This window comes from Gordonibacter sp. An230 (assembly GCF_002159915.1).
Classification (GTDB): Bacteria; Actinomycetota; Coriobacteriia; order Coriobacteriales; family Eggerthellaceae; genus Rubneribacter.
Genome location: NZ_NFJP01000004.1, coordinates 114,858 through 170,901, shown reverse-complemented (window position 1 = coordinate 170,901; position 56,044 = coordinate 114,858). Strand labels below are relative to the sequence as shown.

At 68.1% G+C, this 56,044-nt stretch carries 52 protein-coding genes (1 of these 52 running past the window's edge); 48 read left to right on the top strand and 4 right to left on the bottom strand.

The window, feature by feature from the left end; translation table 11 throughout:
* The 16 genes from B5F40_RS16165 to B5F40_RS03675 all read left to right on the top strand — a co-directional run.
* Positions 1-1,023, top strand: a 1,023-nt coding sequence (locus B5F40_RS16165; protein WP_162610875.1) for a hypothetical protein, incomplete at its 5' end; no start/stop codon positions are given.
* Positions 1,020-1,349 (top strand): DUF4176 domain-containing protein, encoded by a 330-nt coding sequence (locus B5F40_RS03745; RefSeq protein ID WP_087193038.1) that lies wholly within the window; start codon positions 1,020-1,022, stop codon positions 1,347-1,349. The genes B5F40_RS16165 and B5F40_RS03745, both read left to right, overlap by 4 nt.
* Position 1,350: 1 nt before the next feature.
* Positions 1,351-2,598 (top strand): hypothetical protein, encoded by a 1,248-nt coding sequence (locus B5F40_RS03740; RefSeq protein ID WP_140396402.1) that lies wholly within the window; start codon positions 1,351-1,353, stop codon positions 2,596-2,598.
* Between the two features lie 193 nt (positions 2,599-2,791).
* Entirely contained in the window at positions 2,792-3,643 is an 852-nt protein-coding gene (locus B5F40_RS03735; RefSeq protein ID WP_140396401.1) for a hypothetical protein, read from the top strand.
* A gap of 170 nt (positions 3,644-3,813) precedes the next feature.
* The gene (locus B5F40_RS03730) at positions 3,814-4,665 is read left to right on the top strand and encodes a hypothetical protein (RefSeq protein WP_087193035.1); all 852 of its coding nucleotides are present in this window, start codon (positions 3,814-3,816) and stop codon (positions 4,663-4,665) included.
* Positions 4,662-5,606 (top strand): hypothetical protein, encoded by a 945-nt coding sequence (locus B5F40_RS03725; protein ID WP_087193034.1) that lies wholly within the window; start codon positions 4,662-4,664, stop codon positions 5,604-5,606. Before B5F40_RS03730 ends, B5F40_RS03725 begins: the two co-directional genes overlap by 4 nt.
* Positions 5,603-6,916, top strand: coding sequence for a hypothetical protein (locus tag B5F40_RS03720; RefSeq protein ID WP_087193033.1), 1,314 nt, complete (start codon positions 5,603-5,605; stop codon positions 6,914-6,916). Before B5F40_RS03725 ends, B5F40_RS03720 begins: the two co-directional genes overlap by 4 nt.
* Positions 6,913-7,809 (top strand): hypothetical protein, encoded by an 897-nt coding sequence (locus tag B5F40_RS03715; protein WP_087193032.1) that lies wholly within the window; start codon positions 6,913-6,915, stop codon positions 7,807-7,809. Before B5F40_RS03720 ends, B5F40_RS03715 begins: the two co-directional genes overlap by 4 nt.
* Positions 7,806-8,816, top strand: coding sequence for a hypothetical protein (locus B5F40_RS03710; RefSeq protein WP_087193031.1), 1,011 nt, complete (start codon positions 7,806-7,808; stop codon positions 8,814-8,816). The genes B5F40_RS03715 and B5F40_RS03710 overlap by 4 nt, the downstream gene beginning before the upstream one ends.
* Before the next feature lie 154 nt (positions 8,817-8,970).
* Positions 8,971-9,798 (top strand): hypothetical protein, encoded by an 828-nt coding sequence (locus B5F40_RS03705; RefSeq protein WP_087193030.1) that lies wholly within the window; start codon positions 8,971-8,973, stop codon positions 9,796-9,798.
* Positions 9,799-9,926: 128 nt separating this feature from the next.
* The gene (locus B5F40_RS03700) at positions 9,927-10,775 is read left to right on the top strand and encodes a hypothetical protein (RefSeq protein ID WP_087193029.1); all 849 of its coding nucleotides are present in this window, start codon (positions 9,927-9,929) and stop codon (positions 10,773-10,775) included.
* A 724-nt stretch (positions 10,776-11,499) separates the two neighbouring features.
* Positions 11,500-12,222 (top strand): hypothetical protein, encoded by a 723-nt coding sequence (locus B5F40_RS03695; protein WP_140396400.1) that lies wholly within the window; start codon positions 11,500-11,502, stop codon positions 12,220-12,222.
* The gene (locus tag B5F40_RS03690; RefSeq protein ID WP_087193027.1) at positions 12,219-12,551 is read left to right on the top strand and encodes a hypothetical protein; all 333 of its coding nucleotides are present in this window, start codon (positions 12,219-12,221) and stop codon (positions 12,549-12,551) included. Before B5F40_RS03695 ends, B5F40_RS03690 begins: the two co-directional genes overlap by 4 nt.
* A gap of 442 nt (positions 12,552-12,993) precedes the next feature.
* The gene (gene pyrR, locus B5F40_RS03685; RefSeq protein WP_087193026.1) at positions 12,994-13,581 is read left to right on the top strand and encodes a bifunctional pyr operon transcriptional regulator/uracil phosphoribosyltransferase PyrR; all 588 of its coding nucleotides are present in this window, start codon (positions 12,994-12,996) and stop codon (positions 13,579-13,581) included.
* A gap of 3 nt (positions 13,582-13,584) precedes the next feature.
* Entirely contained in the window at positions 13,585-14,529 is a 945-nt protein-coding gene (locus tag B5F40_RS03680; RefSeq protein WP_087193025.1) for an aspartate carbamoyltransferase catalytic subunit, read from the top strand.
* Positions 14,513-15,805, top strand: a complete 1,293-nt coding sequence (locus B5F40_RS03675) for a dihydroorotase (protein ID WP_087193024.1) — start codon at positions 14,513-14,515, stop codon at positions 15,803-15,805. Before B5F40_RS03680 ends, B5F40_RS03675 begins: the two co-directional genes overlap by 17 nt.
* A gap of 473 nt (positions 15,806-16,278) precedes the next feature.
* Here B5F40_RS03675 and B5F40_RS03670 read toward each other — a convergent pair whose 3' ends face one another.
* Entirely contained in the window at positions 16,279-17,748 is a 1,470-nt protein-coding gene (locus B5F40_RS03670) for an FAD-dependent oxidoreductase (RefSeq protein ID WP_162610874.1), read from the bottom strand.
* 431 nt (positions 17,749-18,179) lie between these two features.
* Between B5F40_RS03670 and B5F40_RS03665 the strand changes: the two genes are divergently transcribed.
* Both B5F40_RS03665 and B5F40_RS03655 read left to right on the top strand, forming a co-directional pair.
* Positions 18,180-19,604, top strand: coding sequence for a helix-turn-helix domain-containing protein (locus B5F40_RS03665; RefSeq protein ID WP_162610873.1), 1,425 nt, complete (start codon positions 18,180-18,182; stop codon positions 19,602-19,604).
* Between the two features lie 932 nt (positions 19,605-20,536).
* Positions 20,537-21,520: a DUF559 domain-containing protein gene (locus B5F40_RS03655; protein ID WP_087193020.1), complete on the top strand. Its 984-nt coding sequence runs from the start codon at positions 20,537-20,539 to the stop codon at positions 21,518-21,520.
* 47 nt (positions 21,521-21,567) lie between these two features.
* Here B5F40_RS03655 and B5F40_RS03650 read toward each other — a convergent pair whose 3' ends face one another.
* The gene (locus B5F40_RS03650) at positions 21,568-23,076 is read right to left on the bottom strand and encodes a response regulator transcription factor (RefSeq protein ID WP_087193019.1); all 1,509 of its coding nucleotides are present in this window, start codon (positions 23,074-23,076) and stop codon (positions 21,568-21,570) included.
* 241 nt (positions 23,077-23,317) lie between these two features.
* On the opposite strand from B5F40_RS03650, the gene B5F40_RS03645 reads away from it, so the two are divergent.
* The 9 genes from B5F40_RS03645 (at position 23,318) to B5F40_RS03605 (ending at position 34,813) form a co-directional block, all read left to right on the top strand.
* Entirely contained in the window at positions 23,318-24,094 is a 777-nt protein-coding gene (locus tag B5F40_RS03645) for a Tat pathway signal protein (RefSeq protein ID WP_140396399.1), read from the top strand.
* 111 nt (positions 24,095-24,205) lie between these two features.
* Positions 24,206-26,437: a molybdopterin dinucleotide binding domain-containing protein gene (locus B5F40_RS03640; RefSeq protein ID WP_087193017.1), complete on the top strand. Its 2,232-nt coding sequence runs from the start codon at positions 24,206-24,208 to the stop codon at positions 26,435-26,437.
* A gap of 14 nt (positions 26,438-26,451) precedes the next feature.
* Positions 26,452-27,075 carry a 4Fe-4S dicluster domain-containing protein gene (locus tag B5F40_RS03635; RefSeq protein ID WP_087193016.1) on the top strand — a complete coding sequence of 208 codons (624 nt, stop codon included), beginning with the start codon at positions 26,452-26,454 and terminating at the stop codon, positions 27,073-27,075.
* 5 nt (positions 27,076-27,080) lie between these two features.
* Entirely contained in the window at positions 27,081-28,025 is a 945-nt protein-coding gene (gene nrfD / locus B5F40_RS03630; protein ID WP_239442895.1) for an NrfD/PsrC family molybdoenzyme membrane anchor subunit, read from the top strand.
* 141 nt (positions 28,026-28,166) lie between these two features.
* Complete coding sequence (locus B5F40_RS03625; protein ID WP_162610872.1) at positions 28,167-28,799, top strand: molecular chaperone TorD family protein; 633 nt, start codon at positions 28,167-28,169, stop codon at positions 28,797-28,799.
* Between the two features lie 321 nt (positions 28,800-29,120).
* The gene (gene carA, locus B5F40_RS03620) at positions 29,121-30,833 is read left to right on the top strand and encodes a glutamine-hydrolyzing carbamoyl-phosphate synthase small subunit (protein ID WP_239442894.1); all 1,713 of its coding nucleotides are present in this window, start codon (positions 29,121-29,123) and stop codon (positions 30,831-30,833) included.
* The gene (carB, locus tag B5F40_RS03615) at positions 30,833-34,057 is read left to right on the top strand and encodes a carbamoyl-phosphate synthase large subunit (RefSeq protein WP_087193013.1); all 3,225 of its coding nucleotides are present in this window, start codon (positions 30,833-30,835) and stop codon (positions 34,055-34,057) included. Before carA ends, carB begins: the two co-directional genes overlap by 1 nt.
* Positions 34,058-34,184: 127 nt before the next feature.
* Positions 34,185-34,484: an AbrB/MazE/SpoVT family DNA-binding domain-containing protein gene (locus tag B5F40_RS03610; protein ID WP_087193012.1), complete on the top strand. Its 300-nt coding sequence runs from the start codon at positions 34,185-34,187 to the stop codon at positions 34,482-34,484.
* Positions 34,481-34,813, top strand: a complete 333-nt coding sequence (locus B5F40_RS03605; protein WP_087193011.1) for a type II toxin-antitoxin system PemK/MazF family toxin — start codon at positions 34,481-34,483, stop codon at positions 34,811-34,813. Before B5F40_RS03610 ends, B5F40_RS03605 begins: the two co-directional genes overlap by 4 nt.
* 89 nt (positions 34,814-34,902) lie before the next feature.
* Here the strand turns inward: B5F40_RS03605 and B5F40_RS16160 are convergent, their stop codons facing one another.
* A complete protein-coding gene (locus tag B5F40_RS16160; protein ID WP_162610871.1) occupies positions 34,903-35,088 on the bottom strand; it encodes a hypothetical protein in 186 nt (61 codons plus the stop codon).
* 441 nt (positions 35,089-35,529) lie between these two features.
* On the opposite strand from B5F40_RS16160, the gene B5F40_RS03595 reads away from it, so the two are divergent.
* The 10 genes from B5F40_RS03595 to holA all read left to right on the top strand — a co-directional run bounded on the left by B5F40_RS03595 (position 35,530) and on the right by holA (position 45,126).
* Entirely contained in the window at positions 35,530-36,339 is an 810-nt protein-coding gene (locus tag B5F40_RS03595) for a dihydroorotate dehydrogenase electron transfer subunit (protein WP_087193009.1), read from the top strand.
* Positions 36,340-37,290 carry a dihydroorotate dehydrogenase gene (locus tag B5F40_RS03590; RefSeq protein ID WP_239442893.1) on the top strand — a complete coding sequence of 317 codons (951 nt, stop codon included), beginning with the start codon at positions 36,340-36,342 and terminating at the stop codon, positions 37,288-37,290.
* On the top strand, positions 37,284-38,009 hold the full coding sequence (gene pyrF / locus B5F40_RS03585; RefSeq protein ID WP_087193008.1) for an orotidine-5'-phosphate decarboxylase: 726 nt from the start codon (positions 37,284-37,286) through the stop codon (positions 38,007-38,009). The genes B5F40_RS03590 and pyrF overlap by 7 nt, the downstream gene beginning before the upstream one ends.
* Before the next feature lie 196 nt (positions 38,010-38,205).
* Positions 38,206-38,514 (top strand): integration host factor, actinobacterial type, encoded by a 309-nt coding sequence (gene mihF / locus B5F40_RS03580; protein ID WP_087193007.1) that lies wholly within the window; start codon positions 38,206-38,208, stop codon positions 38,512-38,514.
* Between the two features lie 6 nt (positions 38,515-38,520).
* Positions 38,521-39,105: a guanylate kinase gene (gmk, locus tag B5F40_RS03575; protein ID WP_087193006.1), complete on the top strand. Its 585-nt coding sequence runs from the start codon at positions 38,521-38,523 to the stop codon at positions 39,103-39,105.
* Positions 39,102-39,362, top strand: coding sequence for a DNA-directed RNA polymerase subunit omega (locus tag B5F40_RS03570; RefSeq protein ID WP_087193005.1), 261 nt, complete (start codon positions 39,102-39,104; stop codon positions 39,360-39,362). Before gmk ends, B5F40_RS03570 begins: the two co-directional genes overlap by 4 nt.
* Positions 39,363-39,623: 261 nt before the next feature.
* Positions 39,624-40,838: a tRNA uracil 4-sulfurtransferase ThiI gene (thiI, locus tag B5F40_RS03565; protein ID WP_087193004.1), complete on the top strand. Its 1,215-nt coding sequence runs from the start codon at positions 39,624-39,626 to the stop codon at positions 40,836-40,838.
* A gap of 289 nt (positions 40,839-41,127) precedes the next feature.
* On the top strand, positions 41,128-41,808 hold the full coding sequence (locus B5F40_RS03560) for a helix-hairpin-helix domain-containing protein (protein ID WP_087193003.1): 681 nt from the start codon (positions 41,128-41,130) through the stop codon (positions 41,806-41,808).
* Positions 41,796-44,138: a DNA internalization-related competence protein ComEC/Rec2 gene (locus tag B5F40_RS03555; RefSeq protein ID WP_087193002.1), complete on the top strand. Its 2,343-nt coding sequence runs from the start codon at positions 41,796-41,798 to the stop codon at positions 44,136-44,138. Before B5F40_RS03560 ends, B5F40_RS03555 begins: the two co-directional genes overlap by 13 nt.
* Positions 44,139-44,148: 10 nt before the next feature.
* Positions 44,149-45,126: a DNA polymerase III subunit delta gene (gene holA, locus B5F40_RS03550; protein ID WP_087193049.1), complete on the top strand. Its 978-nt coding sequence runs from the start codon at positions 44,149-44,151 to the stop codon at positions 45,124-45,126.
* Between the two features lie 468 nt (positions 45,127-45,594).
* On the opposite strand, the gene rpsT is transcribed toward holA, so the two are convergent.
* The gene (gene rpsT / locus B5F40_RS16795) at positions 45,595-46,104 is read right to left on the bottom strand and encodes a 30S ribosomal protein S20 (RefSeq protein ID WP_087193001.1); all 510 of its coding nucleotides are present in this window, start codon (positions 46,102-46,104) and stop codon (positions 45,595-45,597) included.
* Between the two features lie 369 nt (positions 46,105-46,473).
* Between rpsT and B5F40_RS03540 the strand changes: the two genes are divergently transcribed.
* The 11 genes from B5F40_RS03540 to B5F40_RS03490 form a co-directional block, all read left to right on the top strand.
* Positions 46,474-46,917: a hypothetical protein gene (locus tag B5F40_RS03540; protein ID WP_140396398.1), complete on the top strand. Its 444-nt coding sequence runs from the start codon at positions 46,474-46,476 to the stop codon at positions 46,915-46,917.
* A 169-nt stretch (positions 46,918-47,086) separates the two neighbouring features.
* Entirely contained in the window at positions 47,087-48,889 is a 1,803-nt protein-coding gene (gene lepA / locus B5F40_RS03535) for a translation elongation factor 4 (protein WP_087192999.1), read from the top strand.
* A gap of 1 nt (position 48,890) precedes the next feature.
* Complete coding sequence (locus B5F40_RS03530; protein WP_087192998.1) at positions 48,891-49,121, top strand: hypothetical protein; 231 nt, start codon at positions 48,891-48,893, stop codon at positions 49,119-49,121.
* 9 nt (positions 49,122-49,130) lie between these two features.
* Positions 49,131-49,331 carry a hypothetical protein gene (locus tag B5F40_RS03525; protein WP_087192997.1) on the top strand — a complete coding sequence of 67 codons (201 nt, stop codon included), beginning with the start codon at positions 49,131-49,133 and terminating at the stop codon, positions 49,329-49,331.
* Positions 49,332-49,388: 57 nt separating this feature from the next.
* Positions 49,389-49,907: a nitroreductase family protein gene (locus tag B5F40_RS03520; protein ID WP_204217320.1), complete on the top strand. Its 519-nt coding sequence runs from the start codon at positions 49,389-49,391 to the stop codon at positions 49,905-49,907.
* A 284-nt stretch (positions 49,908-50,191) separates the two neighbouring features.
* Positions 50,192-51,175, top strand: a complete 984-nt coding sequence (gene dusB / locus B5F40_RS03515) for a tRNA dihydrouridine synthase DusB (protein WP_087192995.1) — start codon at positions 50,192-50,194, stop codon at positions 51,173-51,175.
* 88 nt (positions 51,176-51,263) lie between these two features.
* Positions 51,264-52,376, top strand: a complete 1,113-nt coding sequence (hemW, locus tag B5F40_RS03510; protein WP_087192994.1) for a radical SAM family heme chaperone HemW — start codon at positions 51,264-51,266, stop codon at positions 52,374-52,376.
* 289 nt (positions 52,377-52,665) lie between these two features.
* Complete coding sequence (gene hrcA / locus B5F40_RS03505) at positions 52,666-53,679, top strand: heat-inducible transcriptional repressor HrcA (RefSeq protein WP_087192993.1); 1,014 nt, start codon at positions 52,666-52,668, stop codon at positions 53,677-53,679.
* A 69-nt stretch (positions 53,680-53,748) separates the two neighbouring features.
* On the top strand, positions 53,749-54,882 hold the full coding sequence (gene dnaJ / locus B5F40_RS03500; protein ID WP_087192992.1) for a molecular chaperone DnaJ: 1,134 nt from the start codon (positions 53,749-53,751) through the stop codon (positions 54,880-54,882).
* Positions 54,883-55,082: 200 nt separating this feature from the next.
* The gene (locus B5F40_RS03495; RefSeq protein WP_087192991.1) at positions 55,083-55,877 is read left to right on the top strand and encodes an RsmE family RNA methyltransferase; all 795 of its coding nucleotides are present in this window, start codon (positions 55,083-55,085) and stop codon (positions 55,875-55,877) included.
* Positions 55,874-56,044, top strand: partial view of a MiaB/RimO family radical SAM methylthiotransferase gene (locus tag B5F40_RS03490; RefSeq protein ID WP_087192990.1) — the start only. Its footprint extends 1,152 nt past the window's final position; the window shows 171 of its 1,323 coding nt (coding positions 1-171); it begins with the start codon at positions 55,874-55,876; the stop codon falls past the right edge of the window. The genes B5F40_RS03495 and B5F40_RS03490 overlap by 4 nt, the downstream gene beginning before the upstream one ends.

Genomic DNA, 56,044 nt, shown 5'->3' with positions numbered 1-56,044 from the left:
GCCCTCGTCAAGGAGGCCAACGGCTGGACCACGCTGCGCGAGGCCCTGTTCGGAAAAGGGAAGGGCAGGAGGAAAGGGAAGGAGAGGGAGAGGATGGGGAAGGAGAGGGAGAGGGAGAAGGAGAAGGAGAGGGGGAAAGGCCGGGCGACGGGCGCCGAGGGAGGCGCCGCGGATGGGCCCGCCCCCGTCGCCACGTGCGACTTCGAGTTCGACGAGGCGGCGTTCAGGGAGTGCTTCGAGCTGCGGTTCCGGCCCCACGACCGCCCGGCGGGCTGGAGGCTCGCGTTCCTCGGGTTCACCTCGCTCTCGCTCGGGGCGTCCTTCGCGGCCGCGCTGGCCTGGCTGCGCGCCCCGGACGCCGCCGCAGAGGGGGTCGGGGCGGATCCCCTCCTCGCCGCCCTCGCCCCCCTCGTCCTGGCCTGGTGCGCCGCCTGGGCGCTGGTTGCGGTCCGCGGCGTCCGCCTCGCGAGGGGGACGCGCCGTCCGAGGTGGGGGGCGCCCCGCTGGGAGGCCCGCACCGAGATCGCGTTCCGCGCCCTCGCCGGCGGGCCGACGCGCAGTCCGGTGCCGGAGCGCGCGTACCGGGCGCTTCCCGCCCGGGGCGGCGAGGGGTGGGCCGACGCCCCCTGGGCCTACGACCTCGTCCCCGGCCTCCTGCCGCGCTTCTCGGAGGGCGAGCTGCGCCCCGCGAGCCCGGCGCCGCGCCGCGTCCCCTTCTCGGTCCGCTTCCATGCCGACCGCCTGGAGAAGGGCCGGGCGGGGGAGGGGGCCCGCTCCTTCGCCTACTCGGAGGTCTTCGACGTCGTGGAGGACCCCCGCTTCCCCGACCTGGCGGTCATCAGGATGGCGGACGGGCGCAGCGAGGTCGTCGTCCGCCCGAGCGCCTTCGAGGGGGCCTCGTGGGAGGAGGTCAAGGCCCTCGTCGGGAAGGCCAACGGCCGGGCCGCGCTGCGCTCGGCCCGGGGCGGCGGGAGCAAGGGCGGGAATAAGGAAAAGGAAAAGGGAAAGGAGGCCGGTCGATGAGCGAGATCAGGATGGACTGGCTGCCGATGGGCAGCGTCGTGAGGCTCGAGGGCGCGGAGGTGCCCGTGATGGTCGTGGGGAGGATGCAGAGGGAGCGCGGAGGCTCCCGGGTGTGGGAGTACGCCGCATGCCCGTACCCCTGCGGGTTCGAGGACTCCTCGCAGGCGGTGCTGTTCGACGGCGGCAGCGTGGAGCACGTGCTGTTCCTGGGCTACCGCACCGACGCCGAGCTCGCGTGGTGCGAAAGGCTCGACGAGGAGCGTGCGCGCCTCGCCTCCGGGGCTCCGGGCCCGGCGGAGGGCGAGGGCGGCGATGCGGGGGAGTAGGATGACGGCCCCGCCGCCGGCCGCCCCCGAGGACGGCGGGATCGCGCACGCGCTGCGCTCGAGGCCGTGGGGCTTCTGGGCGTGCGCGTGCGCGGCGTGTGCGCTCGCGTTCTCGGTCTTGAGCGAGGCGTCGAGCGGGAACCCCGCCTTCCCCTTCGGCGAGCTTCTGTTCTGGACGGTCCTGCTGCTCTCCTTGTGCGTGCTCGGCCGTCCGCCCGCCGCGAGGCGGACCATGGGCCCTGCTGCCTTGGCCGGCTCTGCCCTCTACTCGCTCGCGGGAGGGGCATTGCTGTCGGGCTTGGCGGCTCTCGCGACGGTTGCTGTGGTTATCCCTTCGCTTGCCGACATCCCCGGGGCAGACTCTCCCAATGCTTTCGTCGTTTCGATTATGGCTTTCCAGTCCGTCTTCTTTCTTGTCGTCGATGCGGTTTTTTTCGGGTCGCTGGGGGTTGCGGGGCTTCGGATATACCCTGTGCAGGCGCGTGGGGTTGCTAAGTTGGGAGTGTGCGCGCTCGCTTCGGCGGTGCTGTTCACTCTTGTGGCGGCAAGCCTCCCTTCGGGAGGGAACTTGAAGCAAGTGCTTGTCGTCGTTGGAACCGCAGGGGTCATGACGCCGTTCTTCCTCTCCTGCGTCCTGGCCGTGAGGCGCGGGTGGGTCCCTCTTGTTTGCGCCGCCCCCCGGCGCCGCCCCCCGGCGCGATGCGCCGCCCTGGCCGCCCTGCTCGCGGCCGCCGCGCTGCCGGCCGCCCTGCTCGCCCCCGCGCTCGAGCTCCCCTTCGGGGCCGGCCTCCTCTCGAACTTCGCCTACGTGGGCCAGGGCATCCTGACGGGGGAGTACGCCTCGGAGGAGGCGGCGCGCGAGGCCCTGCTGTGGGCCTTCCCGCACAACGCCCCCGCGCTGGGCGTCGAGGCGCTCTCGGCCGCCCTGGCCGCCGCGCTCTCGCTGGCCCTGGCCGCCTCGGCGCTGCCCCCGGGTTCCCGGGCGGCGGCGCTGCGCCGCATGCCCCGCGCCCTGCTCTCCGCGGCCGCCTGCGTCGCCTTCTACGAGGGGGCGGGGCTCGCCTTCTATCGGATCGCCCCTATGTTTGGGGACGGCGAGGCGATCATGGGGGCCCTCGCCGCCCTCCGGGCTGTGGCATTCCCCTTGGCCCTGGCGTCGGCGGCCCTGCTCGCGGCGCGGCTGGCCCCCGGGGCGAGGGACCCGTCGCCCGCCGAAGGGGCGGAGGGGGCGGTCGGCGATGCGGAGTAGTAGGGCGGCGGTCGCCTCCGATGCCCGCGCGCACGACTCGTTGTGCCCATTTGGCTCTGCTTATGACGGCGATGGCGATCGTCGCAGCGAGGGGATGGCGCCCGCTTCCCAGCCTCAAATGGCCGGATTCTCCGTGTTGGCGCTCGGGGGGGGGGGCTTGATGGCTCCGCATGCAGATTGAGGTAGGTCGGAGATGATAGTCAAATCCTGGGGATATTCGATGCTGTTCTACGCGGTCCTCCTGCTGTCCCTCTTCTTCCTCGTGTTCCTGGTGTCGATGGCCGCGGGGGGCGGGGTGCCAGGAACCTGGTGGGGCTTCGCCGTCTTGGCCCTGCTGGTCCTCGCCTCGACCTTCTTCGCCCGCGCCGTCGTCGACCGGGCCTTCCTCCGGCATCTGGAGGCTTTGGCCCGCGAGTACGACGAGGGCTGCATCCCGGGGAGGTTCCTGGAAGGCGCGCGCGCCGTCAAGCGGCGGAACGGCGAGGCCCGGGGCGTCTGGGGCGTTTGGCTCTTCTCGCGCTGGGGCATGGCCCTCGACGACTCGGGGCTTGAGGACGAGGCCCGGGAGGCCGTCGGCGCCGCCGTCGACGCGGCGGGCGCCTTCCGGGACCCCTCCGAGAGGGCCGTTGCGGCGCTCGTCGCCTACCCAGCGGCCGCGCAGGTCCTCGGCTTCGGAAGCGCGGTCGGCCTCTTGGATCGGCCCTGGGGCGAAGGCAGCCTCCGGGAGGGGCGCTCCGTCTCCGAGGAGAGGCTGGCGGCGGCCGAGAGGGACAGGGGCCTGATGCTGTCGGTCCTGGAGGGCGATGCCCCGGGGGCCGCCGAGGGGTGGGGCGCCGTCCGGGCCTCGGCGCGCCTTCCCATGAGGGTGAGGGTGAACGCCGCCCTCGTCGAATCGTCTGCCCTCAGGAGCCTGGGCGATCGGGCCGGGGAGCTCCGGTCTCTGCGCTTCGCGGCCGAGAACGGCCCCTTTCTGAAGGCGGGCCGGGAGGCGCGGGCCAGGCTCGAGGGGATGGCTGAGCAGACGGCGCGCGGGGGCGCGTCGTGACGGGGGCGGCTCGCGGGGACGCTCCCGCCTGCGCCTGCGCGGCCGCCGGGCCGGTCTGCGGCTGGCGTGGGAGTGACGGCTCTTGGTTCTCTGGTAAGGAGTGCAATGCCGCCACTCGGTTCGAATTGCAACGTTCGATTGTCAAGGATAGGTTGGAGGCGAGGGCGTTTATGTTGAGGGTCTACAACGTCGTCGGGGTTGCGAAGACCTCTGTCGCGGCCGTTTCGGTCGTTTGCTTCGTCGCGTGCTGCTTCGCCTTCGGGGCGCCGGACGGCGTTTTGAGGGCGGAGCTGGTGGCTCCGGTGCTCCTCGCGTGCATCGCGTTCCAGGCGGTCGCCCTCTTCCTGCTCTCCGCGGCCGAGTCCAAGGCCGCCGCGAGCGCGATCGCCGTTTTGGACAAAGACTGCGACCCGGTCTCGTTCGCGAAGGATGCGGCGCGCATCAGGAGGCACCGGCCGTCGGTCGGGCCGGCCTATTTCCTGCTCCTGCACGCAGCCGCCGTCTCCCTGGCTTGCTTGGGGCGCTTCGAGGAGGCGGGCTCCTTCTTCAGGCGCATGGAGATCGAGTTCCTCGGGGAGCGCAACGGGGCCGAGCGGATCCGCGAGGCGGCGTTCCTCTGCGACGCGGCGCGTCGGCTGCGCGATCCGGACGGCTTGGAGAGGTACCGGTCCTTCCTGGTCGGGCTCCTGCGGGATGGCCGCGCCGGCGAAGACGCGTCCCGGGCGCGGCGCCTCGTGGAGGCCGCCGACGAGAGGGAGCGGCTCGAGGCGGCGGGAGACGCGGCCGGGCTCGTCTCCCTGTGCGAGGCCCAGATCGCGTCTCTTCGAGAGTGGGACGTCAGGGAGAGGGTGGAGCTCGAGTTCGCGAGGGCCGAGCAGCTCGAGGCTCTGGGCGACCTCGCGGGCGCGTCCGAGGGCTACGCCTACGCGGTCGAGCGCGGCGGCTCGCTGCCGTGCGCCCGGGAGGCGCGGGCCAGGCTCGAGGGGATGGCGGCGCAGACGGCGCGCGGGGGCGCGTCGTGACGGGGGCGGCGCGCGGGGGCGCTCCCTCCCGCCTGCGGCGCCTGGCCCTCCCGGCCGCGCTCGCGGCGCTCTCGGCGGCCTCGGCCGCCGCGGGGTTCTCCGTCGGCTCCCTTTGGGCGGGCTGGGCGCTCGTCGCGCTCTCCCTCGCCTGCGCCTGCGCGTTCGTCCTCACGGCGCGACGGGGCAGGCGCGCCCGCCGCGCCGCGCTGGGGCTGGTGGCCGCCGCGGCGGCCCTGGCGGCGTACCTGTCCACGGCCCCGGTCGACCCCTCGGACCTCCCGAGGTCCATGGGAACCGAGCGAGGCGTGCGCCTCGGCTCCGGCGCCCAGGGGTCCGGAGGGGGTTCGGCGGGGGTCGGCGAGGCCTGGTACGACTCCCCGGACGAGGCGGTCTGGGCATCGTTGGGCAAGTACGAGTTTTTGTCCGAGCCTTTGGCCGAGAAGGAGGATGACGAGTTTCTCTCTCAAGTGTTCTTTCTCGATCTTGGGGAGGAGCATGGCGGGATTCTCCAGTTTGCCGTGGAGACGATGAGGAAAAGCGAGGGAAAGTTTTCTCTCCCGGTGCCTTACAAGCGGTATGCCCACGTGGATCTGAACATGTACTCCGCGTACCACAACCACGACTTCTCGGACGAGGCCGTCGCCGTCGCCCAGTATCTCAACGAGTGCTTCTTCGCGAGCCTGGTGGCCGACGGCACCGGGGAGGACAGGTTCTTCAAGTGCTTCGGCGTCTCGCGCGACCCGCGCATCGGGGAGCTCTCCATCCTGGGCGAGCGCCCGGACGGCGTGGTCGAGTACGGGTACGGGGGCCAGAAATACTACTTCTGGTACTACCACGACCCCGACTTCAGGCGGGTCCTGGCCGAGGACCCCGGGTTCGACTTCGGGGGCTACACGCTGGCCCAGGTGGTGGAGGCCCTCGAGATAGAGGTGCCCGAATGAGCGCGCGCAAAGGGCGTGTCGTGACGGGGGCGGCAGGCGGGGGCGCCTCCCCCCGCCTGCGGCGCCTGGCGCTCCGGGCCGCGCTCGCGGCGCTCTCGGCGGCCTCGGCCGCCGCGGGGTTCTCCGTCGGCTCCCTGGCCAGCTGGGCGCTCCTCGCGCTCTCCGTCGCCTGCGCCTGCGCCTGCGCGGCCGCCCGCCCGGTCTGCGGCTGGCTCGAGCTCAAGGCCTCCGCCCGCAGGGCGGTCTCCCTGCTCGAGGACGGCGGTGACCCGGCCGCGTGCCACGGGGAGGCCTCGAGGGCGCTGAGCGATGCGCGCCCGTGGCTGCTGCGCACGGGCCCCGCTGCCCTGGCCGGATGGGCGGCCGGGGCGGCGTGCGCCGCCCTTGGGCGCAAAGAGGAGGCCGCCTCGTGGCGCGCCTGGCTCTCGGGCGGGCCCTTCCGGGGCGCGGCGGCGAGGGCCGCCTCGGCGGCCGCGGCGTCGCTCGAGGGCGCCGCCCCCGGCCGCCCTCCCGCCGCCCCGGCCCTCCCGCGCGGCCCCGAGCCCTCCCTCGCCCTTCGCGTCGCCCTGCGCGCGCTGCTCGGCGCGGCGGCATGGGCGGCGTGCGTCTTCGCTGTGTCCGGCGTGCTGTTCTTCTCGACCTCCCACCCCATCACCGACGTGCCCGTGTCCAAGGGGGTGCGCTACGGGGTCCGCATAGGCGGAGGGGATGAGGCCCCCTCCGCCGACGGGCGCGCGCGCCGGGTGGCCTCGCCTGACGACGCCCCCGTGGGCGAGGACGAGGACCGTTTTGTCTCCGAGCCTTTGCTTGAGCTCGAGTCGGACGACGCCCTCGCGCGCGTGTTCTTTATCAGCGACAGGTCGAAGCCCGACGGGAACCCCCGATTCTACGTGCAGAGGTTCGGGAAGGAGGGCGGGGGCTATATCGAGGACCCTCCCGGATCGGGGTGGTCGTTGGCGTTCGTGGACCCCGATGATTTGTTGGAGGATTTTGTTCGCCACACGTACAGCCAGGAGGAGGCGGCCGCCGACAACTTGGTTCATTGCTTTTTTTCGGGCACCTCCCTCGACCCTCCCTCCCTCTTCCCCTTCTTCGGGGCCTCGGACGACCCCGCCGTGAAAGAGCTCTCGATCCTCGGGCGCCCGCCGGACGGCGTGGTCGAGTACGAGCACGAGGGGAAGGCGTACTACTTCTGGTACTACGACGGTTCCTTCGACTTCGGGCGTCACCTTGTCGACGAGGGCTTCGACTTCGGCGACTTCACCATCGGGCGGCTCGTGGAGGCCCTCGAGATAGAGGTGCCCGAATGAGCGCGCGCAAAGGGCCCGCCGAGGCGCTCGCCCGCGCGGCGCGGCTGCGCAGGTCGGTGCCGCTCTCCCTGTTCCTCCTCTCGCTGTGCTCGCAGGCCGCGTCCCTCGCCTCGTCCGCGGCGGGCCTTGCGCCGGGGGGCCTGCCCTGGGCCCTCCCCCTCGGCCTGGCCCTCCTCGCCGCCGGGATCCTGTCAAGGCTGGCGATAGGCCCGGTCGCGGTCTTCCGGGCGACGGCGCGCGCGTCCTCCCTGCTCGTCGACGACCTCGAGCCCCGCCGGTGCCTGGAGGCCGTCGAGGGCTGCCTGCCGCTTCTGGGGCTCGGGCGCAGGAGGCTCGGCCCCGACGGCATCTCCCTCGCCTTCTCGGCGGGGGCCTCGCTCGCGATCCTCGGCGAGGAGGAGGGCGCGCGGGCGTGGCTGTCGTGGCTCTCGGCGCGGGCCGACGAGCCGAAGCAGGCGGTCTGGCGGGCGGAGGCCCGCGCGAGCGCGGCGGCCCTCGCCTCGGAGATGGGCGACGCCTCGGCCAGGGACGGGCAGCTGTCGGCGCTGCGCGGCGTCCTCGACGGGCCCCGCCCGCCCAAGGGCGCGGCGGCCCGGCGGCTCCGGGCGTTCCTCGAGACCTCCGAGCGGGCGGCGGCCCTGGAGGCGGCGGGCGACTGGGAGGGCCTGGCCGCCTTCCGCGACGGGCGGCGCGACGAGTCCGCGTCGCGCCTGGCGCGGGTCGGCAACGAGCGCCGCAAGGCCCTGGCCCTCGAGGCCGCCGGCCGGCCCGCCGAGGCGCTCCCGTCGTGGCGCTACGTGGCCGCCAACGCCGGCTCCCTGCCCTGGGCCGCCGAGGCCGCCCGGAGGGCCGCCGAGGGGGCGCAGCGAGACGCTCGGGGGGTTCGCCCGTGAGCGCCGAGGGAAGCGCCGCGGAGGCACCCGCCCCCCTCGCCACGTGCCGGTTCGCGTTCGACGAGGCGGCGTTCAGGGAGTACTACGAGCTGCGGTTCCGGCCCCACGACCGCCCGTCGGGCTGGAAGTTCATGTGGCTGGGCCTCGTCGCGCTCGCCATAGGCGTGTTTCTGGGGATCTTGGTCTGGCCGGGCGTGCTCCATGTCGTCGAGGCTTTGCGGAGCGGGGCGGAGGTGGATGTTCCGACCGTCGTCCTGCTCCTTTACCTTTCGGCCTGGTGCGCCGCCTATTCCTGGGTGACGGTCTACGGATTCCGGCTCTGGAGGGGCCTCAGGCACCCCCGGTGGGGGGCGCCCCGCTGGGAGGCCCGCACGGAGCTGTCGTTCCGCGCCCTCGCCGACGGGCCGACGTGGAGGCCCGTGTCAGAGCGCTCGTACCGGTCGCTCCTTGCTGGGCCGTTCGTCCTGGCGACTCTCGCTTGGGCCGACGCCGAGTGGCACGACGAGCCATACGCGTTCGACTCCGTCCCCGGCCTCCTGCCGCGCTTCTCGGAGGACGAGCTGCGCCCCTCGAGCCCGGCGCCGCGGGAGGCGCGCTTCGAGGCGCGCTTCTACCGGGGCTCCCTCTCGAAGGGCTCCGGCGGCGGGGCCGCGGCGTTCGCCTACTCGGAGGTCTTCGACATCGTGGAGGACCGCCGCTTCCCCGACCTGGCGGTCATCAGGATGAAGGACGAGCGCAGCGAGGTCGTCGTCCGCCCGAGCGCCTTCGAGGGCGCCTCGTGGGAGGAGGTCAAGGCCCTCGTCAAGGAGGCCAACGGCTGGACCACGCTGCGCGAGGCCCTGTTCGGAAAAGGGAAGGGCAGGAGGAAAGGAAAAGGAGGCCGGGCGATGAGCGAGATCAGGATGGGCTGGCTGCCCATGGGCGGCGTCGTGAGGCTCGAGGGCGCCGAGGCGCCCGTGATGGTCGCGGGGAGGATGCAGAGGGAGCGCGGCGATGCGGGGGAGTAGGACGATGCCGCTGCCGGTCGCCCTCGAGGACGGCGGGATCGCGCACGCGCTGCGCTCGAGGCCCTGGGCTTCGGGGAACTTCCGTTCCGGGTGGCTGCATGGCGTTTCCAGCTTCAATTCCCAAGGATGTCGGCTTCGTTGACGGAGGGGTCGGATGCTAAGAGTCAGCAAAAGGCACCTTTTCCTGTTCTACGCGTTGTCTATCATGGGCTCTGTCGCGATGATGGCGGCTACGGCCCTAGCGCTGGGAGGGGGCGTGCCCGCAGTGTGGTGGGGGTACCTTTTGGTCGCCTTCGACATAGCCGTTCCGGTGCTGCTTGCGTCCCGGACGGCAAAAGCCCTGCTGAGCAGGAGCGCCGTCGGGCGCGTGAAGCTTTACGACGAGGGGTGCGACCCCTCCTCGTTCATCGACCGCAGCGCCGAGGTCGAGCAGCGCGCCCGTCCGCCGTTCGACGGCTGGACCGCCTGGTACATGTCGCGCCTCGGCCTTGCCTACTGCGATTTGGGCGACCTTCGGAAGGCGCGGTCCATCCTCTCGGAAATCCTCGGCAGCGCGAATGGGGAGGGGCGCGAGGGGGAGAGGGCCGAGATCGCGCTGGTTTCCTACGACCTCGCCGCGAAGCTCATGGGCGGGGACGCGGCCTCGAGCCTCCTTGACAGCGCTTCCCTCCATTACGAGAGGGCTCCGGGCGAGCATGGGAGCGAGCTTAAGTACATCGGCTTCCAGCGGAAGCTGCGGCGGCTTTCGGAGGAGGGCGATGTCGCGGAGCTGTCCCGCCTTTTGAGGACGGTGTGGAAAAACGACGGGGAGACGATGCGAACCAGGGTCGAAGCCGCCTTCCGGGAGTCGGAGACGCTGCGCTTTTCCGGGCGGGAGTCTCTCGAGGCCCTTCGCTTCGCGGCCGAGAACGGCGGGTCGCTCCTTGCGGCCCGAAAGGCGCGGGCCAGGCTCGAGGAGATGGCGGGGAGGGGGCGGCCGTGAGGGGCGCGAGCGCTTCCGGGGGGCCTGCCGCCGGTCGCCCGTGGGGGTCCGTCGGCGCTGTTGACGTGGGTTATTCCAGATGGCGATGACCGTTCTGATGGATTTGACATTCGATGAGAGGAGGACAGATGGCTTCATCCAGGATGTTCGGCGCCGTCTCGGCGGGCGGGAGGGCGCTGGTGGCGGCGATCTGCGTCGCTGCGGTAGCGTGCCTCCCGCTCGCCACGGAGGACGGCAATCTCGTGGTTGGCAAGGCGGCGGCCGTTCTCTCGCCTTGGATCGTCGCGGCCGTGGCCTGCTCGGCGTTTGCAGAGGTTGCGAAAGGCGGCATAGCGCGGAGGCTGACCGCCGTCCTCGACCAGGGCTGCGATCCCCGGTCGTACCTGGATGCGACCGAGGGCCTCAAGCTCTATCCGAAGGGGTACGACCTCTCGTTCGTGCTCGCGCACAGGAGGGCGTGCGCCCTCGTCTACGTCGGGAGGGATGGGGAGGCCGAGGCGCTGGCCTCGAGTATGGAGCTGGCTTTTCTCAGGGAGTCCAGGAAATCGCCCAAAGCCTACATGGCGATGCTGCTCCTCGATGTCTCGAGGCGTCTCGGCGACGGCGCTCTGGCGGAGAAGTGCGCGCAGGCCATCCGCCTCTGCGGAGCCGAGTCGGGGATGCCGTGGAGGGTGGCGGCTTCCTCCTACTTGCGCGACGTCGAGGAGGGCGCCGCGCTCGAGGCCGAGGGCGATTGGGGCGCGCTCGCCGCCCTTTACGGCCGGGTTGCCGAGGCGGCGCTCCCGAACGACGTGCGGGCTGCGGTCGAGGCGCGCTCGGCGCAGGGCTCCGCTTTCGAGCGGGCGGGCGAGGTGGCTTCCGCGGAGGCCTCCTATCGCTTCGCTGCCGAGCGCGGCGGCTCGCTGCCGTGCGCTCTGGAGGCGCGGGCCAGGCTCGAGGGGATGGCGGCGCAGACGGCGCGCGGGGGCGCGTCGTGACGGGAGCGGCGTGCGGGGGCGCCTCCCTTCCCCGCCGCCTGGAGAGGCGGCCCAAAATCGGAAGAGGAGTTCCGGGCATGGGCTCTGACTCGGGCATCTTCGATGTCGGGGCTGTGACTTGGAAAGGGCGCTGGCCCTCCTCCGAGGCGCTGAGGCGGACGCGCCCGTGGCTGCTGCGCGCTGACGGCCGTCGAAAGGCTGAGGGCGGCCGGTTGGCCGCTCGCCCGCTGCGCGTACGCCCGGAGGCCTTCGAGAGCCTCTCTCTCACGGAGAACCTGATGTCGGCTGTGAGCTGCGTCGTCGGGGACGGTATGCGATTTCGCTTTGGCGGATCGGATGACGCTCGGCATCGGGTGGGCCGTTTCGAAGGAGGCGGACGGGACGGCTTCTGCCGCCGTGATCGACGGGGGCGTCGGCTGCTCGAACGAGGTTGGGATAGCGAGGAAGGCTTGAGCGCTCGCGTCGACAGCGGCGTGCGCGGACGGTCCTTTGCTTCGACACCGCGAAGGGCGCTCCGAGTTTCTCTGGCTGGCCGAGCGGGCGGTGCTGCTGCGGGGTTCGGCATGCGGGAAGCCGCGGTTCTCGTAAACGACTGGGTTCCTTTCTTTTCCGGGCGGGTTGAATCGGGTCGCTTCGGCTTCGCTTGCGCTGCGAACGGCAGTGGGGTCTCCCTTGCCGATAGGGTATGCGAGATATGCTGCGAGACGTTCGGGAGGTGTGGCTTATGAGCGCGAGACCTCCTGCCTTCGAGCAGAGATTCGTTTTCGACGAGCACCTTTTCAGGCGGTATTACCTGCTGCATCTGAGACCCCATGAGAAAGGGATGGGGCCTTCCCTCAACCCTTTCGATCCACGAGCTTGCGGAGCGCGGATCGACGGGGCGGCAAGCGCTCTGCTCGCGCTTGCCTGCGCCTCGATCCTGGTCGGCCTGCTGGAGGTGCTGCTTGGCTTGTGGTACGTTCGAGGCCGCCGGCCCAATTGGGAGAGCCGTGCGTGGAAGGCCAGGGTGGGCAAGAGCTTCGAGTCCGTGAAGGCGGGCTCGCATAGCTGCCCTTACGACCCCTGCATAGAGTCGAAAGTCTCCTTCCTCTCGCTGTTTGTCCAGCCTCAAAGCATCGGCGACTCTTGGGCTGACGAGGATCTGTTCCTTCCCCCTTGGGGCCTTGGCTCGAACGTGCCGGATCCTCGCGCGGGCGTTCCTTGCGAGGTCGTCTTCTCGGTCAGGCTCTTTTCGGACCGGGTGGAGAAGGGGGAGTCGGCCTCGTTCCCCTATTCGGCCATCCACGACGTCCTCGAGCATCGCAGGTTTCCCGACATCGCGATCATCAGAAGCAGGGAGTTCGGAGAGACGCTTCTCCTCAAAGACGGGTTCGGCTCGTCGTCGTGGGAAGAGGTGAGGGGCTTCATTGAGGAGAGGATGGGAAACTCCGAAGGAAGGGGGCGATGAGCGGCTCCGACGCCGAGCCTGCGTGGGGCGAGGGCTCGGCGAGGAGCGTGCGCGCCCGCTTTCGGGGCGAGGGGCTCGCTGCCCGTCGAAGGGACGGGGCGAGGCTTGCGATCATGACTCCCGGCGACTGCTCGTGTCGGCTGGGAGGCGGGCTGGCCGTCGTGCGGGGCGAGGTGCGGATGCGCCTCGTCGGGACGGGCCTCGGTCGAGCCGACTCCTGCCGCCGCCTTGGCGGAGAGGGCCTTCGCTTCCGCCCGACCGGAGCCGCAGCCGCGTTCGGCGCGATGCCGCTCGGCTCCCGTTCCCGCACCTCCGAGTGCCGTCGCTAAGATGCCGTTGCGGCCGTTCCCGCTTTTCGCACGCCAGCGCGCCGCATCGCCGGCTGCCGAGGGGCCTTTCGGGAAGGCCGATGGCCGAGCGCCGCCGATCGATGGGATCGTCGGGCGCTTGCCGGACGCCTGGATGCCGAATATGCGGCTTCGTGCGATTTTTTGCATAAAAGGGGTAGGCAAACCGCGCAAAACCGCATATACTGCCCCCAGTCCTTTAAAAGCGGTACAGAGAGACCGACAAGGCACCACCCCAAGCGCCCGTCCGAACAAGGGTGCGAACGAGTAAAAGCCTTTGTCTGTCGCGGAGGCTTTTTTCATGCCCTCGCGCAGACGCCGCCAACTCGGGGGCGGCGCGACCGGGCGGCGTTGAGCCCGGCGGCGCGCGGCCCGGCGGCGCGCAGGTCCGTCTGTACGCACTCGACGAGAAGAAAGGGTGTGTATGAACGACGCAGCAGCAGTCAAAACCGTCTGCATGGACGCGGACGAGATCGAGCGGTCGCTGACGCGCATCGCGCATCAGATCCTCGAGGCCAACAAAGGCGCCGAGGGCATCGCGCTCGTGGGCATCGTGACCAGGGGAGACCTCTTGGCCAAGCGCCTGGCCGAGAAGATCGAGTCCATCGAGGGCACGAAGGTGCCGCTCGGCAAGCTCGACATCAGCTTCTACCGCGACGACTTCGCGACGCACCTCGCGCCCGAGGTGCACTCCACCGACATCCTCTTCGACCTCGACGGCAAGACCGTCGTGCTCGTGGACGACGTGCTGTACACGGGCCGCACCATCCGCGCAGCGCTCGACGCGCTCATGGACATCGGTCGTCCGGCGGCGGTGCAGCTGGCCGTGCTCGTGGACCGAGGGCATCGCGAGCTTCCCATCCGTGCCGATTACGTGGGCAAGAACGTTCCCTCGGCCGCCGACGAGAACGTCCGCCTGTTCCTCGAGGAGGTCGACGGGAAGTCGGAGGTCGAGATTCTGGAAATCGCACCGGGCTCGCGCGCGGGCTCGGCGCCGCTGGGAGGTGAATAGGGCATGGCCTTCAACCACAAGCACCTGATCGATATCACGGAGTACTCCGCCGAGGACATCATGACCGTCCTGGAGACCGCCGTCCGCTTCAAGGAGGTCAACGAGCGCCGCATCAAGCAGGTGCCCACGCTCAAAGGCACGACGATTGTGAACATGTTCAACGAGCCGTCCACGCGCACGCGCTCCTCGTTCGAGATCGCCGAGAAGCGCCTCTCCGCCAACAGCCTGAACTTCGGCGGCAGCTCCACCTCCACGGTGAAGGGTGAGAGCCTCGTGGACACGGTGGAGACGCTCTGCGCCTACAAGATCGACATGATCATCGTCCGCGACAAGCACGCCGGCGTGCCGCGCAAGATCGCCGACGTCTCCGGCGCGCACGTCATCGACGCGGGCGACGGCAAGCACCAGCACCCCACGCAGGCCCTGCTCGACCTGTACTCCATCTGGCAGGCGAAAGGCGATTTGGACAAGCTGCACGTGGGCGTCGTGGGCGACATCGGCCACTCCCGCGTGTGCGGCAGCCTCATCCCCGCGCTCAAGATCATGGGCTGCGAGGTCACGGTCATCGCCCCGCCCACGCTCCTGCCCGCGCGCCCCGACGTCCTCGGCGCCGACCATGTGACCACGAAGCTCGACGAGGCGCTGCCCGAGCTCGACGTGGTGTACATGCTGCGCATCCAGCGCGAGCGCCTCGAGGGCGCGCCGTACCCGTCGCTGCGCGAGTACAACATGCTCTACGGCCTTACGAAGGAGCGCGAGCCCCTCATGAAGCCCGACGCCCTCATCTGCCACCCCGGCCCCATCAACCGCGGCGTGGAGCTCGACAGCTACATGGCCGACCATCCGAAGCGCTCGGTCATCCTCGATCAGGTGTACGCCGGAATTCTGACCCGCATGGCGGAAATGTATCTTCTTCTGGGAGGGAGCGAAGATGGCCTTACTGCTTAAGAACGCCCATGTGATCGACCCGCAGGTCGGTCTGAACGAGACGGCCGACATCCTCGTGCGCGGCGGGAAGATCGCCGAGATCGGCCAGAACCTGACCATGGAGAAGGGCGTCGAGCGCGACTTGGCCGGCAAGATCGTCGTGCCCGGTCTCGTGGACATGCACGTGCACCTGCGCGAGCCCGGCTACGAGCAGAAGGAGGACATCGCCTCCGGCACGCGCGCCGCGGCCCACGGCGGCTTCACGGCGGTGTGCTGCATGCCGAACACCAAGCCTGTCATCGACAGCGCCGTCGGGGTGGAGTACGTGAAGTCCCGCGCCGCGGCGGTCGGCAAGTGCCGCGTGCACGTGGCCGGCTCCTGCTCGCAGGGCCTGGCGGGCGAGACCCTCTCCGAGATGGGCGACATGGTGGCCCACGGTGCCGTCGCCTTCACCGACGACGGCCGCGGCGTGCAGGGCGCTGGCATGATGCGCCGCGTCATGGACTACGCCTCCCAGTTCGACCGCGTGGTGATGAGCCACTGCCAGGACGAGGACCTCGTGGGCGAGGGCCAGGTGAACGAGGGCGTCGCGTCCACGCGCCTGGGGATGCTCGGCTGGCCGGCCGAGGGCGAGGAGATCCAGATCGCCCGCGACATCGCCATCTGCCGCCTCACCGGCTGCCCGCTGCACGTCCAGCACCTCACCACCGCCCGCGGCCTCGCGCTCGTGCGCGCTGCGAAGGCCGAGGGCCTAGCAGTCACCTGCGAGGTCACGCCGCACCACCTGTTCCTCACCGAGGACGCCATCGGCGACGACTACAACACCTTCCTCAAGGTGAACCCGCCGCTGCGCACGGCCGAGGACGCCGCCGCGCTTATCGAGGGCGTCGTGGACGGCACGGTGGACGCCATCGTCACCGACCACGCGCCGCACACCGAGTACGAGAAGAACTGCGAGTTCGAGCTGGCGCCCTTCGGCATGACCGGCCTCGAGACGGCGCTCTCGCTCGTCATCACCAACCTGGTGGCGCCCGGGAAGATCACCTGGGAGCGCGCCGTGGAGCTCATGGCCGTGCGTCCCCGCGAGATCCTGCGCGTCGAGCGCGTGGCGCTCGAGCCGGGCGCCGTGGCCGACCTCACGGTCGTCGACCCGGAGGCCGCCTGGACGGTGGAGGCCGACGGCTTCCTCTCGAAGGCGACGAACTCGGGCTTCATCGGCGCCGAGCTCATCGGTCGCGCCACCGACGTCTACGTGGGCGGCTACGCCACCCTCGAGGACGGCGCCATCGTCGACTAAGCGTGCTGCGCGCGTGCTTCTCGGAGGCCGGGCAACTGCCCGGCCTCCGTCGCGTTAAGGTCGCCGTATCGTCCTGCCAGCGCGCCATCGTCCTGCGCGCCGTGCGGCTTGCGTGACGATGGCGCCGCGTTCGCGTCGAGCTTCGGCATGTGGCCGGGTCCGCGGCGCGCTACCGGCACGAACTCTCGCATTACGGTCGCTCGAAGTCACAGTTTTGGCCGCTCTGAAGCCCGTTCGCGGGATGCTGACGGGGCATCGGATCGCCTTGTCCGAGAAACCCCAGGTCGCCTGCGCGGCGATGGGCCGCATGCTTCGTTCGCGCCTCCGGAAGCGCCCTTTTGCGCCTGGAAAGGCTTCAGAGCGGCCAAAACTGTGACTCGCGACCCTGTTTTCCGGGGCCGCGCCCTCGACCGCTTTGAAGCTTGTTCGCGATATGCTGGTGGAGCCTCCCGGCCCGCCCGTCGCTTTCGGGCCTACGCTTCGGCCAGATGCCGTGCGAGAAGGTAGGAGAACACGACGCATCTGCTGTGGCTGATGGCGCTGAGCTCGTGAGGGTAGGAGTCGTTGAACATCCCGCCCGAGCAGTTTCCCAAGGCGTAGAGTCCCGGGATTGCCCGGCCGTCGCCGTCCACCACCTCAGAATCGCTCGTGACCACCAAGCCCGAGACGGTGACGAGGTTGGACGCCCCCTCTTCGGCCGCATAGTAAGGCCCGCTTTCGAACGACATGAGCATGCCCGGATCGGTTCCGAAGTCGACGTCCTCGCCGTTTGCGTGAAGTTCGGTGATTCTCCGACAGGTTTCCTGGAGGTTCTCGGGATCGATGCCTGTGGCCTGCGCCAATTCCTCCAGCGTGTCGGCTTGCACTATCACGTCCTTCGCTTGCTCGATGATCTGCTCGGCCGTTTGCTTGCGGGCGCCGGGGGTGTGGTCTTTGTAGGTGGTGCCCTCCATCGCCTCCTTCAGCGTGGGGCCGGCCAAGATGATCCAGTCGCGGCCTCCTGGTTGACGCATGAAGGCATTTGCAAGGTCGTTGTGGGATATGCACTCGTTCACGAACCTCTTCCCCAATTTGTTGACGCGCGGCCAGCGGCACGAGAGGAACGTCATGGAGGAATGGGCGGCGGCTGAGCCGCCGGGGTCGCGCATCATGATGTGTGGGCGGGGCTCCAGGACGCCGCCGATCGCTTCACCCATGAGCTGGCCGTCTCCGGTGTTCTCGGTGTTCGGAAGGCGCCATGCCACAACGTTGAGATCCTCGGGGCGCATGTTCTCCCTAAGCATCTCGAGGTTGTTCTCGTAGCCTCCCGTGCAAAGCGCCACGCCTTTCGATGCTGTCAGCCTCAGATAGGAGCCGTCCTCCATCGACTTCGCCACCACGCCGGTCACTCCGCGGTCCTGCTCTCGGACGAGCTGCACCGCAGGCGTCGAGTACCGCACGCTCGTTCCGTTTTCGATCGCCTTGTCAAGCGCCGCCTGTGCCCAGGCGACCATGCCTTCCTTCGCCTCAATCGTGTCGTTGTAGGTGTTCACGCCGCCGAAGGTGTCAACGGCGGCACCTGAGTCTGGCAGGTTCAGATACGGTGTGATCGCATCCTTCGTGGCTTCTATGAGCCAGTCGACCGCCTCGCCGTTGCGCTCGACCCATGTTCTCCATATCTCCGCGTCGCACCGGTACAAGGCAGCTTTCAGCGCGTCGTCGAGATAGGCCCTCTCGTCGAAAACAATTCCCGCTTCCTTCACGACGCTGCAGCTCAAAGAGCCGATCCCGCTGCCGCGGACGTTCATGCCGGCGGTCTTTTCCAGAAGGACGGTCTTGAGTCCGCGCTCGCTCGCCGCCAGCGAGAGGACGACTCCTGCGAGTCCCGCTCCGCAGACAACGAGATCGACCTCCTCGGTTTTCGCAATGGAGTTCTCCGGCACCTGATCGGCTTCGAACGCCACCGTTCCTCGGGGCGGTTCGAAGAAAGAGAGGGGGCTTCCTCCTTCAGAGGCTCCTGATCCGTTCGTCCCTCCGAGCTCGGCAGCATCCCGTTGAGCTCTCGCCCCGACAGGTTGGCAGCCGCCGAGCGCGGCCATGCCCATCGTGCCGGCAAAAGCGAGTGATCCTCCAAGGAACGTCCTTCTCGACATCGTCTGATCGTCGCGTTCGCTCAAGCGCTGTTTCATCGCATCCTCCGTTCGTCTCGTGTTTTCATCTCCTTCGGCCGAATGCGACGATCCTAGCGGGAAGGAGCTCTCGGAGCGCCACATGAAACATGTGGCTTGAATTCTGCGCTGGGAAACCGCATGATCGGGATGGGTCGAAAGGGGTCCCGGGATGCGCGGGGCTCTTTCCTTCGACAATCTCGTTTGGAAGGGGGGTGCGAAAGGGGATGGAAGGGCCGTTTTCTCGAAAGCGGGACGCTACGAGGGCGGCGGAGTTCGCGGGAGGGGTTCTGATCCCCCTGGTTGGCGTCATGGCGTTCCGGCAGTCAACCTGGACTGTCTTTCGCAGCGACTTCGCCTATATCGGCACTGGAGTGTACGAGGCGTCCCGGGCGGCGCTGCTCGTCACCTTGGCGGTGGTTGCGGTTGCGACCCTTCGGCGTTCGGACCGGGAGAGCATCCTGTCGAGCCGCAGCTGCGTTGTAGCGTCGACGTGCTCGCTGGCGGCGGGGAACTTGCTGGCGGTGTGCGGGTCCCCTTTGCTTGGCGACTGGGAGGCGTTGGCTTTCGTCGGAGGAGCGGTGCTCGGTGCGGCGAGCGGCGTCGTCAACGTGGGATGGGGGCTCGCGCTTTCAGCGATGGAGCCTCGGCGCGCCGCCGTCGCCCTGTCCGGCGCCTTCGCTGCCGGCAGCGTGTACGCCATGGCGATGCAGGACGCCGCTTCCTGGATGTTGGCGTGCGCCGCCGTCGTGCTCCCTGTATTAAGCGGCGTCGCTCTCGTTTCGAGCCTTTTACGCCATGGGCGCGGGATTTCCGCTGTGGAGGGCGGCGGCAAGCGGTCGTTGGGAGCGATCCCTTGGAAGACGATGGGACTCGCCGTGCTTTGCTGCATCGTGAGCGCGGTCGCGGAGCTCATCGTGCCGGTGAGGTTTTCCTCGGAGATGTACTCCTTCAACGCATGTTGGCCCTTTCTGTACCTCGCCATCTTCGCCGTCGTGTCCATGCTGTGCCTTTTGGGCAAAAGGGGCGGCCTTGCCCTTGTGTGGCCCTTGTTCACGTTTTTGCTCGCATGCGGGCTGCTCGCGTTCTCGTCGTTTTTCTATCCGTACCCGCAAGCGTCGGGCATGGTTTTGCGGGCGACGCAGGACACTTTGGCGCTGTTCCTGTGGATGTACTCGGTCGATCTGGTGCGCGACCGCCGGCTTCCGCGAGTGCCGGTGCTGTCGCTTTGCGTTGTGCTGCTCACCTATGTTTCGCACGCGCCTCTTCCCCCTGGCTTCTCGCCCGAGTCTTCTCCGTTCGGGGATGTTGCGGCCGTCTCCCTGTCGTTCGCGATGGCCCTTGTCCTGCTAGCGTATACGATCCTTCTTCTGACGGGGAGATCCAGCGACTTGAGGAAGGGTGGGACCGGGTCGACGGACGGGCGGGGTTCCTTGGACGGAGGGCCCGATCTCTCGGAGTGGGATCTGACCGTTCGGGAAAGGGAGGTGGTTTCCTATATCGTGCGCGGTTACACGTACCCTCAGATCGCAGGGAAGCTCTTCCTGTCCATCGACACGGTCCGCTTCCATGCTAAGAATATCTACGCGAAGCTTTCGGTCCATAGTAAAGCGGAGCTTGTGGAATTGCTCGAGGGGCTAAAGGATCGCTGAGGGGGTTTAAGGCGGCAGGGTCGCGAGTGGGCACCGAGGAATCGCGTGCATGGTGCTCATGGGGATTCTCGCACGGGATGCCGGGAATGCGATGCGCCGAAGGATCGCGATCCGGTCATGCGGCGAAGCCGTACGGGGCGTGTCGCCTAGGTTAGCGGGCATAGTCTGAGGTGCGTGGAGGGAGTCGCGATCAGGACGTTCGTCCGAGTCGCAGTCGGTCGCCGAGGGAGCGCTGGCGTCGCGGTCCCCGAGATTGTCGTGCGAAACGCCGGGAGGGGAAGGGCGTGGGATGCATTGAGGGATTGCGAGTTCGGCATGCAGCGGTTTCTCATGCAGGGGCGTACAGCGGGATAGGTTGCAGGACGCTCGTCGGCATCTCGAATCGGTCGTCGAGGGGTCGCGGACAGGGTGCGCTGAGGGGCGGCGTGCGTCGCATTTATCGGGATTCTTGCGCGAAGGGGCAGGAAGAGGGGCCTCGTCGCGGATCCGCTCGTCGTCATGGGAGCGTTGGCGAGTCGCCGGACGTAGCCTGCTCGTCTTCGAGGATGCTGGGGTTTTGGCCGCGGATGTCGGTTCTCGCATTCCGGTCGCTCGAAGTCACAGTTTTGGCCGCTCTGAAGCCCGTTCGCGGGATGCTGACGGGGCATCGGAGCGGCCTGTCCGAGAAACCCCAGGTCGCCTGCGCGGCGATGGGCCGCATGCGTCGTCCGCCCTCTCGGAAACGCCCTTTCGCGCCTGGAAAGGCTTCAGAGCGGCCAAAACTGTGACTCGCGCTCCTGTTTTTCGCGTGGTATCATGGGCGCACCAAAGAGCCAGTGCAGGCGCGCTCCCTCTAGGGGAGCCGCCCATGCGGAAGCGGCGATGCCCTCGCTTTCCTTACCACGCCTGCAAGATCCTCTCAGAACAGGGCGTTTCGAGGGGGTAGTGCGCCTATGGCGGGCACACGGGTCTATTTCAGCCATCGAACATCGCTCCAGCTGCTGCGGACGTCGAGCCCGGCCGGCCGCGCGCCGCTGCAAGGCCCCTCGCGCGTGCTGCCGGACCGTGCCCCGAGCGCGGCTGAGCTCGCGGAGGTCGTCGAGCGCCTGCGAGCGGCGCATCGCGGCATCCTTATCGATCAGCCCGTCCATGTCCTCGTGGCCACGGCCGCGCGCCGACGCTTGGCGCCCGACTGTCACGAGCACGTGTGCGCGGCGTCTCTGGCGGGCAGGGAGTTCCTCCGTCTGGCGGAGGGCGCGTTTTCGGCGGGCGCCGCCCTTGCCCTCGCCCAGGCCGCTGCGGGCGAGAAGAGCCCGATCGCCCTGCTCGAGCTGGTGTACGAGGCGTGCGGGACGTACCAGACGCGGCGCACGGGCGTCGGGTCGGCCTACAACGTGCCCCCGCTCGCCTGCGTGGACGACCTGCGCGCCTTCGTCGCGCGCAACCCCTCGCTCGACGGCGCAGGCAAGCTCGGGCGCATCCTGCGTTACGCGGCCGACCGCTCCGCCTCGGCGCGCGAGACGAAGCAGGCGCTCGTGCTGGGCCTTCCGCTGCGCCAGGGCGGCGAGGGCCTCGGCATCCCCCGCATGAACTTCGAGGTGCGGGCGAGCCCGGCGGCGCGGGCCATCTCGGGGCGGTCGAGCTTCCGCTGCGATCTGTGCTGGCCGGAGGCGAGGCTCGACGTGGAGTACCAGAGCCGCTTCGCGCACGAGGGCGAGGCGAGCCGCCTTAGGGACTCGCGCAGGACGAACGCGCTCATGGCCATGGGATGGACGGTGATCGGCGTCACCAACGACGAGCTCGACAGCCTCGCGGCCACCGAGACGATCGCCCGCACGATACGACGGCATCTCGGCAAGCGCTCGCAGTTTCGCATCGACGACCTCCATGCGCGCAAGCTCAAGCTCAGGCGCCAGCTGGGGCTCGGCGTGGGGTGAGGGTGAAAGCATCCGCGCGGGCGGGGCCTACGCTGCGCGGGCGAAGCCTACGCCTCCTCGCCGCCCGTCCCGGAGCCCTTGCGCGCGAGGTCGATGAGCTCCTGCTGCGAGTGCACGCCGCACTTGGAGAAGATGCTGCGCACGTGCGAGCTCACCGTGTTGATGGACACGGTGAGCTCGTCGCGGATGTAGGGGCGGCTGCGCCCGGCCAGGAGCAGCGCCGCCACGTCCGTCTCGCGGCTCGTCAGGTCGAAGGACGCCTGGAGCGCGCGGGCCTCCTGCTCGAACAGGGCGTCCAGGTTGGGCCCCGCGCCGTCTGCGGCCGTCACGCCCGCCGCGTCGCCCTCGCCGCGACCGCGGGCGCGGTTGAACACCCACTGCGGATTGAAGCCTGCGACCATGATGGCGAACGCCACGATCGCGAGCAGCACCGACGACAGCGCCATGAGCCCTTTCTCGTCCAGCGAAGGCATGGCGTAGAGCCCCGCGAGGCAGCCGAGGAAGATGCCGAGCCCTTCGCCGAGCGCGTACACGCCGAACACGGTGAGCGCCGGGGAGCCGGTGCGCCGCAGGTACTTGCAAGCGCCCAGCCAGCAGCCGAACTGCACGCCGAACATCCCCAGGAAGTTGATGGCGTAGGCCGCAAGGCGCAGGGAGGGGTTGCCGTAGTCGACGAGGATGGGCGCGTAGCTCAGCATGAACAGAGGCAGGCTCCAGCGGTAGGCGAGCGAGATGTTCAGGTAGCGCGACAGCCGCAGGCACAGCGCCAACATGACGAGCGACAGCGCGCAGGCGCACGTGAACGGTATGAGGAAGTGGGCGATGCGATCGCCCATGGTCTCCGGCGTGGCCAGCACGCGGAAAAATGCGACTTGCACCCATGACGCGCATGCGAGCACGCCGAACGGGAGCAGCCCGTGGTTCACGCGTGGCTGCGGGCGGGCTGCCGGGGCCGGAGGGCGCCCCTCGCCGCGGCGCCGGCAGGCGAGCCAGAACGACAACGCTATCATGGCGAGCAGCAGCACGAGGAAGGGGATGGAGCCTCGCTTCGTGAGCAGCAGCACGAAGTACAGTGCGAAGGCCACCGTGAACGACAGGGGTGTGGCGAACTCGACGTGGGCCTCGTCGTAGGAGCCCAGACGGTCGCTCCACAGCATGGCGAACAGCGCCACGGCGATGCCCGTGAGGGCGCCGCCCGGCACGTGGAGCGCCCAGACGGTGCCGAACCGGTCGGTCCAGGCGAGCCAGATGAGCAGGTTGCCCGCCACGGCGCAGGCGAGCGCGGCGGCCCCGAAGCCGCGCCGGTGCACGAGCGCCGCAGGGTCGGGCGCCAGGCGCGCCGCCACGATGCCGCTCAGCCCGCCAAGGCCCTCGAACAGGCCGCTCACCATCCAGATGCGCTCCAGATTGTAGTTCGTCAGCGTGCCGTCGATGGCGGCGTCGTGCGTGGCCAGTCCGCAGCCGAACAGCGTGCAGAACGTCCAGCCCAGAAAGAGGGCGAAGCCGATGGTCTCGCGCCGGTACAGCGGAAGGTTCCGCCGATAGTGCTGTATCAAATACTCTCACCTCCCCGCTCCGATTATAGTACAGGCTCGCGTGCGACTTGCGGGCAACCCGGGAGTTCTGGTTTACTCGGCAAGCTTTTGATCAGGAGAAACAAAAACTTCACCTAGATCAGGTGGGATGTTTGGGAGAGGCTTTCCTGCCTAAACGCCTCGATCAGGTGATGAAGCGGGTCGAATACCTTTCTAAACTCGAAGGCCGTCGTGTTCGTTTCCTAATAATAAGGAGGAGAGTATGGGATCTATGGACATCGATCGACGCACGTTCGTCAGCGCGATGGGCGCCCTGGGCGCGCTGTCGGTTGCCGGCGCCGCGCTCGGCAGCCAGCCGACCGCGGCCGTCGCGGCCGAGTCGGCGTTCCCGGCACCGGCCAAGGGCAAGCCCGTCGAGGCGAGCGTCGACCCGAAGACCGGCGACGTGACCGTCAACGAGGACGTGCTCGTGCGCTATTCCGGCTGCGTGGGGTGCTACTGCTCGTGCGGCAACCGCGTGAAGCTCGACCGCGAGACGGGCAGCGTGCTGGGCGTGGGCGGCAACCCCTACAACCCGGCCGATGCGTACCCGTTCCTGGACTTCGAGGCGCCCCTCACCGAGGCGTACCAGTCCCTAAGCTACGCCAACGGCAAGGGCAACCAGCTGCGCGGCACCATATGCGGCCGCGGCAACGGCACGTTGGACGGCTACACCCAGCCCGACCGCATCACCGTGCCGCTCAAGCGCGCCGGCAAGCGCGGCGAGGGCAAGTGGAAGGCCATCGGCTGGGACCAGCTCATCAAGGAGGTCACGGAAGGCGGCAAGCTGTTCGCCGAGATCGGCGAGGACCGCGAGGTCATGGGCTTCAAGGAGCTCCATGATACGAAGACGCCGATGAACCCCGACGAGCCGGGCCTCGGCCCCGTGTCAAACCAGCTGGTCATGCTGGGCAGCCGCTCGGACGGCCGCGGCAGTTTCAGCAGCCGCTTCGCCTCGACGTTCGGCACGATAAACGCCTACGGGCACTCAAGCAGTTGAGCGGTCGCCAACTCAGCGAGTTCGCTGGCACAAGCAGGTAAGAACGGCCTCACCCCCGAGCCGGAGGAGGCCGAGTACGCAATCTGGCTGGGCGCCTTCCCGGGCGGCAGCATGATCAACTTCCAGAGCTCCGGCAAGCGCACGCTCAAGAACCTCGCGGCCGGGAAGCTCAAGATCGACGTGCTCGACTGCACGCTCGCCAACGGTTCCGTGACGCCCACCATCCCGGGCATCAACTGGATACCCATCAAGCCCGCCACGAACGCCGCGTTCTGCGCCGCGCTCGTGCAGAAGATCATCGCCGACAAGACCTACAACGCCGACGCCATCTCCTTCACCACCCAGAAGGCGGCCGTTGAGGGCGGGTACGGCGCCTACACGAACGCCACGTACCTGGTCATCGTCGACGAGAACCATCCGAACTACCGCAAGCTCATGCGCGCGGCAGATGCCGGCATCGACGCGCCCGAGGAGAAGGACAAGGACGGCAAGGCGGTCGAGCAGTACGTGGTCATCGACGCCGCCACCGGGCAGCCGACGCTGCACTCCGCGTGCAGCAAGGGCACGCTCGAGTTCGAGGGCGAGGTGAACGGCGTCGCGGTGCGCACCGGCTTCTCGCTCCTCACCGAGACGGTGAACGAGTACACCATGGACGAGTACGCCGAGATCACCGGCGTGTCCGTGGAGGACCTGGAGCGCATTGCCCGCGAGTACACCTCGCACGGCACCCGCGTGGGCATCTGCCACAAGGGCGGCTCGGCTGCCTCGGTCAACGGCATCGACACGGTCATGGGGGCTGCGGTGCTCCATGCCATCGTGGGCGCGAACCAGATGATCGGCGGCAACGCCCCCAACAGCCCGGCACCTACGACGACGGGCAACGGAGCGCGCTACAAGCTGGGCGCCATCGAGGGCAAGCCCGACGTCTCCACGAAGAACGCGTGCTACATCTCGCGCACGGTGAAGGCCTGGGAGAAGACCGACGAGTACAAGAATCGCGTGGCGGCCGGCGAGAAGGACCCCAAGCCGCTCATGCCCTGGTTCGCCAACGGCGCGGCCTCCGACAGCCAGGCGCTGCTCTCCATCGTGAACAAGTACCCCTACCAGGCGAAGATCCTCACCTCCTTCATGTGCAACACGATCCAGGCCACGCCGGGCGCCATGCGCGACGAGGTCGTGGAGCGTTTGTGCGACCCCGAGGTGCTGCCGCTGCACATCGTGTGCGACGTGTTCGTGGGCGAGCACGCCCAGTACGCCGACTACATCGTGCCCGACGTCACCCCCTACGAGAGCTTCGGCCTGCCCACCACGGGCACCACGTTCACCGGCTACGGCACCACCGTGCGCTGGCAGGTGAAGGAGCCGGAGAGCATGAAGCTGGCCGACGGGCGCCATGCCAGCTGGGAGACGTTTCTGGCCGACGTGGCCGAGGCATGCGGCCTGCCCGGATGGGGCGAGGGCGCCTTGCACGACGTGGACGGCAAGGCGTGGCCGCTGCGCGATGCCGCCGACTTCTACCTGAAGGCGGTCGCGAACCTGGCCTACGCCGAGGAGCCGGTGGCCGACATCGACGCGCAGGAAGCGCACCTCCAGGGCCTCGACGAGCTGCCCGACAGCTTCAAGGCGGCCGTGTCCGACGAGGAGTGGCCCAAGGTGCAGAGCGTGCTCTCGCGCGGAGGGCGCTACTGGCCCATGTCCTACGTGCACGACGCTGACGGGAGGCGCAGCCGCGGGTACCAGGACGAGAACCAGACGTACTTCTACAGCGAGAAGCGCGCGACGAACAAGAACTGCTACTCGGGAAAGCAGCTGCCCGGCACGTTGCGCTACAACCCCGAGACGTTCACCGACCTCTCTCCCATGGAGGACCACTTCTCGCGCGAGGAGTACCCGTTTTCCGCCTCGGAGCACAAGCCGCGCTTCCGCTCCATCTCCATGCTGTCGAACAGCCCGGTCATGCGCGATTTGTGCAGCCACAACTACATCGAGCTCAACCGCGAGGACGCGGCCGATCTGGGCATCAAGGACGGCGACAAGGTATGCGCCACCACGCCGCTCGGCGACGTGAGCGAGGGCGTCGCCATGGTGCGCGCCGGACAGGTGAAGGGTGCGTTCGCGCTCGCGTTCGGCTACGAGCACCAGAACTACGGCGCCCAGGACATCGAGGTGGACGGCAAGGCCACGAAGGGCGACCCGGCCATCGCGGCAGGCGTGCGCATCCACCAGATGCTCGACCCCACGGTCACGGGCGTCACCGGCGATGACGTCATCAGCATCATCGCCGAGAACGACGCGGCGTCGCCCGGCCGTTGCGGCGGCATGTTCAAAATCGAGAAGGCTTAAGGGGGTAAGCGATCATGAACGAGAAAAAGCTTGGCATGCTGATCGATCTCTCCCTGTGCATCGGCTGCAACGCGTGCACCGTGGCCTGCAAGCGCGAGAACGACGTGCCCCTGGGCGCGTTCAACACCTGGATCGAGAGCTTCGACGTGGAGCGTCCCGACGGGCGCATCGCCCGCGCGAACGTGCCCAAGCAGTGCAACCACTGCGCCGACGCGCCCTGCGTGAAGGTGTGCCCCACAGGCGCGAGCTACCGCGCCGAGGACGGCACGGTGCAGATCGACCAGGACAGGTGCATCGGCTGCAAGTACTGCATGGCGGCGTGCCCGTACCAGGTGCGCTACCAGCTGGAGTCCGGCGAGGTGCAGAAGTGCACGTTCTGCCATCACCGCACAAGCGCCGGCCTGCTGCCCGCCTGCGTGGGCACGTGCGTGGGATACGCCCGCACCTTCGGCGACCTGAACGACCCGGAGAGCGACATCTCGAAGCGCCTGGCCGAGGCGAACGGCGGCGACGTCCTGTACGAGGACCTGGGGCTTAACCCCTCGCTGTACTATATCGGACTCAAGGAAACCGAGGCCATGCCGGTCGCGTCCGCCATCCACCGTGGCGGCAACGTCATGAAGCCGTACGAGGGGTGATGAAGATGGTTTGGGATGCATTCATAGCTGTTTACCTGTTCCTGGCCGGCCTGGGTGCCGGGGTGTTCGTCTTAGGCGCGCTCACGAACTGGGCCAAGACCCCGGCGCCGCGCATGAAGAGGATCGCGTTCGTCATCGCGCCGGTGGCCGTGGCCGTGGGCACGCTCGTGCTGGTGGTCGATGCGAAGGCCGGGTTCGCCAACCCGCTGCGCTTCTTCCTGCTGGTGTCCAACCTGAACTCCGTCATGGCCTGGGGCGTCATCATCTTGAGCGTGTTCTTGGCGGTGAGCGTGGTGGACTTGGCGCTGCTGCTCGTGCGCAAGAAGACGCCGAAGGCGCTCGACGTGGTCGGCATGGTGCTGGCCGTGTGCGTGGCCGCCTACACGGGCGTGCTGCTGGGCGACGCGGGCCTCGCGTTCCCGCTGTGGAACATGGCCATCCTGCCGTTGCTGTTCGTGGTGTCGGCCGCTTCCACCGGCATCGCCGCGGTGCTGCTGGTCACGTACCTTGCGGCGCCCGGCGAGGTGGAGGCGCTGCCGTTCCTGCCCAAGGCGGGGCTCGTCCTGCCGGTGCTGGAGCTGGTGCTGGTCGCGGTGCTGCTGGCCGTGACGGCCGGCGCGCCGGGCTCGGCGGCTGCAGCCGGCGCGACCTCGGTGGCGAATCTCGTGTCCGGTGCCTACGCCGTGCCGTTCTGGCTCGGGTTCGTGGTCGTGGGCTTGGTGCTGCCGTTCGCGCTCGAGCTCGCGCGGCATCGTGGTGCAGGCGCGTCGAAGGCTGCTGCGGTCGTTGGCGCTGCCGCCCCGGCCGCCGGTCCGGACGGCTCCGCTGCTGCCGCAGCGGCCGGCTCGGGCAAGGCGCTCGCCCTCGTGGGCGAGGCCGGCGTGCTCGTGGGCGGTTTCATGCTGCGCTACCTGGTGATCATGGCCGCGCTGGCGGTCGTGTTCGCCTAGCGTATGCTATGCTGGGGGCGGGGGCCTGCGGGCCCTCGCCCCCGCCCGTTCTTGCCCGGTACGGCCGGCGGACGCTCGGGAGGGCGCCCGCCGGCCGTACCGGACGGACCCGTTTTCCTCAAAACAATGGAGGTACTTCCCATGGACGATGCAACGCCCCTTTCTCCCGCTGAGCTGCGCGGCTTCGCCGTCATCGCCGAGGCCTGCGCCGAGGCGTTCCTGAACGAGCCCTCCGCGCAGATCGTGGACGACGTGGCCCGCGTGGCGCAGGCGCTCGGCGACGGCCGCTTCGACGGCGTCGTGGCCGACGAGGCGCTGCGGCAGCGCTACAGCGAGCGCTTCTTCGTGCCCACGAGCCCGCTCTACGTGCCGCTCTCCGAGTGCAGCGTGCGCGGTGCGGCCGAAGAGGGGGGCCGCGTGCGGTACGCGCCCGCCTCGGGCGCGCAGGCCGACCACGTGCTGAAGTGCTACCGGGCCGTCGGCTTCGACTACCGGGCGCTCGCGGGATTCGGCCCGGCCGTGGGCAGCCTGCACCCCGACTCGCTGGCCGCCGAGCTCGCGTTCATGGCGTTTTTGGCCCGCGCGGCCTCCGAAGCGGCGGGGGATGACCCGGCGGCGTCCGAGCGCGCGGCGGAGCTGCTGTGCCAGTTCGCCCGCGAGCATGCGAACGCGTGGCTGCCGAAGGCCGCCCGCCTGCTGGCGGCCGGCGACGACGACCTCTACGCCCGCGCCGCCGCCCTGGCCGCCGATGCGGTTGGGTCGATCGCCGGGTAGGCTTGCCCCTCGCGAAGGGTTCCCTGCTGGCGGCTCGCCGCGTGATGGCGGGTCGCCGATGCTCGAGATCCCGATCAACAGACGCTGAGCCACGGGCACTCTTCCGCCTCCTTTTCGCATAACTGCATATTTCTTGCCGAAACACCGAAAATAATGCAAATTGCGCTCATAATCCTCGTAAAAGTCGTATACTGACCCTCGACCTTTAAGGCGGTACGGAGAGACCGACAAGGTGCGCAGCAGAGCTTTCCCAGGATCACGTGCGCCTTTGTCCCCGACGAAGGCGTTTTTCGTATCTGCTGCCCGAGCGGAAGGAAGATTTTGAGCGAGATAGCGAACAAGCTCTTGGAGGGCACGTCGAAGCCCTCGCCGCGGCCGGCGATGCTCGTGCTGGAGGACGGCGCGGCGTTCCGCGGCACGTCATGCGCCGCCGAAGGCGAGGTGTACGGCGAGATCTGCTTCAACACGTCGCTCGAGGGCTACCTTGAGGTGGTGACCGACCCGTCCTACGCCGGCCAGATCGTCACCATGACGTATCCGCAGATCGGCAACTACGGCGTGAACGAGGATGACGCCCAGGCGGGCGAGCCCGCGCTGCGCGGCCTCGTGGTGCGCGATATGTGCACGGCGCCTTCGAACTGGCGCAGCAGGCAGAGCCTGCCCGACTACCTGCGCGATCACGGCGTGGTGGCCGTGGAGGGCGTGGACACCCGCGCGCTCGTGCGCCACGTGCGCGACTGCGGCGCCCAGCGCGCGGTGCTCTCCACCGTCGACGTGGACGAGGCGAGCCTTCTGCGCAAGGTGCGCGCGAGCGAGCCCCTCGTGGGGCAGAACCTCGCCGCCACGGTGTCGTGCGAGAAGCCGTACGCCGTGGGCGCAGGCGACCTGCCTGCGAGCCATGCGTTCGCCGTCGCGCCGCCAGTGCCTGCGCGCCACCGCGTGGTTGCCTACGACTGCGGCGCGAAGCGCTCCATCCTGCAGAACCTCGTGCGCTCGGGCTGCGAGCTCACGGTCGTGCCGTGGGACACGCCGGCGGAAGAGGTGCTGGCCATGGCCCCCGACGGCGTGTTCCTGTCCAACGGTCCCGGCGACCCCGAGGCCGTGGAGGGCACCTACTCGCAGGTGGAGAAGCTCTTGGGCCAGGTGCCCGTGTTCGGCATCTGCCTCGGGCACCAGATGATCGCGAAGGCCGCCGGCGCCGCCATCGAGAAGCTCAAGTTCGGCCACCGCGGCGGCAACCACCCCGTGATGAACCTGCTCACCGGCCGCGTGGAGATCACGGCGCAGAACCACGGCTTCGGCCTTCTGTTCCCGAGCCTGGGCGAGCTCGTGCCGGAGCTCTCGGGCGGATTGGCGCGCCACGAGGACGACCTGCGCTTCTGGGCGCGCGCCGGTATCGCGCCGGTCGTGGACAACCCGCGCTTCGGCCGCATCCGCCTCACGCACGTGAACTTGAACGACGGCACGGCCGAGGGAGTCGCCTTCCTCGACATCCCCGCGTTCAGCGTGCAGTACCACCCCGAGGCCTCGCCCGGCCCCACCGACGCCCACTACCTGTTCACCGCCTTCGGCCGCTTGATGGATTCCGCCGTTCTGACGAACGGCGGATCGGTCGACGCTGCGGCCGCGGCCGGCGCCCCATCTTGCCCTTCTGCTGTGGCTGGACGGACCAAAGTCCAGTCCAGCTTTGCATCAGGGCAATCTGGGGCGCCAGCCGCACCCTCGCTGACGCTGCCTGACCTGTACGAAACGGGCGGTTACCTCGACATCGACATCGCCGCCGACCGCCTCGCCGGCTGGACGTTCGGTGGACAAGCCGCCACCGCGGCGGGGGCCGCGGCAAAGGAGCAGGGTTCCTGTGGCGGAGCAGAATGCCTCGAGTCAACAAGCCAGCGGCTTGTTGACAAACACGATTCCCGACCGAGCGGCCGATCCGACGAGCTAAGCGGCCTTCGCGCCGCGTGCGAGCAGCCGCAGGTTCTGAAAGGCAAGATGCCCGCCACAGGAAGCCGTCAGGCAGGAGGGGAGGACTAATGCCTAAGCGCGACGACATCAAGACCATCCTCGTCATCGGGTCCGGACCCATCGTCATCGGGCAGGCGTGCGAGTTCGACTACTCGGGCGCGCAGGCGTGCAAGGTGCTCAAAGCCGACGGCTACCGCGTGGTGCTGGTCAACAGCAACCCCGCCACCATCATGACCGACCCGGGCCTGGCCGACCGCACCTACGTGGAGCCCATCACGCCCGAGTTCGTGGAGCAGGTCATCGCGAAGGAGCGCCCCGACGCGCTCCTGCCCACGCTCGGCGGCCAGACCGGCCTCAACACGGCCGTCGATCTGGCGCGCGCCGGCATCCTCGACAAGTACGGCGTGGAGATGATCGGCTGCGACCTGGCCGCCATCGAGCGCGGCGAGGATCGCAAACTCTTCAACGAGTGCATGGCCGAGCTCGGCATCGAGACGTCGCGAAGCGGCTACGCCTATTCAATCGCCGATGCCGAGGCTATCGTGGCCGAGCTCGGCTACCCGGTGGTGCTGCGCCCCTCGTTCACGCTCGGCGGCGCGGGCGGCGGCATCGCGCACGATCAGGCCGAGCTGCACGAGATCGTGGGGCAGGGCCTGGAGCTGTCGCCGGCGGGCGAGGTGCTCGTGGAGGAGAGCATCGAGGGCTGGAAGGAATACGAGATGGAGGTCATGCGCGACCATGCCGGCAACGGCATCATCGTGTGCTCCATCGAGAACTTCGACGCCATGGGCGTGCACACGGGCGACTCCATCACGGTCGCGCCCGCGCAGACGCTCTCGGACGTGGAGTACCAGCGCATGCGCGCGGCGTCGCTCGCCATCCTGGAGAAGATCGGCGTGGAGACGGGCGGCTCCAACGTGCAGTTCGCCGTCAACCCCGACAACGGCCGCATGATCGTGATCGAGATGAACCCGCGCGTGTCGCGCTCCTCGGCGCTCGCGTCGAAGGCCACGGGCTTTCCCATCGCGAAGGCGGCGGCGAAGCTGGCCGTGGGCTACACGCTCGACGAGATCGTGAACGACATCACGAAGGCCACCCCGGCGTGCTTCGAGCCCTCCATCGACTACTGCGTGGTGAAGGTGCCGCGCTTCGCGTTCGAGAAGTTCCAGGGCACCGACGACACGCTGTCCACGCGCATGAAGGCCGTGGGCGAGATCATGGCCATCGGCCGCACGTTCGAGGAGGCGCTGGGGAAGGCCATGCGCTCGCTGGAGAACGGACGCTCGGGCCTGGGCGCGGACGGGAAGGACGCGGGCCTGCCGGACGGCGAGGCGTTCGACGACCTCGTGGCGCGCCCCACGGCCGACCGCGTGTTCTACCTGGCCGAGGCGCTGCGCCGCGGCTGGACGGTGGAGCGCGTATGCGCGGCCACGGGCATCGACCCCTTCTTCATCTCGCGCATGGCCGACATCGTGCGCGTGCAGGAGAACCTGCGCGGCATGCACCTCGACGAGCTGGATGCCGACGCGTTCCGCCTGCTCAAGCGCATGGGCCTCTCCGACGCGCAGATCGCGCACCTCACGGGCTCAGACGAGCTCACCGTGCGCACGTGCCGCAAGCTTTTGGGCGTGAGGCCGGCGTTCAAGACCGTCGACACCTGCGCGGCCGAGTTCCCCAGCTCCACGGCCTACCACTACAAGACCTACGACGCCGACGAGACCGAGGTCGCGCCCAAGACGCGCCGCCGCGCCATGATCCTCGGCGCGGGCCCGAACCGCATCGGCCAGGGCATCGAGTTCGACTACTGCTGCGTGCACGCGTCTTACGCGCTCGCCGAGGCCGGCTTCGAGACCATCATGGTGAACTGCAACCCCGAGACCGTGTCCACCGACTACGACACCTCCGACAAGCTGTACTTCGAGCCGCTCACGTTCGAGGACGTCATGGACATCGTGGACGTGGAGCGCCCGGACGGCGTGGTGGTCACGCTGGGCGGCCAGACGCCGCTCAAGCTGGCGAATGCGCTCGCGGAGGCGGGGGTGCCCATCATGGGGACCTCGCCGGAGGCGATCGATTTGGCCGAGGACCGCGACCGCTTCAGCGCCATCCTCGACGAGTTGAACATCACCTACCCGGCCGCCGGCATGGCCTCCACCTACCAGGAGGCCTGCGTCGTGGCCGACCAGATAGGCTTCCCCCTGCTCGTGCGCCCGAGCTACGTGCTGGGCGGGCGCGGCATGGGCATCGTGTACGACGGTGCCCAGCTGGAGAAGTACATGGCCGAGGCCGCGAAGATCTCGCCCGACCACCCGGTGTACCTCGACCGCTTCCTCGAGGGCGCGGTGGAGGTGGACCTCGACGCGCTCTCGGACGGGAGCCAGGTGTACGTGGGCGGCGTGCTCGAGCACATCGAGATGGCCGGCATCCACTCGGGCGACTCGGCCTGCTGCACGCCGCCGTTCGCGCTGTCCGAGGCGCTCGTGTCGCAGCTGCGCTCCGTCGCGCGCGACCTGGCGCTGCGCCTGGGCGTGGTGGGGCTCATCAACATCCAGTTCGCTATCAAAGACCAGGTCATCTACATTATCGAGGCCAACCCGCGCGCCAGCCGCACCGTGCCGTTCGTGTCGAAGGCCACGGGCGTGCCGCTGGCGAAGATGGCCGCGCGCGTCATGGCGGGGGAGAAGGTGGCCGACCTGGGCCTGCCTCCCGACGACCGCCGCCTCGAGCACTACAGCGTGAAGGAGGCCGTCATGCCCTTCGGCCGCTTCCCCGGCGCGGACACGGTGCTCGGCCCCGAGATGAAGTCGACCGGCGAGGTCATGGGAATCGCCGGCAACTTCCCGGCCGCGTTCGCCAAGACGCAGCTGGCCATCAGCTACGCGCTGCCCGAGGGCGGCACCGTGTTCATCAGCGTGTGCGACCGCGATAAGCGCGCCATCGTGTCCATCGCGCGCGACATCGTGCGCCTGGGCTTCAAGGTGGTGGCCACGGGTGGCACGGCCCGCGCCCTGCGAGCGGCCGGCGTGGACTGCGAGGAAGTGAAGAAGGTGCACGAGGGCGCGCCCAACGTGCTCGACCGCATCGCCGCCGGCGAGATAGCGCTCATGATCAACACGCCGTTCGGCCACGCCACGCGCGCCGACGGCTACGAGTTGCGCCTGGAGGCCGTGAAGCACGGCGTGACCCACGTCACGAACCTGGCCGGCGCCCAGGCCATGGTGGCCGGCATGGAGATGGCCCGCGCGAACGGCCTCGCCGTGGTGGCCTTGCAGGACCTTCCCCAGTGGGGGTAGCGAAACGCTGATGACCGGTTGCCGGCAGCCTCGCCCATCCGCGGTTGCCGGCAACTCGCAAAGAACTTGCCATGTGACACGCTCGGTGATAAGATATCTAGCAAGATATCTTATAGGAGGTGCGCGAATGTCAAGGATCGTCGACAAGGTAACGCAGCTTTGCGCTTGGGGAACGTCGCGTGCCGTTCGCATTCCCAAGGATATGTGCGAGCGCATGGGGATCGATGTGGGTGCGCGCTTGACGATGAGTCTCGGCCATGACGAGCGCGGCTCGTTCATGCTCGTTCGACCCGAGGAGGTCGAGCATCGCGTCTATCGAGATATCCCCTATGTTTCCATGGACGAGCTTTTTGCGGGATACACGGGAGATTATCAGCCAGGCGAATACGATTGGGGCAAGGACGTGGGCGCCGAGGTGATTCCATGATCCTCGAGCAAGGCGATGTCATCATGGTCGATTTCAACCCGTCGATCGGCCATGAGCCGGCAAAGATCCGTCCAGCTGTCGTTGTGAGCGGTTACGGTTTCAATTCCCGTGCGAACCTCGTTGCCGTCGTGCCGACAACCACCAAAGACAACGGGTATCCGCTTCATTTGCCTGCGAAATGCTCGGGACGCCCCATAGGTTTCGCCTGCGTGGAGCTGCTGCGGACCATAGACGTTCGACAACGAGGGTACGAATACCTGGGATGCGCAGACGATGATACTGTGCGCGCTATCCTCGCTTCCATTCGGGGAATGCTGGAACTGCGTTGATCCTTAGCCGTCCAGGAACTCCGCGAGCAGGCGGTCGGGGTCTTCCAGGAAGCGGTGGAGGGCGTCCCATTCCATGGTCTGCTCGAGGCTTACGCGGCGCACCTCGTCCTCGAACTGGTGGACGGGGCCTTGCCGAGGTCGCCCATTGCGTGCGAGTGGGCGATGTCGGGCGCTGCGACTATGGCTCCCGCCGGCTCGTGCGGCACGGCGGACACGTCGAGCATGGCCATGAGCACGCCCATGTAGTTGAGCGTCCGTTTGTCGAATTGGCGCATCGGCGTTCGGGATGCTACCGAGCATGCGGGGGGGGGGTCTTCGCGTTTCGAGCCTCTCGAGTGCACAGAAATGGCCTCTGTGAAGCTCTGGCGAGGCGCTTTGTCGGCTCTGGCATTTTCCGACCAGGGGAAATGATCTTCCTGCAAGCCATGGGCGTTCGCTTGGGGCGCTGAAACCTGCCAAATCGCTTCACAGCGGCCATTTCTGTGCGTCGGCGAGGCGTTTTCGGCGACATTCCCTTTCCGACGTCGTTCCCGATGCTCATCCAACGTCGTGACGTTTTGCGACCGACGGGTCGATTTGGGCGCTCCCATGGACTTTTCCGTGGCATTTCAGCCTGTCAGATGCGTGCAGACCCATGCAGGTGCTACAATCGGCCACCGAGAGACGAAGACGCGCCGCGGCAGTCGGCCGCCGACGCAGAACCGAAAGGCAAGAACGTGGCACTCGTCAACGAGCGGGCGCGCATCCTCGGCAACGAGGAGGTCGGCCCCAACCTCTACCTCATGGAGCTCGCGGCCCCGCGCATCGCGGCCAGCATCGAGCCGGGGCAGTTCGTGCATATGAAGGTGCCGAACATGGAGGCGCACATCCTGCGCCGTCCGTTCTCGGTGTACGCGCGCGATGCGGCTGCCGGCACGCTCGAGATCCTCTATCAGGCCGTGGGGTTCGGCACCGACCATATGACGCGCATCGAGCCCGAGCGCTGTGAGCACGTCTCGGGAGCGGAGCTTATCGGCCCGGTCGGGCGCGCCTGGCAGCCGCCCGAGGACGCGTGCCGCGCGCTCCTCGTGGGAGGCGGCGTGGGCGCGGCCCCGCTCTTCATGCTGTGCGAGCAGTTGGTCGGCGCCGGCGTGCGCACGGACGTCGTGCTGGGCGCGCAGACCGCCTCGGCGCTCACCTGTCGCGTGCGCTACGAGGCGCTGCTCGACGCGCCGCCGCGCTGCGCCACCGACGACGGCAGCTTCGGCCGGGAGGGCTTCTGCACCTCGCTCGTGAAGGAGGCGCTCGCCGAGGCGGATGCGGCGGGAGAGCCGTACGACTACCTGGCCGTATGCGGCCCGGAGCCCCTCATGAAGATCGTTGCCGGCATGGCGGCCGAGGCGGGCGTGCCCTGCGAGGTGTCCCTCGAGAAGCGCATGGCGTGCGGTGTCGGAGCCTGCCTGTCGTGCGTGGTGGACACGGTGGACGGCAAGAAGCGGGCCTGCGTCGACGGCCCGGTGTTCGATGCGCGGAAGGTGGTGTGGTAGATGGCGACGATGGGCGCTGGTCCGCGCACGACGGCCCCCACAAGCGTGCGCATGGCCGTGAACCTGGGCGGCCTCAAGATGAAGAACCCGGTCACCGTGGCGTCGGGCACGTTCGCCGCCGGCCGCGAGTACGGCGACTTCGTGGACGTGGCCTCGCTCGGCGCCGTCACCACGAAGGGCGTGTCCCTGAACGGCTGGGAGGGCAACGCGAGCCCCCGCATCGCCGAGACGCCCTCGGGCATGCTCAACTCCATCGGGCTGCAGAACCCCGGCGTCGCGCACCTGAAGGAGCACGACCTGCCGTGGCTGGCCGAGCGCGGCGCGACGACCATCGTGAACGTGTCGGGCCACAGCTTCGACGAGTACGTGCAGGTTATCGAAGCGCTCGAGGACGCGCCGGTGGACGCCTACGAGGTGAACATCTCGTGTCCGAACGTGGACGCGGGCGGCATGACCATCGGCACGTGCGCCGATAGCGTGGAGGCCGTGGTGTCCCGCTGCCGCGCCGCCACGAAGCGCCCGCTCATCGTGAAGCTCACCCCCAACGTCACCGACGTCACCGAGATCGCGCGCGCCGCCGTGGCCGCCGGCGCCGACGCGCTCTCGCTCATCAACACGCTGCTCGGCATGGCCGTCGATGCGGAGCGCCGCCGCCCCGTGCTCGCGCGCGGCGTGGGCGGCCTGTCGGGCCCGGCCGTGAAGCCGGTGGCGCTGCGCATGGTGTGGGAGGTGCGCAAGGCCGTGGACGTGCCGCTGCTCGGCATGGGCGGCATCTCGTGCGCGACCGACGCGGTGGAGTTCATGCTGGCGGGGGCCACGGCGGTGGCCGTCGGCACCGCGAATTTCGTGAATCCGCACGCCACGGTTGAAATCATCGACGGAATAGCGCAGTATTGCGAGAGGCACGGAGTGAAAGACGTGCAGGAGCTGATAGGAGCGTTGGAATGGTGAATTCGTTCGAGGAGATCCCCGCGCGCGACCGCGTGATCGTGGCGCTCGACTGCGGCATCGAGGAGGCCTTCGACCTCGCCGACCAGCTGCAGGGCAAGGCCACGTGGATGAAGGTGGGCATGACGCTGTTCTACGCGAACGGCCCGGCCATCGTCTATGCCCTCAAGGAGCGCGGCTTCAAGGTGTTCCTCGACCTCAAGTTCCACGACATCCCGCACCAGGTGGAGGGCGCCGCGTACGCCGCCGCCGGCAGCGGGGCCGACATGCTCACCATGCACACGGTGGGCGGCGTCGACATGATGGCGGCCGCCCAGAAGGGCGCCGAGCGCGCGGCCGCCGAGTACGGCCACGAGGTTCCGGCGACGCTCGGCATCACGGTGCTCACCAGCATGAACGACGCGGCGCTCGCCGAGACGGGCGTGAGCCGCGCCATGGCCGACCAGGTGGTGGTGCTCGCCGAGCAGGCCAAGCGCGCCGGCATCTCCGGCGTGGTGGCCTCGCCGCAGGAGGCTGCGCGCCTGCGCGAGATCCTGGGGCCGGACGCCTACATCGTCACGCCGGGCGTGCGCCCCGCCGGTGCCGCCAAGGGCGACCAGAGCCGCGTGGCAACGCCTGCCGAGGCGTTCGCCAACGGCGCCTCGCACATCGTGGTGGGCCGTCCCATCACGCAGGCCGACGACCCTGCCGCCGCGTTCGAGGCCATCGCGGCCGAGCTGTAGCGCTCAGAACGCAGGTTTTCCCAGATCGCGCCATAAAGGTGACGATTGGGCGACGAAACGCGGTTTGACAGCGCTTTCGTTCGTACAATGTGTGAAGCCTGCTGGAATTTTTGGATTTTATGGCAATCGACAAGGCAAAACGGCGGATTGCGTGCTAGTATCACGGCATCGTTTCAAACAGAAGGAGAGAAACACGATGGCTATTCCTCAACTCAGCCCCGAAGAGCGTCAGGCCGCTTTGGAGAAGGCGAAGGCCGCCCGCATCAAGCGCGCCGAGGTTCGCGACGACCTGAAGTCGGGCAAGCTCAGCCTTGAGAAGGTGCTCGAGATGAAGAACGATCCGGTCGTCGGCCGTATGAAGGTGTCCACGCTCATCGAGACGCTGCCTGGCTACGGCAAGGCGAAGGCCGAGAAGATCATGAAAGAGCTTCAGATCGCCGAGAGCCGCCGTTTGCGCGGTTTGGGCGAGCGGCAGCAGACCGCCTTGCTGGAGCGCTTGGGCTAAGCGCGCATGCGCTGCGGCAATCTGTTCGTCATCTCTGGGCCATCGGGTGCCGGCAAGGGCACTCTGGTGGCCCGACTTGTGCGTGAGGTCCCCGATGCCTGGGTGTCCGTTTCGGTGACGACGCGGGCACCGCGGGTCGGCGAGGTTGATGGCGTGCACTACCGCTTCGCCACCGACGAGGAGTTCGAACGCCTCGTGGAGGGCGATGGCTTGCTTGAGTGGGCGACGTACGGCGGCAATCGCTATGGAACGCCGCGCGCCGACGTTGAAGAGCATATTGCACGGGGAGACCAGGTCATCCTCGAGATCGACGTCCAAGGCGGCTTTCAGGTGCGCGAGAGGATGCCCTCCGCGCATCTCGTATTCGTGGAGCCGCCGTCCCTTCAGGCGCTCGAGAGCCGCCTGCGAGGGCGGGGCACCGAGACAGAGGAGGAAATCGCCGCGCGCATGCAGGCAGCGCAGGTGGAGCTTTCCCGGAAGATGGAGTATGATGTTCGGCTGGTGAACGACGATCTGGACAAGGCCGTCCGCGCTTTGGTTGATTACGTCGACGAGCAAGCCGAAGAGAGCATGAGGTTGAACGCCCAATGAGCATTATTGAACCGAAGATCGACGTCCTCTTGGACAAAACCGACAATGATCGCTTCCTGCTGTGCGCCCTTGCTTCGAAGCGAGCGCATGACATCAACGACATGATGCGCGGTCAGCGCGATCGCGCCATCCAGCTTCAAACGGCTGTGGAAATCGCCCGTGCAGCAGACAAGAAGCCCTTGTCCCTTGCGTTCGGCGAAGTGGCCCGTGGGGAAGTGTCTTACGATCCTGCGTCCATCGACGTCAAAAACCACTGAGATTTCACCGTTCTTCGAACAACGAAGCGAGCTGACGCTGCGAAGCCCCGAGGCACCTGAACCTGCCGCTCCAAGCATTCCTCGCGTACCGAAGTGCGCTTCGGAATGCTTTCGCGGCAATCTCGAGCGCCTCGGGGCTTCTCGCTGACCTGCTACGCCAACCGGCGCGCTTGCTTTCGCGCTTTGCGCGAATCCTGCGACCTGCGCGGTTGGGGTTCGATCCTGCACGGATCGTTTGGACTTGCGAGCCGAGGGGTTTCCATGACTGAATTCCAACGCATCATTCTTGTGCACTACCATGAGATTGGCTTGAAAGGCCGCAACCGCTCCACGTTCGAGATGAGGCTGCTCAAGAACCTCGAGGCGCTGCTCGCGCCGTTTCCCGTGGTGACGATCCACCGCATCGCGGGGCGACTGTGCGTGTTTTTGCGCGAAGGCTGCGACTGGGAGACGGCGAAAGGCGCGGCTGATTTGACGGCCGAGGTTCCGGGCGTGGCGCGCGTGTCATGCGGATTCAAGTGCGAGCGCGACCTGGATGCCATGTCGCAGGCGGCGCTCGCGGCTATGGCCGAGGCGGGCGAGTTCTCCACGTTCAAGGTGGCGGCGCGGCGCAACCACACCGACTTCGCCACCGGGTCGATGGAGATGAACAAGATCATCGGCGGCGCGCTCTGCGAGGCATGCCCCGACAAGGGCGTGCGCATGAAGAACCCTGACGTCACGGTGGGGGTTGAGGTCGTGCAGAACGCGTCGTACGTCTACGCGCGCTCCGTGCCGGGCGTCGGGGGCTTGCCGGTGGGCAGCTCGGGCAAGGTGGTGTGCCTGCTGTCGAGCGGCATCGACTCGCCGGTGGCCACGTGGAAGCTGGCGCGCCGCGGCGCGGTGTGCATCGGCGTGCACTTCTCCGGTCGCCCGCAGACCTCGGACGCGAGCGAGTACCTGGTGGACGACATCGCGCAAGTGCTCGAGCGCACGGGCTGCATCGCACGCGTGTACACGGTGCCGTTCGGCGACTGCCAGCGCAAGATCGCGCTCACGGTGCCGCCCGAGCTGCGCGTCATCATGTACCGCCGCCTCATGTTCAAGGTGGCCGAGGAGATCGCCCGCCGAGAGGGCGCGGGCGCCCTTGTGACGGGCGAGAGCCTGGGGCAGGTGGCTTCGCAGACGCTCGACAACATCCGCTGCACCGACGCAGCGGTGGAGTTGCCGGTGTTCCGACCGCTTATCGGCACCGATAAGATCGAGATCATAGGCGAGGCCGGGCGGTTGGGGACCTTCGAGATCTCCTCTCAGGACGCACCGGACTGCTGCACGCTGTTCATGCCGCGCGCGCCCGAGACGCATGCGAAGCTGCCCGTCGTCCTCGAGGCCGAGTCGGCGCTGCCCGTCGAGCGCTGGGTGGGAGAGCTGGTCGGGGCAGGCGAGGTTCGCGACTACGCCTGCCCCGCATACAAGCCGAAAAATGAGCGGCGGTAGGAAGCCCGCCTGGCTCCGTCGCCGACGAAGGGGGCTCGCGCATAGCGCGGGCCCCCTTCGCGTTTCATGGTCGCGAGCTGAAGCCGTTCCTACGGGATTCGATCAGCATCTTGGAGGTGCTAGCGCGGCGCGGGAAGAGCGTGTCGAAAACAAGGCGGGTTCGCGTTGGAGGCGTGTGCGTGCGATGTCGAGATTGCGAGGGGGCGGATGGACGATTCGTTGGATGCACGCCATCGGAGCGCAAGGCTGACGCGCTATGATGGAATCGGATCGAAGGAGGATGAGGGGCATGTCGTTCACCGAAGAGGCCGAGTCGTGGCGTTCTAAAGCGCATTTGGGCGGGGCGCGCCTTCCCGTGCTCGTGGGGGTGACGGCCATTGCCGCCCTCGTGCTCGTGTTCGCCGGAAAGGCGCTTTTCGATGCCGCATCTGCGGATGCGTTCGTCGTCGAACGCGAAGGGCAAGAGCAGGCCGAAGGAGCGCAAGCGGAGGGGGAGGGAGAGGGGGCCGGCGAGGCGCGCACCGTTGTGGTGCACGTGGGCGGCGCGGTGGCGGAACCGGGCGTGCGCGAACTGGCGGAGGGGTCGCGCGTGCAGGATGCCGTGGAGGCTTCGGGCGGGTTTGCCGAAGGTGCCGCCTCCGACGCGCTCAACCTCGCGAGGGTTCTCGCCGACGGGGAGCAGGTGGTGGTGCCGACGCTCGAGGAGGTCGCAGGGTCGCAGGATGGGGGCTCGTCTACGACGGAGGCGGGATCGTCTCCAGGTGCTGCTTCGGGCGGCAAGGTGAACATCAACAGGGCGTCGGTTGCCGAGCTTGACGAGCTGCCTGGCGTGGGGCCCTCGACGGCGGAGAAGATCGTGGCGGACCGCGAGGCGAATGGGCCTTTCTCGACGATCGAGGACCTCAAGCGGGTGTCGGGCATCGGCGACAAGAAATACGAGGATCTCGCGGATCTCGTATGCGTCGGATGAGGCCTCGTCCTTCGGCCCTGCCTCCCCGACCGTCCCTTCCGCCGACGCTCGGCTGCGCGCTCGGACTGTGGGGCTCTTGCGCGCTCTCTCTTTCCCTTGCGGAGGGGTGGTCGCGCGAGACGTGCTTGGCCGTCGGCATCGTGTCCGCCTTGTGCGCGCTCATCGCGATGGTCGGGCTTTGGCGACGCAGGGCGGTCCAGGCGTGGTCATGCGTTCTCGGTTTGGCGCTTGGAATCGTGTGCGCATGCGGCTGTGCCGCCTCGCAGCACGATCTGGCTGCCGACGCTCGCGGGTTGTCTGGTTTGTGGAGGCTCGAGGCTGTGGAGGATGGCAAGGCCGGTCCGTTCGGGCCATCCTGCGTCATGCGCGCAGTTGCCAGCGACGGTCGCTCTTTCCTCGTGCGTGCGAGCTTCGGCGAGGGTGCTTCGATCCCGCGCTACGGCGAGGTGTTCGAGGGGGCTGCCTCGCTTGAGGCGCCACGGGAGGCTTCGAGGTCGTATTTCTGGCGAGAGGGGATAGCGGCAGAGGCGCGCGTCGCGGAGGCGGAGAAGGCGGAGCGTGGCGGCATCGTCGGCGCGCTCGTCGCGGCGAGGTCGGCGGCCATAGATGCCATAGGGAGCGCGGGGGAGGGGGACGGCCCCGCCGTGCTCGGCGCGCTCGTGTGCGGATGGAGGGGGTTGCTCGACGAGGGGGATGCCTACGGAGCCTATCAGGCGGCGGGCCTCGCCCACCTTGTGGCGGTGTCGGGGGCGCATCTGTCCATTGTGGCGGCCTGCTCGATGGCGGTCTTGCGTTTCGCGCGCGTGCCTCGCGCGGCAGCGTGCGTGATCGAAGGGGGGCTCCTCCTTTCCTATCTCGTGCTTTCGGGGGCGCCGGTGTCGGCTGTGCGCGCTGCGGTCATGGCTTTCGCAGGCATCCTCTCATTCGCGGTGCGTCGGCGGCCTGCGGCTCTTGGCGCCCTTTCGGTGTGCATTATCGGCTGCGTCTCTCTTTCGCCGACGACCGCGCTCTCCGTCTCCTTCGCGCTTTCGGCGCTCTCTACGCTCGGCATCGTGCTGTTCGCGAGCTTGTTCACGTCATGGATGTCTTCCGTCGCGCCTCGCGCTCCGCGCGTCGTGTCCGAAGGGCTCTCCCTCACGTTCGCTTCGGGAATCATGGCCACGCCGTTGTCTGCGGCTCTGTTCTCCCAGATGCCGCTTGTCGCTCCGCTGGCGAATGCGGTTGCAGGCCCTCTGTTTCCGCTTGTATGCGCTGCAGGCCTCGCCGCATGTGTCCTTTGCCTGCTCATCCCGGCTCTCGTCCCGCTGCTCATGCCACTGGCGGCAGGTACGGCGAGCTGCTTGACGGGGGTTGTGCGGGTGCTTGCCTCCGTTCCGTATGCGAGCGTGCCCGTCGATGTTCCCCTCGTCGCGGCCCTTGCTGTCTCGGGAGGCGTCGCGGCAGCGCTGTGGATCGCATGGCCTCGTCCACGCCGCCGGGTGCTTGCGATCCTCGCCGCCGCTTCGGCGCTTGCGGCAATATGCGCGGTCGTGGTCGCGCCGCGGTTGTCGGGCGATGAGATCGTGATGCTCGACGTGGGACAGGGCGATGCGTTCGTCGTGCGAAGCCGAGGGGCGGCGGTGCTCGTGGACACGGGCAACCAGGACCGTCTTCTGCGCGAGGCCCTTGCGCGGCATGGAGTACTCAGGCTCGATGCGGTGCTGGTCACCCATGGAGATGACGACCATATGGGATCGCTCGCCTCTCTTGCTGGCATAGTGGAGGTCGATCGCGTGTTCGTGGCTCAGGGAGCCTTCTCGTGCGGATGCGAGTCGTGCGAGAGGCTTCTGGCCGATGCTCGCTCGCTCGTGGGGGAGGCCAACGTCGTGGGCCTCTCGCAAGGCGACGGACTGCGCGTCGGGGCGTTCGCCCTCGAGGTGGTGTGGCCCGCATCGTTTTCGGAGGAGGGCGGCAACGCCGACAGCGTGTGCCTTCTTGCCGATGCCGATGTGGACGGCGACGGCGCGCGCGATTGGCGAACCCTCTTCGTGGGAGACGCGGAGCGCGAAGAGCTGCGCGCCCTCATCGATGCAGGTCTCGTCGGAGCCGTCGACGTGTACAAAGTGGGGCACCATGGCTCCAAGAACGCCCTCGACGAGGAGGAGGCCGCCACGCTCTCGCCTCGCATCGCTCTTGTGAGCGTGGGCGCGAACAACCGCTACGGCCATCCTGCATCCGAGACGCTCGAGCGTCTCGAAGCGGTGGGCGCGTCGATTCGCCGCACCGATGAGGAAGGAGACGTTTCATGCAGATTCGGCCCTGATAGGATCGAGGTCGGCACCCTGCGGTAAAATGACGGTCATGACTGCTCAGAAGAAATCGGACGCCCCTTTGCTTCCCGTGTATCTCGTCGTGGGGGAGGATGCCCTCAAGCGCGACGCCGTCGTGAAGCGCCTTCGCGCGAGGCTCTCCGCGATGGGCGACCTGTCGTTCAACGCCGACGAATTCGACGGGGAGGCGGCGACGGGCGCGGACATCGTGGGGGCCTGCAACACCGTGCCCTTCGCAAGCCCCGTACGCCTTGTGGAGGTGCGGGCGGCCGACAAGCTCGCGAAAGCCGATTCCGAAGAGCTCGTCTCGTACCTTGGTGCGCCGAACGAGACCACGGTGCTCGCGCTCGTCGCCGAAAAGCTGGCCAAGAACACGCGTTTATACAAGGCCGTGGCGGCGCACGGCAAGATGGCTGTCATCGATTGCGCTCCGCCTAAGCGTTACGAGCTGCCGAAGATGGTGCGTTCGATGGCGGTCGGCCATGGTGTGACGCTCACTGAGGCGGCGGCGGCGAAGCTCGTGGAGCTTGTGGGCGAAGACACCGTTCGCCTCGACGGCGAGATCGGAAAGATCGCACTTGCGCATCGCGGTCCCGACGCCGTCGGCGAGCGCGAGGTCATCGGGATGGTGGGCCGTACGGCGGAGGCGAAGCCTTGGGAGTTCGTGGACGCCTTCGCGGCGCGCGATCCGGGTCGCTGCGTTTCGCTGCTAGGACGTATGGAGTCGATCTCCCCTCATGCGCTCATGGCCATGTGCACGACCCGGCTGAGGGAGCTCATCTGCGCGCGCAGCATGATCGATCGCGGAAACCCCCGCGGCATCGCCGCAGCGCTCAAGGCGCCCGAGTGGCGCGTCAAGAACCATGCTGCGTGGGCCCGTGGTTTCTCCGTCGCCGAGCTGCGCTCGGCCCTTGTGTCGGCTCGCGATGCCGAGCGTGCCATGAAAAGCGGTGCGGACGCGCACGCCGCCTTTCTCGAATGGGCGCTGAGCGTTGCCGCGAGACGGTAGGGCTGTTGCTGCGCGCCTCCGCGTCGGGGCTTTTCTGCGACGATTCGAGCGCTCGTTCGCGCCGAACGTCTCGCGATGCGCAAACTTTCGCCGATCAATGCCGGATTCCAGGAGAAAAAAGGGGGCCATCGCCGCATTGCATGCTGCGTCTTCCCAGCTCGCGAAGATGCATGGCGAAACGAGGGGCCTTGTGGACGGGGCCGGTTTCGATAGCGATCCGACGGATTCTGCGGCGAAAAGGCCGATCCCGCTGTGAATTGGGCCGCAGCATGCCGAGCCGTGTCGCTCCTGATTCGTCGGCGGAAGGCTGCGAGCTGCGAGGTATCGTCGATTCGTGCAAGTGCTCGAAGACGCGTGCGCCAGCGGTGGGTCGTTCATCCTCTTCGAGCCGAGAGGCCCCCGGTGCTCCGGGGGCCTCTCGGCTCTTGATATGCGGAAGGATCGCTGGGCGATACCCTGTCGGATCGGTTACTCGGCGGCTTCTTCGGCGCCCTCGGCGGCAGCCTCGGCTTCGGCTTTGGCGGCCTCTTCGGCCTCCTTCGCCTTGCGCTTCGCGGCGGCGGCCTCCTCCTTGAGCTGCTTCTCGCGGCGCTTCGCCTTCGCTTCGGAGGCGGCCTTCATTTCCGCCTTGCGCTCCGCCTTGCGCTCGGCCTTCTTGGAACCGGTCTTCTGCTCCTTCTTCTCCGGCTTCACATAGGCGGCGCGATCGGCGTCCGTGACGATGCCGTTGACGAGGTTCATGATGCCGCTCTTGCGGTTGGCGGCTTGGTTCTTGTGGATGACGCCCTTCGCGGCAGCCTTGTCCATGAGGCGGCATGCGGCGCAAGCGGCGGCGTAGGCCTCGGCGCCGTTGTCTGCGGCCACGGCATCCTTCACGTGGCGGGTTGCGGTCTTGAGCTGGCTCTTCACCGCGCGGTTGCGCAGACGGGCCTTCTCGTTGGTGATGATGCGCTTTTTCTGGCTCTTGATGTTGGCCATGGGTTTCTTCCTCCAATGGGTCGTGCTCGATTTTTTGCTACGTCCTTTACGCGCAAAAGCGTTGCGGGCGCGCGGTCCGAGGGGCCGGCGGCGCCGACCGTCGCGCGCGATCCGCACAGGATCGGCCCGTCTCTTATCGAGGCGGTGCGAGCACGAGAGGAGCGGGCGGGATTTCTCCGTTCCCTGACCGGTCAGGTCGCCAGCGAGACGAATCCTCGAGAGCAGCCACGTCTGCGGATTCGGCGATGAGGGCATCGCGCGCACGTATCGCTGTATGCACAATGCGATAGAATAGCAAAGGTTTCGATGGTTTGCACGAAGAATCGCGAAATCGCGCGTTTTTTCTTTTCGCGTTCGAAAGGAGCTCCCATGCCCGTCTTCTCCCAGCGAGGAGCGCGCGCAGTCGCCCTCGTCCTCGCGGCCTTCGCGGCCGCGGCTCTGCCCGCTGGATGCTCGGGCGGCGGGCAGCACCAGGTGATCGGTGCGGGCGCGGCCTGCTCGTCCTGCCATGCCGACGAGAAGGCCGTCTTCGAGCTTGCCGGGGTTCCCGACGGCGTTCTCGAAAGCGCATCGCAGGTGATCGTGGAGACGCGGTCGGAGAGCGTGTCCGTGTGCGTTCCGCTGTTCCTGTCCGAAGACGGGTCGCGCTACGTTCCCGAGGAGCGCGAGCGAGCGTCTGCGGAGGACGGTCGTGCCGAGCTTACGCTCAAGGACGGTCTGTGGGCCCTCTGCGTCGACGAGGGGGCCAGCTCCAGATCGGTGCTCGTGCACGTGGATTCCTCTCGATCCGATGCGGCGACGGTCGAGCTGTGACGATTCCCACCCGCCCTATTCGCACCCCGTGGTCCCGGTTTGCCCGGGATGCCCGTCCGTGGGTTTTCGGCGCTTACCGTCCCCGCAGCCTGAGGCGGGTGTCGCCAGGGGGGCCGAATAAGGTAGAATGGTCCTCGTTCTTCCAAGGCTACGAAGCGAAAGACAGGACATGACCGACCCGAACCACATCCGCAACTTCTCCATCATCGCGCACATCGACCACGGCAAGTCGACGCTCTCGGACCGCATCCTCGAGCTCACCGGCACCGTGGCGAGCCGCGACATGCAGGAGCAGCTGCTCGACAGCATGGACATCGAGCGCGAGCGCGGCATCACCATCAAGAGCCAGGCCGTGCGCGTGGACTACACGGCCGACGACGGCCAGACCTACCAGTTCAACCTCATCGACACGCCGGGCCACGTGGACTTCACCTACGAGGTGTCCCGCTCGCTGGCCGCGTGCGAGGGCGCCGTGCTCGTGGTGGACGCCACGCAGGGTGTGGAGGCGCAGACCGTGGCCAACGCCATGATGGCCATGAACGCGAACCTCGAGATCATCCCGCTCATCAACAAGATCGACCTGCCGGCCGCCGAGCCCGACCGCGTGCGCGAGGAGATAGAGGAGGGCCTCGCCATTCCCGCCGACGACGCGGTGCTCGCCTCCGGCAAGACCGGCGCGGGCGTGCACGATCTGCTCGAGGCTGTGGTGTACAACATACCGGCGCCCACCGGCAGCTCCGACGGGCCGTTGAGGGCGCTCATCTTCGACTCGTACTTCGACCCCTATCGCGGCGTGGTTGCGCTCATCCGCGTGGTGGACGGCTCGCTCAAGAAGGGCGACAAGGTGCTCATGATGGCCACCGGGGCCGAGGTGCTCGTGGAGGAGGTGGGCGCGCGGCGCCCTGCCGAGACCCCGCTGCCCGAGCTTGCGGTGGGCGAGGTGGGCTACCTGGTCACGGGTCTCAAGGACGTGCGCCAGGTGAAGGTGGGCGACACGGTCACCGCCGTGCGCGGCGGCGTGGAGGAGCCCCTGCCCGGTTACCGCGACGCCAAGCCCATGGTGTACACGGGCCTGTTCCCCATCGACGGCGACCAGTACGAGCCCTTGAAGGAGGCGCTCGAGAAGCTCTCGCTCAACGATCCGGCGCTTGCCTGGGAGCCGGAGAAGTCGCACGCGCTCGGCTTCGGCTTCCGCGTGGGCTTTCTGGGGCTGCTCCACATGGAGGTCATCAAGGAGCGCCTCGAGCGTGAGTTCGGCCTCGACCTGCTGGCCACCGCGCCCTCCGTGGAGTACCACGTGTACCGCCAAGGGGGGGAGATGGTCAGCCTGCACAGCCCTCAGGAGATGCCCGATCCCGGCGAGATCGAGCGCATCGAGGAGCCTTACTTGAAGGCGAAGATCCTCATCCCGCCCGACTTCGTGGGTGCCGTCATGGAGCTCACCACCGCGCGGCGCGGCACGTTCGTCACCATGAACTACCTCTCTCCCACCACGGTCGAGATGCTGTGGGAGATACCGCTCTCCGAGCTCATCATGGACTACTTCGACAAGCTCAAGTCCAACACGAAGGGCTACGCGAGCCTCGATTACGAGTTCGACGGGTACAAGCCCAGCAAGCTCGTGAAGCTCGATATCCTGCTGTCCGGCAAGCCGGTGGACGCGCTGTCGTTCATCATCCACAAGGACAAGGCCTACGACCGCGGCCGCGTGCTCACCGAGAAGCTGCGCGGCATCATCCCGCGCCAGATGTTCGAGGTGCCCATCCAGGCCGCCATCGGCGGGCGCGTGCTGGCCCGCGAGACGGTGAAGGCGAAGCGCAAGGACGTGCTGGCCAAGTGCTACGGCGGCGACATCAGCCGCAAGCGCAAGCTTTTGGAGAAGCAGAAGGCCGGCAAGAAGCGCATGAAGAGCATTGGCAGCGTGGAAGTGCCCCAAGAGGCGTTCATGGCCATCTTGAAGGTGGACGATTAGGATGGGCGCGACGGCTATTGCGATGGCCGCACTAGCCGTCGTCGCCTTTTTAGTCCTCGCCGTGGTGCTGTGGAGGGGCAATGTCGAGATCATCTCGGTGTTTCCCGAAGAAGCGGGTTCGCTCAAGGAGGCCGACCGGAAAAGCATGGGCCGTGGCCTGGCTGTCCTGGTCCTGTTCCTCATGTTTGTGGCGGTTTTGATGATATTCGCATTATCGCAGTTCGAAGGTTAGGAACGATATATGGCACGGAAAGGCAAGGAAGAGTTCGACTGGCTGGACGACCCGTTCGACGAGAAGAAGGCCGCGCGCGAGCAGGTGCGGTCCTCCATGTCGGGCGGCACGAAGATGGTGCTCGGCTGCGGCTGCCTGCTGGCCGTGGCGGGCATCGTGGTGCTGTTGGTGCTCGCAGGCGTCAGCATGATTGACCTGCTGGCCGCCTAGCGCCGGGATGCGCCTGCGCCCGGCTGCCCTCGAACCGGCATGAGAAGGAGGAGCCCCGTGAGAGAGAACCCCGTCATCGAGAACATCCTGTCCCGCCGCTCCGTGCGCGTGTTCCGGGACGAGCCGGTCGCGCGCGAGGACCTGGAGGCCGTCGTCGCGTGCGGGCAGTGGGCCCCCTCGGCGAACAACCGGCAGGAGTGGACGTTCGTGGTGGTGGACGACCGCGCCCGTATCGCCCGGCTGTCAGCGGTTGTCCGCGAGGCGCTGGGCCGCGACGCCTACGACATGTACGGCCCTGCGGCCATCGTGATCGTGGCGCACGAGAAGGGCGCCCCGTTCGGCCGCGAAGACGACGGTTGCGCGATGCAGAGCATGATGCTGGCCGCCCACAGCCTGGGCCTGGGCAGCGTGTGGATCAACCAGCTGCAGGGCATCTGCGACGAGCCTTCCGTGCGCGCGGAGCTCGACGCGCTCGGCGTGCCGGCCACCGCCGAGGTGCACGGCATCTGCGCGCTGGGGTACGCTGCCGCCGAGGGAAAGGCGCACGAGCGCACGAGTCGCGTGGTCTGGGCATAGCGTGCTGGCCGCCATCCCAGGTCGGGACTGGTCGCGCCGCCGAAGCCGGAAGGCCTCGCACGGCGATTCCGTACGGGGGCGCCGAAGCCGGGAGCATGCCGCGCCCGAACGCCCTTCCTGCCAAAAAACGCGCGGTTTGGCAATCGGAAAGCGCGTTTCGGAGCGTGCTCGCCACGGGTTGCCGCTATAATCCCAGGTCGGCGTTTTTCACCGCTCGACCGTAATTGCCAAACCGCGCGTTTTTTGACCTGTCGCGACGAAAACGCGTGCAAAGGAAGCAGGATATGCACGAGTTCTTCCAAAAGCACCGCCTCCTCCTCGCGCCTATGGCGGGCGTGAGCGACGAGGCGTTCCGGGCGCTCTGCCGCGAGCAGGGGGCCGACCTCGCCTTCACCGAGATGGTCTCGGCGAAGGGGCTCTCCTACGCCAACGAGAAGACGCGCCATCTGCTTGCCCTCGCGCCCGGCGAGGACCAGGTTGCCGTCCAGCTGTTCGGCCACGAGCCCGACACCATGGCCGCGCAAGCCGCCTGGATCGAGCAGGAGATGGGGGAGTCGCTGGCGTACCTGGACGTCAACATGGGATGCCCCGCGCGCAAGATCGTGTCGAAGGGCGACGGCTCGGCGCTCATGAGGGAGCCGGAGCTCGCGGCCTCCATCGTGCGGGCGATCCGCGCGGCGGTCGCGCATCCCGTGACCGTGAAGTTCCGCCGCGGCTGGGCGATGGGCGCGGAGACGGCGCCGGACTTCGCGCGGCGCATGGAGGATGCGGGCGCGTGCGCCGTTGCGGTGCACGGCCGCTTCGCCGAGCAGCTCTACCGCGGCAGCGCCGACTGGGGCGTCATCGCGCGCGTGAAGGAGGCCGTGGACGTGCCCGTCATCGGCAACGGCGATGTGAGAGGGGGCGCCGACGCCGTGGCGCTCACGGCGCGCACCGGTTGCGACGCCGTGATGATCGCCCGTGGCGCGGAGGGCAACCCCTGGGTGTTCGCCCAGGCCAAGGCCGCACTTGCGGGCGTGCCCGAGCCGCCGGCCCCCGATGCCCGCGAGCGCATCGCCATGGCGCGCCGCCACGCGCGCCTGCTCGCGCGGCGCGAGGGGAAGAACATCGTGCGCATGCGCAAGCACGCCATGTGGTACCTGGCGGGCCTGCCGGGCGCCGCCGCGGCGCGCGCGAAGATCAACGCCTGCGTGTCCGTGGAGGACTTCGACCGCGTGTTCGACGAGCTGCTGGAGTGCGTCCGCGCCCGCGAAGCCGACAGGGCGTGACGAAAGCGCGACGAAATCCGGTTCCTCCCGCCTCATGAGGGCGTGACGGGCCCGTCCCCTTGCCGCATGCACGTTGAGAGGAGTTATCATGCCGCACGATCCCTACAAGGCGCTCTACCTGCATCTGCCGTTCTGCGTGAGGCGCTGCGGCTACTGCGACTTCGCCACCGAGGCCGTGCCCGCCGACGATGCGCGCATCGACGCTTACGTGGAGGACCTGGCTTTGCAGATCCGCCGCAAGGCTCGCGAGGGCGAGCTGGCGGCAGTTGAAACGGTGTACCTTGGCGGAGGCACGCCCTCGCACGTAGGGTCGTCGCGGCTGTCCATGCTGCTGTACACCCTGTCGCTGTCGATGCACCTCACGCCCGAGGTGGAGTGCACGATGGAGGCGAACCCCGAGAGCCTGACCGGGAACATGGTGCGCGATGTCTGGGCGTTGGGCGTGAACCGTTTGTCCATCGGCGTGCAGAGCTTCGACGACGACGTGCTGTCCGTGCTCGGCCGCGCGCATTCGGCTGACGACGCGCGCCGGGCTGTCGAGGCCGCGCGGGAGCGCTTCGACAACGTGAGCGTGGATCTCATGTGCGGAATTCCGGGCCAAAGTGGAAAGAGTTTCGAAGCCAGCGTGCGCGAGGCTGTTGAGCTGGGCGCGACGCACGTGAGCGTGTACCCGCTCACGATAGAGCCCCACACGCCGTTTCACCGCGCGGTCATGCGCGGACAGATGCCCGAGCCGGACGACGACGCCGAGGCCGCGCACATGGAAATCGCCTCGCGCGTGCTGGCCGAGGCCGATTTCGCGCGCTACGAGGTGGCGAGCTACGCCCTGCCTGGGCGGGAGTGCCGTCACAACATCGCGTATTGGACGGGCCGCCCGTACCTGGGCCTTGGGCGCTCCGCCGCCACGATGACGCAGAACGCCGAACGGCGCATGCGCGTGCAAGACGGGCGGGTCACCGACGACTTGGATGCGCGCCAGACTGCGGCCGAGGACCTCATGTTGGGCATGCGGATGACGTGCGGCGTGTCGGAAACCCAGGTGGAGCGCGCATCTGCGCTGCTGCCGAAAGCGCTCGCCACGTTCGCAAGCCTCGAGGCGCAGGGTCTCGTCGTGCGCGAGGATGGGCGCTTCAAGCCCACCGAGCGCGGTTGGCTCTGCGGCAACGAGCTGTACGGTGCGCTGTTCGACTTGGCACCCTGATCCTGTCGCCCTCGCGTAAAAGGGCATTCCCGCGCGGCGCGCCCCTCTCCGCAGCACCTCCGCCCCGTGCGTTCGGCGGCGGACGAGGGATTCCGCCTCGCCCGCCACGCTCAAGGCGCGCAGGATGCCGCGCGTGTCGCTCGGACCGGGCGGCCTATGTGCAGTAACCGTCAAGTTTCTCCATATTTCCCCTTTGTCGTTAGCACTCTCGGAATTCGGCTGCTAATATGGTTCGCTACCGTGGTTTGGGTTCGGGGAAGCGGGCTACGAGAGAGGAAGGTGGAGAAGCATGCTTTCGGATCGAAGACAGCGGGTACTCGCCGCCCTCATCGAAGAGTACGTCGCGCGCGCCCTGCCGGTGGGGTCGCGCACGCTGACCGAGCGGTACCACCTGGGCGTGAGCCCTGCCACCGTGCGCAACGAGCTGTCCGTGCTCGAGGATGGCGGCTACATCACGCAGCCTCACACCTCGGCTGGCCGCGTTCCGACCGATTTCGGCTACCGGGCGTTCGTGGACAACCTGCTTTCTTGCGACCTTGCGGAAGACGACGAGCGGTACCGTCCCGTGGTGGACGAGCTGCGCCGCAGCGCAAGCGAGCTCGACGCGCTTCTCGAGCAGACTTCTTCGGCCCTCACCAGGCTCACCGACTGCCTGTCCATCGTGCTGGCGCCTTCGGTGCTCAATCTGCGCATCAAGCAGCTCTCTCTCGTGTCGCTCACGCCGCACAAGGCCCTCGTCGTGCTCGTCACCGAAGACGGCCAGGTGTTCAACCGGCAGATGGAGTTCGCCGACGAGGTGTCCCCCGACGAACTCGCGCGCGTGCAGCGCTTCCTTGGCGATGCGATGGGCGGCAAGTCGCTGCAAGAGGTCGAGGACGGCTTGGGCGAGGGCATGGTCGAAGCGTTCCGCGACCCTCTCGTGCGCATGGCGCTCGACGAGGTGCTGTCGTGCTTGCAGGAGAGCGCACCGTCCCGGGCGCATCGGCTCGGGGTCAGCTCGCTTCTGACGAAGCCCGAGTTCAGCCAATCCCAAGCGCTTTTGCCCGTCATGCGGGTGCTCGAGGACGACACCGTGCTGCTGCATATCCTCGACGACGCGGCGCGGCAGGGGGCGGGCGCGCCGAGCGTGCGCATCGGCAGCGAGAACGGCGACGAGGCGCTTTCGGGCGTGTCGGTGGTGGCGAGCCGCTACGGTCGCGGCGCCTCTGCGGGAGTCGTGGCGGTGGTGGGCCCCACGCGCATGGATTATTCGAGAGTCATCCGGGCGGTGCGCATTGCGAGCGCGGCGCTCGAAGACGTGTAAGGAACCGATGATCGAGGAAGGCGCGGCGGCGAGGGCCGCGCGTCTTCCGAAGAAAGGCAACGATCTCAGATGGCCAGGGACCTGTACGAAGTCCTGGGAGTCTCCCGCGAGGCAACCGAGGACGAGATCAAGAAAGCGTTTCGTCGGCGTGCCCGCGAACTGCATCCCGACGTGAACAAGGCGCCCGACGCCGAGGAGCAGTTCAAGGAGCTCAACGAGGCGTACGACGTGCTCTCCGACGCGCAGAAACGCAGCGCCTACGACCGCTTCGGCACCGTTCCCGGTGCGACGGGCGGCGGCTCCTACGGCGGCGGCTACGTCGATTTCGAGGATTTGTTCGGCGGCGGCTTCGGCATGGGCGACATCTTCAGCTCGTTTTTCGGCGGAGCGGCCGGAGGGCGAACCCCCCAGCGCAAAGAAGGGCGGGACATGGGCGTGGGCCTGCGGCTTTCCCTTGAGGAGGTGGCGGCTGGCGCGAAAAAGGAGATCGTCTACGACCGCCTGGCTCCATGCCCCGACTGCGACGGTTCAGGTATGGGGCCCGATGGGAGAGAGGTCACCTGCCCTGACTGCCACGGCCAAGGACGCGTGGTCACCGTCCAGCGCACCTTCCTCGGCGACATGCAGACGGCCGCCACGTGCAAATCCTGCGGCGGCACCGGGCGCACCATCGAGAACCCGTGTCCGGAGTGCGAAGGACAGGGTCGCGTGCCCGACCGGCAGCGCGTTACCGTCGAGGTCCCCGTCGGCATTCGCGATGCCCAGCAGCTGCGGCTGTCGGGCTTTGGCGAGGCCGGCATGCACGGCGCGCGTCCGGGCGACCTCATCGTCACGGTGCGCATCCAGCCGCATGAGTTCTTCGAACGGGACGGCGACAACCTGCATGCGCGCGCGAACGTGTCCATCGTGCAGGCCGCTCTTGGCGCCGAGATTGAGATCGACGGCATCTTCGAGGGCGAGAAAGTGCAGGTGCGCATTCCCGAAGGCTGCCAGAACGAGCAGGTGGTGCGCGTGCGGAACTTCGGCATGCCGAAGTTCCGCAGCGATTCGCGCGGAGACATGCTCGTGCATGTGAACGTGGTGGTGCCCAAGAAGGTGACGAAGAAGCAGCGCGAGCTGCTCGAGCGCCTGGCGCAGGAGATGGGCGAGGACGTGGCCGACGCTCGCACGCCCTTGCAGAAGCTGCGCGACGCCTTCAATTGAGCCCGACGGTCGCTGGGGACGGGGCCGATGTCGGAAGTCGCGCAAGCGCTCCGCGGCGTCGATTCGGCCCCTTCCCGTGCGCGGGCGCGCTTGGCGGTTCGGGCGTTTGCGCATCGCGCTCGCACGTGGCTTGGGAGTGTCAAGTTGCGGAGCCTTTGCGCTGATCGACGGGCTTTGACCTACGCGAGATTCGGAGAGACATGTCGCTTCCCCATTTCTTCTTGAACGACCAGGTGCTCGCCGGCGAGTCGAACGCGGCTTTCCCGCTGCGTTTGGCCGCCGACGATGCGAAGCACGCGCGCGTCCTGCGCCTGGTGCCGGGCGAGCACGTCGCCGTGGTGGACGCTTCGCAGGATTACTTCGAGTGCGAGATCGTGGACTTCTCCGACACGCTGCCGCTCGTGCGCATCGCCCAGCGACTCGACGGGCGCGGCGAGGGCCGTTCGACCGTGGTGCTGGTGCAGGGGCTCGCCAAGGGGGACAAGATGGAGACGGTGATCCGCCATGCCACCGAGTTGGGGGTGGCGGGGTTCGTCCCGCTTGCGTGCGAGCGTTCCGTCGTGAGGCTCGACCGCAAGAAGGCTGCAGCGAAGGCCGAGCGCTGGCGCGCCATCGCCAAGAGCGCGGCCATGCAGTCGGGTCAGCGCGCGGTTCCCGAGGTGAGCGAGCCTGTGGAGCTCTCCGAGGCGTGCAGACTGCTGGAGCAGGCGACTGTCGTGCTCGTATGCTGGGAGGAGGCCGAGGCGTCGGCTCGCCTGGAGGATGCGATAGGAAAGGGTCTCGCCCTTCGCGCCGCGACGCCGCGAGACGCGCGCGTGGCGGTGGTGGTGGGGCCTGAGGGCGGTCTTTCGCCGCGCGAGGTCGACGCGCTCCTCGCCTGCAACCCTGCAGCCTCGGCCGTCACGCTGGGCCCCTCCATCCTGCGCACCGAGACAGCCGGCATCGTGGCTCCCGCGCTCGTGCTCCATGAACTCGATCGGATGGCGCGCGCATGAACTTCGCCGTCGTCAACCTGGGCTGCAAGGTGAACCGCGTCGAGTCCGACGATGCGGCGGCGCTGCTCGCTGCGCGCGGCAGGGAGACGCGCGAGGAGGACGCCGACCTCGTCGTGGTCAACACGTGCACGGTCACCGGGGAGGCCGAGAAGAAGACCCGCAAAGCC

Excerpts from the sequence above, each read along its gene's own strand:
- B5F40_RS03690 (WP_087193027.1), top strand. The coding sequence starts at position 12,219 with ATGAGCGGCTCCGACGCCGAGCCTGCGTGGGGCGAGGGCTCGGCGAGG.
- B5F40_RS03640 (WP_087193017.1), top strand. The coding sequence starts at position 24,206 with ATGATCAACTTCCAGAGCTCCGGCAAGCGCACGCTCAAGAACCTCGCG.
- B5F40_RS03665 (WP_162610873.1), top strand. The coding sequence starts at position 18,180 with ATGGAAGGGCCGTTTTCTCGAAAGCGGGACGCTACGAGGGCGGCGGAG.
- hemW (WP_087192994.1), top strand. The coding sequence starts at position 51,264 with ATGCCGCACGATCCCTACAAGGCGCTCTACCTGCATCTGCCGTTCTGC.
- B5F40_RS03645 (WP_140396399.1), top strand. The coding sequence starts at position 23,318 with ATGGGATCTATGGACATCGATCGACGCACGTTCGTCAGCGCGATGGGC.
- B5F40_RS03655 (WP_087193020.1), top strand. The coding sequence starts at position 20,537 with ATGGCGGGCACACGGGTCTATTTCAGCCATCGAACATCGCTCCAGCTG.
- B5F40_RS03605 (WP_087193011.1), top strand. The coding sequence starts at position 34,481 with ATGATCCTCGAGCAAGGCGATGTCATCATGGTCGATTTCAACCCGTCG.
- B5F40_RS16160 (WP_162610871.1), bottom strand. The coding sequence starts at position 35,088 with ATGCGCCAATTCGACAAACGGACGCTCAACTACATGGGCGTGCTCATG.
- holA (WP_087193049.1), top strand. The coding sequence starts at position 44,149 with ATGACTGCTCAGAAGAAATCGGACGCCCCTTTGCTTCCCGTGTATCTC.
- B5F40_RS03745 (WP_087193038.1), top strand. The coding sequence starts at position 1,020 with ATGAGCGAGATCAGGATGGACTGGCTGCCGATGGGCAGCGTCGTGAGG.
- nrfD (WP_239442895.1), top strand. The coding sequence starts at position 27,081 with ATGGTTTGGGATGCATTCATAGCTGTTTACCTGTTCCTGGCCGGCCTG.
- B5F40_RS03695 (WP_140396400.1), top strand. The coding sequence starts at position 11,500 with ATGAGCGCGAGACCTCCTGCCTTCGAGCAGAGATTCGTTTTCGACGAG.
- pyrR (WP_087193026.1), top strand. The coding sequence starts at position 12,994 with ATGAACGACGCAGCAGCAGTCAAAACCGTCTGCATGGACGCGGACGAG.
- B5F40_RS03590 (WP_239442893.1), top strand. The coding sequence starts at position 36,340 with ATGGCGACGATGGGCGCTGGTCCGCGCACGACGGCCCCCACAAGCGTG.
- B5F40_RS03720 (WP_087193033.1), top strand. The coding sequence starts at position 5,603 with ATGAGCGCGCGCAAAGGGCGTGTCGTGACGGGGGCGGCAGGCGGGGGC.
- B5F40_RS03495 (WP_087192991.1), top strand. The coding sequence starts at position 55,083 with ATGTCGCTTCCCCATTTCTTCTTGAACGACCAGGTGCTCGCCGGCGAG.
- B5F40_RS03560 (WP_087193003.1), top strand. The coding sequence starts at position 41,128 with ATGTCGTTCACCGAAGAGGCCGAGTCGTGGCGTTCTAAAGCGCATTTG.
- B5F40_RS03635 (WP_087193016.1), top strand. The coding sequence starts at position 26,452 with ATGAACGAGAAAAAGCTTGGCATGCTGATCGATCTCTCCCTGTGCATC.
- B5F40_RS03610 (WP_087193012.1), top strand. The coding sequence starts at position 34,185 with ATGTCAAGGATCGTCGACAAGGTAACGCAGCTTTGCGCTTGGGGAACG.
- B5F40_RS03570 (WP_087193005.1), top strand. The coding sequence starts at position 39,102 with ATGAGCATTATTGAACCGAAGATCGACGTCCTCTTGGACAAAACCGAC.
- B5F40_RS03715 (WP_087193032.1), top strand. The coding sequence starts at position 6,913 with ATGAGCGCGCGCAAAGGGCCCGCCGAGGCGCTCGCCCGCGCGGCGCGG.
- carB (WP_087193013.1), top strand. The coding sequence starts at position 30,833 with ATGCCTAAGCGCGACGACATCAAGACCATCCTCGTCATCGGGTCCGGA.
- B5F40_RS03730 (WP_087193035.1), top strand. The coding sequence starts at position 3,814 with ATGTTGAGGGTCTACAACGTCGTCGGGGTTGCGAAGACCTCTGTCGCG.
- B5F40_RS03675 (WP_087193024.1), top strand. The coding sequence starts at position 14,513 with ATGGCCTTACTGCTTAAGAACGCCCATGTGATCGACCCGCAGGTCGGT.
- lepA (WP_087192999.1), top strand. The coding sequence starts at position 47,087 with ATGACCGACCCGAACCACATCCGCAACTTCTCCATCATCGCGCACATC.
- pyrF (WP_087193008.1), top strand. The coding sequence starts at position 37,284 with ATGGTGAATTCGTTCGAGGAGATCCCCGCGCGCGACCGCGTGATCGTG.
- B5F40_RS03680 (WP_087193025.1), top strand. The coding sequence starts at position 13,585 with ATGGCCTTCAACCACAAGCACCTGATCGATATCACGGAGTACTCCGCC.
- B5F40_RS03735 (WP_140396401.1), top strand. The coding sequence starts at position 2,792 with ATGATAGTCAAATCCTGGGGATATTCGATGCTGTTCTACGCGGTCCTC.
- B5F40_RS03555 (WP_087193002.1), top strand. The coding sequence starts at position 41,796 with ATGCGTCGGATGAGGCCTCGTCCTTCGGCCCTGCCTCCCCGACCGTCC.
- B5F40_RS03700 (WP_087193029.1), top strand. The coding sequence starts at position 9,927 with ATGGCTTCATCCAGGATGTTCGGCGCCGTCTCGGCGGGCGGGAGGGCG.
- B5F40_RS03740 (WP_140396402.1), top strand. The coding sequence starts at position 1,351 with ATGACGGCCCCGCCGCCGGCCGCCCCCGAGGACGGCGGGATCGCGCAC.
- B5F40_RS03705 (WP_087193030.1), top strand. The coding sequence starts at position 8,971 with ATGCTAAGAGTCAGCAAAAGGCACCTTTTCCTGTTCTACGCGTTGTCT.
- dnaJ (WP_087192992.1), top strand. The coding sequence starts at position 53,749 with ATGGCCAGGGACCTGTACGAAGTCCTGGGAGTCTCCCGCGAGGCAACC.
- mihF (WP_087193007.1), top strand. The coding sequence starts at position 38,206 with ATGGCTATTCCTCAACTCAGCCCCGAAGAGCGTCAGGCCGCTTTGGAG.
- B5F40_RS03530 (WP_087192998.1), top strand. The coding sequence starts at position 48,891 with ATGGGCGCGACGGCTATTGCGATGGCCGCACTAGCCGTCGTCGCCTTT.
- gmk (WP_087193006.1), top strand. The coding sequence starts at position 38,521 with ATGCGCTGCGGCAATCTGTTCGTCATCTCTGGGCCATCGGGTGCCGGC.
- dusB (WP_087192995.1), top strand. The coding sequence starts at position 50,192 with ATGCACGAGTTCTTCCAAAAGCACCGCCTCCTCCTCGCGCCTATGGCG.
- hrcA (WP_087192993.1), top strand. The coding sequence starts at position 52,666 with ATGCTTTCGGATCGAAGACAGCGGGTACTCGCCGCCCTCATCGAAGAG.
- thiI (WP_087193004.1), top strand. The coding sequence starts at position 39,624 with ATGACTGAATTCCAACGCATCATTCTTGTGCACTACCATGAGATTGGC.
- B5F40_RS03525 (WP_087192997.1), top strand. The coding sequence starts at position 49,131 with ATGGCACGGAAAGGCAAGGAAGAGTTCGACTGGCTGGACGACCCGTTC.
- B5F40_RS03625 (WP_162610872.1), top strand. The coding sequence starts at position 28,167 with ATGGACGATGCAACGCCCCTTTCTCCCGCTGAGCTGCGCGGCTTCGCC.
- rpsT (WP_087193001.1), bottom strand. The coding sequence starts at position 46,104 with ATGGCCAACATCAAGAGCCAGAAAAAGCGCATCATCACCAACGAGAAG.
- B5F40_RS03540 (WP_140396398.1), top strand. The coding sequence starts at position 46,474 with ATGCCCGTCTTCTCCCAGCGAGGAGCGCGCGCAGTCGCCCTCGTCCTC.